Here is a 55,428-nt window from a genome sequence, read left to right as displayed (position 1 = left end):
GAGCGATCCGGCTTCCGATATCGGCCCGATGGTGAGCGCTCGCCAGTGGGAACGCGTCCAGTCTTACATCCGTCTCGGGCAGGAGGAAGGCGCAACGCTTCTGGTCGGCGGCGAAGGTCGACCGGATGGCTTGGACCGGGGCTGGTTCGTTCGCCCGACCGTCTTTTCCAACGTGGCCAATGACATGCGGATTGCGCGCGAAGAAGTCTTCGGCCCGGTGCTCAGCGTTCTTTCCTACGACACGGAAGCAGAAGCGATCGCCATTGCCAATGATAGCGAATACGGGCTGCAGTCCTATGTCCTTGGAACCGATGCCAAACGGATGCGCGGTGTCGCCCGTCAGTTGGAGACAGGCCGCGTCGTCATCAATGAAGCTCCGGCCGGCACACAGGCGCCCTTCGGTGGTTTCAAGCACTCGGGCATCGGGCGCGAGTTCGGATCGTTCGGCCTCGACGCCTTCCTCGAACCGAAGGCGATCATCGGATGATACCTTGCCCGGACGGCCCGGACCCAGAGCCGTCCGGGCGACGGCCGCTCCGCAGCGCCCTTGGGCGGCGAAGTAAGAGCGATCCCGGCAAGGGCAAAAAGATCGCGGCGGCCCTCTTTCGAAGGCCGCCGCGTTTCTTGTCACGCTCGGATGAGCCCGGGCATTATGCCGGCAGTTGCTCTTCCTTGGTCTTTATCAGGCTCCAGACAACGCCCGAAGCGATGATCGCGAAGGTGACGCCGAGCGACAGAGCCGCCGGGAACTTCTCGAGCCCCAGGAGATCGGCCACGAAGATCTTCGAACCAATGAAGATCAGGACGACAGCCAGCGCCGGCTTCAGGTAGCGGAAGCGATGGATCATGGCAGCGAGCGCAAAGTAGAGAGCGCGAAGGCCGAGGATTGCGAAGATGTTCGACGTGTAGACGATGAACGGGTCCGTGGTGATCGCGAAGATCGCGGGAACCGAGTCGACGGCGAAGATCACGTCAGCCACCTCGACCATGACCAGGGCCATGAAGAGGGGCGTGATGAACCAGGTCATCTTGCCGGTCTTCGGGTTCACGAGCTTCACGAAGAAGCGTTCGCCGTGATGCTCTTCGGTGACGTTGAAACGGCTGCGCATGAAGCGCACGAGCGCGTTGTCCGAAACGTTGGGCTCGGCCTCCTTCATCACCAACATCTTGATGCCGGTAAAGACGAGGAAGGCAGCGAAGATGTAGAGAACCCAGGAGAACTCAGCCACGAGCGTCGCGCCGACGCCGATCATGATCGCCCGCAGCACGATGACGCCGAGGATACCCCAGAAGAGAACGCGGTGCTGGTAGATGCGCGGGACGGCGAAGAAGGAGAAGATGAGGGCGATGACGAAGACGTTGTCGAGCGCAAGCGTCTTCTCGACGACGAAGCCGGTCATATAGGCAAGGCCGGACTCGGCACCGAGATACCACCAGACGAAGCCGCCGAAGCTCAGGCCGAGGGCGATATAGAAGGCGGAAAGCTTGACGCTTTCGGCAACGTTGATCTCCTTGTTCTCCTTATGGAGAATACCAAGGTCGAACGACAGGATAGCGATCACGAGGGCGAAAAAGCTCGCCCATAGCCACAGTGGCGTTCCCAGCCACACTACAGACATGAAGGAAAAGTCCACAGACGGGTCCCCAATCGGCACATGTTGTCGGAATAAGGTCCGACATCGCAAGAGTGCCGAAGCTCTCGCCAGAGGGGCCCGGACCAGCGGGTTAGGCGGCAGATAGGAGCTCGGTTTTCCGGTATCAAGAGAGGCTCGCGATTTTTTTGTGAGGACTCGGCCGCGCTTGCCGGCGGCCGAACCGTTGTGGTCAAAAGGACCGACGAGATCGTTTCTTGCAGCGTGTGAGGTTGGACCGTGACGGCAGAAGACCGGACTGAAGCACCCGCGTTCGCCTGGCGCGGGCCGTTCGAAAACAGCGAAGTGAATACCCTGCACGCCGAATGCTTCGATCACGCCGTGACCGAAGACGACTGGTGGGACCAGGTCAACCGCTTCAGCCTCGGCTGGGTCACCATGCGGATTTCAGGCACGCTCGCCGGCTTCGTCAACGTCGCCTGGGACGGCGGCGTGCATGCGTTCCTGCTCGATACGATGGTGACGTCAGCGTTGAGGCATAAGGGTTACGCCACGCTGCTCGTCGAAGAGGCCGTAACCCACGCCAAGGCCTCGGGCTGCGAATGGCTGCATGTGGACTTCGATCCTGAGCTTCGGGATTTTTACCTCGATCGGTGCGGCTTCGTGCCGACGGATGCCGGTCTCATCCAACTTCGATAAAAAAATTCTCCAGCATCTGGCCTTTGAGCATGGTCGTCCTCGCAGCCAAGTCGATGTGGTGGCTTGATAAACTTCCTATATAAGCGAACGCGACGTTCGAGGTTTCCGCCAAGACAAGGACAGATTTGATGACCGAAAAATCCCCCGCTGACAATTTCCCCGCCGGCTACGACGTTCCCAAGGTGTGGACCTGGGACAAGGGCAATGGCGGCGCGTTTGCCAGCATCAACCGCCCGACCGCCGGAGCGACGAGCGACAAGGACCTGCCGGTCGGGAAGCATCCGCTGCAGCTATATTCGCTGGCGACGCCGAACGGTGTGAAGGTCACGATCATGCTCGAAGAGCTGCTGGCGGCCGGCCATAAGGACGCCGAATACGATGCCTGGCCGATCCGCATCGGAGACGGCGACCAGTTCGGCTCCGGCTTCGTCGACGTCAACCCGAACTCCAAGATCCCGGCGCTGATGGATCACGCGCCCAAGGGCGGCGGCACGCCGGTGCGCGTGTTCGAATCGGCCTCGATCCTCACCTATCTCGCCGAGAAATTCGGTGCCTTCCTGCCGAGCGAGCTTCGCGCCCGCACCGAAACCCTGAACTGGCTGTTCTGGCAGATGGGCTCGGCACCGTTTCTGGGCGGCGGCTTCGGCCATTTCTATGCCTATGCGCCGATGAAGATCAAATACGCCATCGACCGCTACGCCATGGAGGTGAAGCGCCAGCTCGACGTGCTCGATCGCCATCTCGCCGAAAACCGGTTCCTCGCCGGCAACGAATACACCATCGCCGACATGGCCACCTGGCCCTGGTATGGCAATCTGGCGCTCGGGCAGGTATATGGCGATGCGGGTACCTTCCTCGAGGTCCAGAGCTACGAGCACGTCCAGCGCTGGACGGCAGAGATCGCCGCCCGTCCGGCGGTCAAGCGCGGCCGCATGGTCAACCGCTTGAGCGGCAACCCGTCCGAACAATTGCATGAGCGCCACGACGCCTCCGACTTCGAGACGAAGACTGAGGACAAGATTGGCGAGAAGCAGACCGCCTAAGGAGAATAGAATGGCCAAGCTGGCTGATATGACGAAACACCGGGGTTTTCCCTACGCCATGCCGGGCACGGGCATCCAGTTCGTCATCCGTCGGGCCAACCCCAAGGGAGCAACGCCCATTAAGGCACTGCCCCGCCATGCCCGGCCGGGCTCCGGAGCACACCGCATCGATGCGGCCTTCCTCCACGCCCTCTGGCATCATTTCGGCGCAGAACCATTCGAGCGTGGCAATCTCGATGCCGCTCGGCTGAACCTCCTGTTCGGACGCGAGGTGCTGCCGGTCGACAAGGATTTCGATCCGGTGTCCTACGAAGCATTGCTCGTCATCAACGAGAAGGTTGCCCGGCAAAGCTTCCCGGAATCGTTCGTCGACGTATTCGAGGTGTGATTCAGCGGCGGTCTGGCCGCTCCAACTGTTCGAGGTGGCGCACCGCCTGCCGGTGCGCCACCTCACTTTTTTAGATTACGCTCGGAGTGCGCCGGTCATCCGCAACACATCCTCGAGCGGGACGAGGCCCTTCATCGCACCGCTGCCGGCGGCAGGTTCGCCATCCTCGATCGCCACGGCGAAACGGAAGGCGGGATCGGCCTCGATGCGCTGGCGCAGCGCGTGGATGCGCGGGTAGTTGCGCGCATAGTCCTTCGGATCTATCGCCTCGTGGAAATCGACCCAACGGGCCACACCAGCAAAGACCGCATCGGCAAGCGTCGGCCGGTCGCCGAGCAGGTAATCGCTGTCGCCCATCATCGCTTCCAGCTGCTTGTGACGCTTGGCGACGAATTCGCGGCCGAAGGCGCGCAGGGTTTCGCGGTATTCCTCCGTTGCGTCTTCGGTTTCCAGCGCCACCCACATCGAGAAGAAGGCGCCGGTGAAGCCGGTGTTGAGGAAGGCGATGAACTGGTGCATGCGGGCCGCCTCGAAAGTGCCCGGGGCGAAGCTGATGCGGCGCTCGTGATCGCGCGCCTCCAGCCACAGTGCGATCGCCATGGTCTCGGTCAGCACGTCGCCCTTGTCGGTCACCAGCGCGGGCGTTTCGACCCGGCCGTTGAAGCGCTCATAGGCGTCGGTGCGCATTTCCCCGAGCATGTCGACACGGGTGAGGCGATAGGGTCGGCCGAGCCATTCGAAGGCGGTGACCAGGCCGGCGGAGCTGCCGAGCGGAAAGCCTGCGGTGAAGATCGGTTCAGAGACAGAAGGCATGGTGTCGTTTCTCCATTGTTGGTGTCATGGATATATCGACGTGGACGGCGGCTCTGTAGTCGGCCAAAATTGGACTTATCGTCTGCAAATGTAGACGATAAAGTTGAGGCGCTGAGCGAACGGGACCTGATTTTCGCCGAACGCCCTCGCGGGCGTTCGGCAATGTGCGGGATCGGCCGCTGATTTGGCCCCGCCGCTAGGTGGAGCGAAGCGGAGACGGATAGAGGCCGCCTTCGTCGGCATCGACAGTGATCGACAGGGTCACGTGCCGCGGCCGCGTCAAGGCGAACAGCACCGCTTCGGCGATGTCCCGGTTGGTTGCCGCCTCGCCCTTCTTGCGACTGCCGGCCGCCTCCCATGCGCCATCAAGCGGAGAGACATCCTCGAGGTAAGGCGGGTGGACGACGATCGAACGGGTGGGTGTACCGGCGAGCTTCTGGCGCAAACCATCGGCCAGGGCGGCCTGCGCCCGCTTGGCGGCATAGAAGGGGACGGACACGGTCTGGAGCGCTGCGTTGGGCAGGCCGCTGATCGAGCCGATCGTGACGATATCCGGCCGGGCCGAGTGAGCGAGCAAAGGCAGCAGACCCTGGGTAAACAGGAAGGTTCCGGTAACGGCCGCGTTAATGACACTGATGACCGCATCATCAGGATGATCCTCGTCGCTGTCTTCGAGCCACATGGCGCCATTGTTCACGAGGATATCGACGCGGGTGTTCTCCGCCCTGATGCCCTCGACCGCCGCAGCGACGCTTTTCGCATCGGCAAGATCGAGCGCAACGGTTTGTACCCGTCGCCCGAGATTGCGGGCAATCGGTTCGGCTACGTCCTTGAGGGCACTCTGGCTGCGCCCGCACAAAACGAGATCACACCCCGCTTCGGCCAGGGCATAGGCCAATGCCGCTCCGAGCCCACGACCAGCGCCGGTAACCACTGCAACAGTTCCATTCAGTTGTATCATCCGCATCCCCTAAGGCGCGCGAGTAGAAGCCCCGCGCGCGTATCGAAGCCGCACAATTAGGTATCAGGGGTTGAATTTCCAACGGGAAACCGGCGGATGCGACGACCCGGCGCATGTGGATCGGGCCGACATTGCACCCGGCAAACGCCCCCGCCAGGGAATATCAGGGTGGAGAAACGGGGGCGCCGACCTATCTCGCAGGGCAGGTGGCGAAGGAAACGGCCCATCCGGCTTCAAAACGAAAGGACGCGTCATGGCCAAGAACACGATCTGCCTCTGGTACGACAAGGAGGCCGAGACGGCCGCTCGCTTCTACGCCGAGATCTTTCCCGATAGCCGGGTCAGCGCCGTACACCGCGCGCCCGGCGACTTTCCGTCCGGCAAGGCGGGAGACGTGCTGACGGTGGAATTCACCGTCGCCGGCATTCCCTGCCTCGGTCTCAACGGCGGCCCGATGTTCAAGCACAACGAGGCCTTCTCGTTCCAGATCGCCACCGACGACCAGGAGGAGACCGACCGCTACTGGAACGCCATTGTCGGCAATGGCGGCCAGGAGAGCGCCTGCGGCTGGTGCAAGGACAAATGGGGCATTTCCTGGCAGATCACGCCACGGGTCCTGACCGATGCGCTGGCGGCCGGCGGCGCCGAGGCAAAGCGCGCCTTCGAGGCGATGATGACCATGGGCAAGATTGACGTCGCCGCGATCGAGGTGGCGCGGCGCGGCTGACGCCGCCTCTCTGAGGGAACTTTCCGGCCCGCGACGGCTTACCCAAGGGTGTGCGCGCCGTGTCAACCGGACGCGACAGGGATGGCGAACATGGCGGTTTTTCCGGTTTCCCGCCATGGCCAACGCAATGGCAGTCGAGCGCCCCACCTGTCCGGTGCGCCTCACGCTGTCGGCGACGTATCGCCGGCAGCACGATCAGAAGGACTTTGCCGGACTTTCCAAATGCCCGGCGACGCCGCTCAGGCGCTCAGGAGATCGCGAAGCGCCTCACCGACCCCGATCGCCGACTGCGGGTTCTGGCCGGTGATCAACCGGCCATCGACAACCACCTTCGATGTCCAGTCCGCGGCCGGATGATGAGTCGCTCCGCGCTCGACAAGCGTGCTTGCGAGCAGGAACGGCACCGTCTTGTCGAGGCCGACGGCGCGTTCTTCGGAATCGGTGAAGGCGCTGACATTGCGGCCGGCGACCAGGTAGCGGCCGTCGGAAAGCCTGACATTCACGAGGGCTGCCGGACCGTGGCAGACCGCCGCGACGGCACCGCCAGCCTCGAACACCGAACGCGTCACCCGGTCGACGGCGCTGCTTTGAGGCAGGTCCCACATCGCACCGTGACCGCCGGCGAAGAAAATGGCCGCGTAGCGGTCGGGGTCGACATCGTCGAGCCTGGCTGTTGTGCGGATCGCGGCGCGAAACGCCTCGTCGTTCCAGTAGCGTCGATTGGTGTCATCCTCCAGGTCGAGGCCGTCAACCGGCGGCTCGCCACCCTTGATCGACGCGAATTCGACCGCAATGCCGGCGGTTTCGAGCACGGAAAGCGGATGGGTGACCTCGCCGAGATAGAAACCGGTCGGCTGCCCGCTATCCCCCTTGGTACCATGGCTGGTGAGGACAAAGAGTACGGGCTTCTTCGGATTAGCGTTGGTGTTCGGCATCATCTTTTCCTGTTTGAAGCGGGTCTGAGCTTGCGACCGTTGACTGATGCTGCTTACTTATTACTTCGATTTGCGGCGATAAATGCGCCGCCGTGGAAATGATTTGGTCTTGAGAGGCAAGAATGCGGCGCTTCGATCATCTCGCCGACGTCGAGGCCTTTATCACCGTCATGGACAAGGGATCGCTGACCGCCGGGGCGGTGGCGCTCGCCACCACGCCTTCCGTGCTCAGCCGTGCGATCACCCGCCTCGAAACCAAGCTCGGCACGCAGCTGGTGCGGCGCACCACGCGGCGCATCAGCCTTACGGAAGCGGGCCGCGCCTATCTGGATCAGGTCCGCGTGGCCTTTGACGCGATCGACCAGGCGGAGCGGGCCATCCAGGGCGAAGGCGCGCTTGCCGGCCGGGTCCGTCTCAGCGCCTCCACGACCTTCGGGCATTTCCAGCTACCGGAGAAACTGGCGCGTTTTGCGCTGCGCCATCCAGGCGTTACGGTCGAACTGTCGATCGCCAACCGCAATGTCGATCTCGTCGCCGAGGGCTACGACCTCGCCATCCGCCTCGGCCAGCTTCCAGACAGCGGCCTGGTCGGACGCAAGCTCGGAGACGCTCCGTTGAGGCTGGTGGCCTCTCCCGGCTACATCGCCCGGTGCGGCGCGCCGAAATCGGTCGAAGATCTCGCGGCCCACACCTGCCTGCCCTTCGTCATGCCGAGCACCGGCCGCCCGGCTCCCTGGCTGTTGCGGGTCGACGGTTCGGATGTCGACTGGGTGCCCCATGGTCCCGTGCAAGTCGAGGACGATGTGCTGGGCACCGTGTCGCTGGCGGAGGCGGGTCTCGGCATATGCCAGACCTATGACTTCGTCGTGCGCGATCGGCTCTTGCGCGGCAGTCTGGTCGAGCTTCTGCCGGAATCCGGTGGCCGGTCGCGTCCCTTCTCCCTCATTTATCCGCCGCACAGAAACCTTGCGGCTGCGACCCGAGCATTGATCGACTGCCTCATGGAGTAAGCCTGAAGGATGAGCTTGTCGGCTCAGCCGCGGAAATCGACCTCTGGCGTGCAAAGCTGGTCGCTCGGGCCTTGGCCCGGGCGACCGGCCTCATCCTAACCGTGCCAGTGCGAGCAGCGGATCACGCTGCAGAAGTTGCCGCGATGGAAGTGCGGTTCCTTGTCGGCGATGACGTCGGCCTTGACGTTGCCGAAGGTGGTGTCCGGCTTGTGCCTGATGCCGTCGTAGAAGGCCTGGATGATGTCCTCCTTGAAGGTCGGCGTGCGCGGGAAGGCGCTGACCACCGCCTCGCGCCCGGCGTCGGAATATTGCCTGTAGGTCAGCCCGAGCACGTCCATCTCGACGCCGGCCGTCACCAGCGCCACGACGGGATGCATGTATTCGGGCACGCCCGGCGTGGTATGGAGCGCGATCGCCGTCCAGACCGTGTAGGCATCCGCCTCCGAAATGCCGTGGCTGCGCAGGAAATCGCGGCCGGCATGGGCGCCATCGACTTCGAAGCGCTCGGTCTGGCTGCTATGGCTCGGCATCAGGCCGATGTCGTGAAACATCGCGCCGGCATAAAGCAGTTCGCGGTCGAACGTCAGGCCGCGATGAACACCCGCAAGCGCGCCGAAATGGTAGACGCGGCTCGAATGGTTGAAGAGCAGCTCCGTTTCCGTATCGCGGATGTATTCGGTAATCGCCCTGGCAAGCTTGCTATCGGGAACGGTCGCATCTTCGGCAAGGAATGGCATCGTCTTCTCCTGGGTTTCTAAGCACCCAAAGGATAGAACCGCCTGGATTGTCTGTAATCGACGTGATACGTCAAATAAGGACAAATCCGGTTTGGAGCGGCCGCGGATGCAGGAGAAGACCAGAACCGTCGTGATGGTGGCGCTGCCCGGCGTGCAGCTCCTCGACGTCTCCGGCCCGCTCGACGTCTTTGCCGAAGCCAATGCGCAGGTCCGCCGGGAGGCTTACAGTCTTCTCGTCGCGGCGGCCGGGCCGGAGCCGCTGCGCAGCTCATCCGGCGTGCGGCTGATTGCCGACCGCGTGATCGGCCGCGACTTGGACGATCCGATCGATACCCTGCTTGTTGCCGGCTGCCCCAATGCCACGGACGTGCCCGCCGGCGGCATCGTCCTTGATTGGCTGCGGCAGCGTGCACCGACGGTCCGGCACTACGGTTCCGTCTGCAGCGGCGCCTTTTTCCTGGCGGCCGCCGGCCTGCTTGACGGGCGGCGCGTGACGACGCACTGGGCCGTCGCCGCGCGGCTGGCGCAGCGTTATCCCGAGGTCACGGTGGACGAGGATGCCATCCATGTCAGCGACGGCCCCGTGCGCACGGCCGCCGGCGTGACGGCCGGTCTCGATCTGGCGCTTGCTCTGGTGGAGGAGGATCTCGGGCACCAGATCGCCATGCGGGTGGCAAGCCAGCTGGTGATGTTCTTCAAGCGGCCGGGCGGGCAGATGCAGTTCAGCCGCAAGGGCGAGGCCATGCCGGCCGGCCGCTCGGCGCTCCAGGAACTGCAGCGCTGGGTCGTCGCCAATCCCGGACAGGATCACAGCGTCGCGATGCTTGCAAAACGCATGGATCTCAGCCCGCGCCATTTTTCACGGCTTTTCCGCAGCGAGGTCGGCATCACGCCGGCGAACTGGGTGGAGGAAGCCCGTGTCGCGGCCGCCCGGCGCCTGCTCGAGCAGGGACAGGACGCCCCCAAGCAGGTCGCCGCCCGCTGCGGTTTTGCCGATGCCGACACGCTCCGGCGCGCCTTCATGCGCCATGTCGGCGTCACGCCGGCCGAATATCGCAAGCGCTTCGCCAGCCCGGCTCTTTCCGCGGAATGAGCCGGGCCGGCGCTATTCCTACTCCGCCGCCTGCATCCTGCTCTGCTGCTTGCCCAGATAGGGCAGCGCAAAGAGATAGAGGCCAGTCGGCACAAGCACGGCCAAGGGCGGCAGTGGGGTAAGATAAACCCACTCCGGAAGCGTCGTCAGGGCCATGCCGGCGAAGATCGCAGCAACGGCGAGCGAAAAGATCAGCGATGTCCAGCGATGGATCGTTCGTATAAGAGAGGTCATTGCGATACCTCGCGTTTGAGAAACGGTGATGGCACAAGCGGATGTCAGTCGAGCCTTGCGACGACCTCGGAAAGCTGGTCGATGAAGCGCCGCCATCCGACCGTTGCGCCCTGGTAGTAGGACTTCTGGTCCGCCTTGAAGCCGCGCTGCTCCATGCGCAGGCTGGTCCCGCCGCTGGTCGGGACAAGGGTCCAGGTGACGACGCTTGAAAGATCCTTGGTGTCCCAGCGATAGGCGAGCGAGCGATCCTTCTCGATCGTCTCCACCTGACAGTCGACGTGGCCCCAATCGGCCGACAGCGTGAACCGGCGGCCGACTTCCGGCACGAAATCGTTGCGCATCAGCCATTCGGCGATCAGATGCGGCTGGGTCAGCGCCCGCCATAGCTTTTCCGGCGCATGGGCAAATTCGCGTTCGACGACAACGGAGCGGGTGGTTTCGGTTGTTTCGGTCATTGATCCATTCTCTTTAACAAATCATCGAGATCATCGAAGCGGTCGTGCCAGAAGCCGGCCATCTCCGTCGTCCAGTCAACCAGCGTCGTGAGCGCTTCGCGCCGGGCGCTGTAATAGGTGTAGCGACCCTCGTGCCGGTCGTGCACGAGCCCCGCAGCCTTCAGGATCTTGAGATGCTTTGACACGACCGGCTGCGAAACCCCGGCATCGGCCAACAATCCGACGACCGTGGTGTCTCCCTGCCGGCAAAGGTGTTCGAAGAGCCCACGGCGTGTAGGATCGGCGAGCGCCCGAAAAACCGCGTCCTGTAACTCAGTCATGTCTCATACCCGATTGGCTATGTAATGACGTATAGCCAATCGGGTATGCGTTTGTCAAACGCTTATGTTGCGCCCGCCGGCACCCGTTCAAGCCCGCTGCCGCTATCCCCTCCGGCACCGAGAAAGCTTGTGCTTGTTGGCGAAATGCAGCGCCCCTATAGAAGACGCATGATCGGTCAATGTCCGCCAACGGCGGCTGAGGTAGTCAGATGGTTTCGCATATTCGTGCCGTTCCTCTCGAAAAGGCGTACCGGCTGCTGAACCATGGGCCGACGGTCCTGGTTTCCGCCCGCCATGGCGGCGTCGAGGATGTGATGGCGGCAGCCTGGGCCTGTGCGCTCGACTATGATCCGCCCAAGCTGACGGTGGTGCTCGACAGCACCACCCGTACCCGCGGCCTTGCAGAGGAAGCGGGCGTGTTCGTCATTCAGGTGCCGACCGCCACCCAGGCGGTTCTGACCCATGCGGTGGGCACCACGAGCCTTCACGACGATCCCGACAAGCTGCGCAACGCCGGCGTCGAACTGTTCCAGATGCCTGACCATGATCTTCCGCTCGTCGCCGGCTGTTCAGCCTGGCTTGCCTGCCGGCTGATCAGCGAGCCGTCGATCGAGAGCCGCTACGACCTGTTCTTCGGCGAAGTCTTCGCGGCCTGGGCCGACGATCGGGTGTTTCGCGACGGGCATTGGATGTTCGAAACGGCCGATCCTGCCTTGCGCAGCCTGCACTATGTCGCGGGCGGGCATTTCTACGCTATCGGCGAGGCGATCGACGTAACGTCCCGATAGGCCGAACGCGCCCGCCAACGGTGGCGCGCCGGGATGGTTATGCTCGGCTCTACACATGGAGAAGACCCGGCCGCGCCCTTTCGCACGACCGGGCCCGCCCCGGGAGGCTGCGCACCTTTAAAAAGCCCGCCAGATGCCTGGCGGCGAAGCGAAGGCCGTGACGTTGCCTCAGCTCTTTCCGGACAGGGCAATCACGCGGTCGAGCGCTGCAGCAAAGCCCTTGAGCGAGACAGCGAAAGCAACGTCCTTTTCGCTGTCGCTCGCAAACGCGCCGATCTTCAGCGCCGTTCCGCTGCGCAGCAGCGCAACCGTCGATTCGGTGAATGTCAAAGGCACGATGCAGCCGAGCGGCAGGCAGGTGCGGAAGCCGGTCGGCTTGCCGCCCGTCGCCTCGTCGACACCGAGCGTCACGCCCTTATCCAGGTAGAGACCGAAGGGGAGCGCGAGGCTCCCCTCGAGGCCCGCGTCCGCCGCCGTGCGGAGCTCGATCGTCAGCACATGCTGACCGCCCTTGTGGAACTGGCGCTGCGAGAGGAGGCAATGCTTCTTCCCCTCGATCTCGGCGCAGGCGACGCTCCAGTCCTCGTAGGTCTCCGAAAGCTGGGAGGGCGCTGCCGGCTTTCCGGCGGCGTCTTGCCCATAAAGCGGCGTGATGGCGACGAAGGTCGCCATCAGCATTGTCGAGAGCCAGACGAACCTGCGCATCAGAAGCGCACGTCGAGCTTGGCGTCCACGGCATTCTGCGTCGTGCCGGAGCCGAACTGGCCGGTATAGGTGATGCCAAGGCTCGCATTGCCCGTCAGCGCGAAGTCGATGCCGGCCTCAATGATCGCCGCATCCTCTGCGATCGGCGTACCGGCGACCGAGAAGGCGCTGCCCGTGCCGAACGCCATCGACGAGAACGGTGTCGTATCGCCGAAGGCATGCTGCCAGCCGAGCATGCCGCGCAGCTTCGCTTCGGTCGTGCCGAGGCTGAGCGGCGCCGAAGCGCGAAGACCGAGCGTCGTGAACGTCGTGTCGGTCGTGTTGCTCCTGCTCGACAGCGCCGCTGCGGCACCGCGCTCGGTAAAGCCATCGGTGTGCAGGCTGACATAGGCGAGGTTGGCGAAGGGCTCGAGCGCGACACTCGGCAGATCGATGCGGTAGCCGACTTCACCGAAGGCCTGGAAGGTGCCGGCGTCATAATCGGCCTTCAACTGATCGCTGAAGCCCGGGAAGGCGACATTGCGCGACGTGTTGATCGAGTGCCAGGTGTAGGCGAGGCCCGAGCGCAATGCGACGTCGCCCCAACGGCTGCCGCTATAGACGCCGAGGTGGTAGTTGTCGCTGTTGCCGCTCGCCGAGCGGCTGTCCACGTCGAAGCTGGTGCGGCTGTAACCGGCCATGATACCGACGATCGCATTGTCTGCGATTGCCGCATCGAAACCGGTGACGAAGCCGCCGGTCGACTGGTCGAGCGCACCGGCGTTGCCGTTGCCGTCGGTGTTGGTCCAGGAGCCGAATACCTGGCCCCAACCGACCATGGCCGGCGGCGCCACGGGGACAGAGTTCACCGCCGCGACTGCGCCTGTCGTGATCTTGTCCTCCGGACCGTAGGCCAGAACCGGGACGTTTGCCGCGCCGACATCGCCGAAAGCATCGCGGATGCGGTCGTTCGCCGCGTTGCGCAACAGGCTGCTGTCGTTGATCAGCGCGGTCTGCGCCGATGCATGGACTTCGCCGGAGAGCTGATCAAACGCATGGCGTGCCCCTGCCCCATCGAGCAGCGTCAGCGCGTTGTAGAGGCCGACCGACGGGCCGCTCTGGGCAAGCGTGTTGAGCGCAAGTGCCGTCTGCCGCTGGTTGCCAGTGGCAGCCTCGCCTTCGAAGACACCAGGCTTGGGCTCTCCGCCCGGTTCGCCCGGCTTCGGTTCTCCACCCGGTTCGCCCGGTTTGCCCGGCTCTTCGCCGCCCGGCGTGCCGCCGTTCTTGACCTTGATCGTCAGATCGACCTGCTTTTCCTTCTGGTCGAGGGATATCTCGAGGAAGGCGGATTTCGAAATCGCTTCAGCGAACTTGCCTTCGATCGCACGATCGGCAGTCAGGATCGTGTAGGTCTGGCCGGTCTTGTAGCTGGTGTTGGCATCGAGCGCCGTCACCTGGACATTGGTGCCGGTTCCGATCTTGGCGATACCGGTGTTGTCGTTGGTGCCTATGCTCTTGACAACGATCCGGTCGGAACGACCATCGCCGGCGATATCGGCCTCGTAGATCGAGCCGGACGCCATATCGAGACGGCCCATGATGGTCAGCGTGCCGGTCGAATTGTTGCCGGGCGAAATGATCGCATTCTTGTCGATAAACGTGTCGCCAACCGTGCCGGAGCCGCCGAGCCTGCCGAAAGCGGTCGAGTTCGGATCGCGGATGCGGTTCAACTCGCCGAGCACATTCACTTCATTGGTATAGAAGCGATCGCCCTCAACACGTCCCGTTTCGCCATCGACGATCAGGGTGCCGCCGCTCACTTCGAAGCGGGTCTCGCTGAAGTCCACGGGACCGTTGTCCGGGTCGTTGTCGATCGTGTCGATATTGCCCTTCAGGACCAGCTTGCCGCCGGAGACATTCACCTTGCCGTAGAACTTCGACAGGTCGCCGCCAACGATGGTCTCGCCGGAGAAGTTGGTGATCGTGCCCTTGCCGACCATCGTGTTGGCGAACTCGTAGCCCGTGTTCGTATGGTTGAAGTTGACGTAGCCCTTGCGCGGTCCGAAATCGATCTTGGCCGAAGAATTCACGGTGCCTGCCGCCTGCGCCTGTTCGGCAATCGGTTCGGCGATATTGTTGAGATTGACCTTGCCGCCAATCGTCAGGTTTCCCATGCCCTCGTTGTTGATGCCGCCGACGGCCGAGAGCACGATGTCACCGCCAACCGAGAGCTTGCCGCCGTTGGCGATCGAAAGGTTCGCCCGACCAGCCTCGCCGATAAGCAACCTGTCGGCGACCTTGAGTTCACTGCCGGCGCCGTCGATGGCAGCCTGGATGGTGTCGGTGCTCTCGTCCTCGCGCAGGATCGCGGTGTTTGTCGAGACGACAGCGCCCTTTTCGACGATGAACCTGTCGCCGATCGTGAGTTCGCCGGTGTTGACCCAGCGCGTATTGTCGCCGGTGACGAGTACCGTGCCGTTTTCGAAATAGGCCTTGTTGGTGTTGACGAGGCCGCCATCCTCGAACCGTGCCGTGGCGGTATTGAGCGTCAGCCCACCGACAGAGATGCCGAGAAAATCGGTGGTGAGCATGGACCCCGCGCCGCGGACGATAAGTGTTCCGTCGCCCTCCTGGAGGGCGCCGACATAGGTCTCCTTGGCCGAAACCCTGCCACCGTTCTCGACGATCAGCGTGCCCTTGCCGCCATAGATACCGCCTTCGAAGCCGCCGATAAAAAGCATGCGGTCGCCGTTGGGGTTGGCATCGACGATGTCCCAGGTCGAGCCCGGCCCGGAGACGACGACCGTCCCGACGCTGCCGCGGCTGTCTGCGATGTAGCCATCGGTGCTTTCAACCTTGGCGCCATTGTTGATGGTCAGCGTCGCGCCGCCCGGTCCGCCACGGATTACGAGATTGCCGTTGATCGTATGGTCGCTGGACCACGTCGTGTCGTTTGGAACCAGCAATCCGGCCGCCTTTGCCGGCGACGCTGCGAACGGCGCCGCCGCCAGCAGCATCGAGACAAGGCCGGCCCGGCCGAGCGCGGTCGAGCTCAAAAGGTTGATCCTCAAAACGTCCGCCTTCGCACAGCTATTCAATGTCTGCCCCTTTTCCTTTGCATTCGTGGGCGCACAATTCCCAGGCGATCGGAATCGCCGGGAAAGCACGGGTCATGGGGCGGCTATAGCAAGCCCGCAAAAAGCGAGAATTCGGCTTTCTGCAAACGGCAGATTGCGGCGTTGAAGGGCTGTGGCTTTCTGCAAACGGCTTGTTTTCGGCGACGAACGGCAATCGACAACCGTATGGAGTTGAAGGATAAAACCTCGCATGGCGCGAGGACATGAGACGGTTTTGCCTGACGAGGCTGGATATGCCGCAAGCGTTCGGCGAGCGACGCTCGTCCTCGGGCTCCTCTACCAGTTCATGCAGTTTGTCATCAGCACGACGCTCTGGGCTTTCCTCGGATATGACCCGATCGCGATCGCGCCAATCACCTTGATCCTGATGCTGAACGGGACACTCATGTCCTATGTGATGGCAGCGGCGCTCTTTCGCTTCCGGGGCCGGTCCATCCTCTTCAAGCTTCTGCTCGGCTCCGCCCTGGCGCTCGTCGCCGCGGCGATCAATGCCGGCGTCGATTTCCTCAGTCACGGCCTGATCGAGCATGGCGATCCGGGCCCAATCAACTGGACCAATGTCGGCTACACGCTCATCTATTGCATGGCGTTGTTTCACGGATGGGCGTTTCTCTACATCGCCCTTCTTGCCAACTACGAACTGCGCGAGCGGGAACGCCGGCTTGCCGTGACACGGGAGGAAGCGCTGACGGCGCAGATGCGGGCGCTGCGCTACCAGGTCAATCCGCACTTCCTGTTCAACACCTTGAACTCGATTGCCGGGCTGATCGAAGAAGGCGCGTCGACCACCGCCCGCCGCATGGTGCTTTCGCTCTCTTCCTTCCTGCGCACGACACTCGAGCTCGATCCGATGCAGGACGTCTGCCTTGCCGACGAGTTGGCCTTGCAGCTCGGCTATCTCACCATCGAGGGCGAACGCTTCTCTGACCGCATGCGGGTCAAGCTCGACATTGCACCGGGCCTGGAGCAGGCGCTGGTGCCAAGCCTGATCCTTCAGCCGCTGATCGAAAATGCGATAAAGCACGGCGTCGGCGGCTCGATCGGCGTGGTCGAGATCGTGATCCGGGCGGCAAGACAGGGCGAGACGCTGGAGCTTTCCGTCGAAAACGACCTGACGAACGAGCCGCCGCGCACGGCGATAAAACCTGCCGGAACCGGCACCGGGCTGAGGAATGTCGCCGACCGCATCAAGGCTCGGTTTCCCGAGGTTGGCGCCTTCATTTCCGGCCTCGTTGCACCCCACCGCTTTCGCGCAGCGATCACCATGCCGCTGCGGCTGGCCTGATCGCCGCTCCCCGGCCAACGACGGCCGGTAAAGGTCGAAAGTCCGGGCCTTTCTGCCAACGGCTCGATTTGACCGACGAACGGCAATCGACATCGGCGGCCGGTTGAACGATAAAAATGGCCATGAACCCTGAGGATGACGCAAGATCGGTAGACGAGAGCGCCTATATCGCCAGCCTGCGGCGCGCGACGCTCTGGCTCGGTTTTCTCTATTGGTTCGTGGAATTCCTGGTCAGCAGCATTCTGTGGGCGATCCTCGGAATCGATCCGATCATGTCGGCCCCGGGCAAGCTGCTGTTGATGTCCTGCGGCATGGCCTTCTCCTATGGCATCGCCGCTGCGATGTTCGGCGTCCGCCACCAGCATATCGCGCTGAAGATCGTCGTCGGCTTCGCGACCGCTCTGATGGCCGCCATCGCCAACACCGGCGTCGACTTTCTTCTTTATCTTTTCATCGTGCGTCCCGACCCGATCGCCCCGGACTGGACCAGCATCGGCTACACGCTGGTCTACAGCATGGCGACCTTCGTCGGCTGGTCCTTCTTCTTCGTCGCCTTGCTCTACAGCTTCGAACTGCGCGAGCGCGAGCGGCGCCTGGCCATCACGCGCGAGGAAGCCCTGGCCGCGCAGATGCGGGCGCTGCGCTACCAGGTCAATCCGCATTTCCTGTTCAACACGCTCAACTCCATCACCGGCCTGATCGAGGAGGGGCAGCCCCTTGCCGCCACGCGCATGGTGATATCGTTGTCCAACTTTCTGCGCACGACGCTGGAGCTCGATCCGCTGCACGACGTGCGGCTCGCCGACGAACTCGCACTCCAGGCCGGTTACCTGCACATCGAGGGCGAGCGCTATTGCGACCGCATGCGGCTCCGGATGGACATCGCCAACGGCCTTGAGGAGGCACTGGTGCCAAGCCTCATCCTGCAGCCGCTGATCGAAAATGCCGTCAAGCACGGCGTCAGCCGTTCGCCGGATCAGGTGGAAATCGTCATCAGTGCCGCCAAGGTGGGCCATGCGCTGGAAATCGCCGTCGAAAACGACATTGCGGCGGCGCCGGATACCGCCCGGTGGCCGGGCACGGGGATTGGTCTCAAGAACGTTGCCGAGCGCGTCCAGGCCCGTTTTCCGGGTGTCGGCGCCTGTGTTTCGGGCCTCGTGACCCCCCGTCGTTTCAGAGCTGCAATCACAATGCCCCTGAGGCTTGCATGAATGAAATCCAGACTGTTCCGCTTTCGATCCTCGTCATCGACGACGAGCCCCTGGCGCGGCGGCGCCTTCTGCGACTGCTCGGCGCAATACCCGCAGTTGAGGTGGTGGGAACGGCCGGCAACGTGCAGCAGGCCTGCTCGATGGTCGCCGAACTTTCGCCGGACGCAATCCTGCTCGATATCCAGATGCCCGGCGGCACCGGCTTCGACATCCTGGAGCACTTGGGAGACAACGCGCCCGCGGTCGTTTTCGTGACTGCCTTCGACCACTATGCGCTGCGCGCCTTCGAAGCAGCGGCGGTCGACTATGTCACCAAGCCGATCGAATCCAGCCGCCTGCGCACGGCAATCGAGCGCGCCCGCGTTGCGATCGCCGCGCGCACGAGCGCCGAGCGGGTGCTCGAACTCAACGAAACCGTGACGTCGCTGCGCCAGGCGCTGCGCAAGCACGACACACAGACCAGCGATCTCTGGATCAAGGCCCGGGGAGAATTCGTGCGGATCGCGCTCGACCGGGTCGTGCGCTTTCAGGCGGAACGCGACTATGTTCGCATTCACGTCGATGGACGGTCCTATCTGCACCACGAAAGTCTTGCCTCGCTCGAGCGTCGCCTCGATCCCGCAGAATTCCTGAGGCTGCATCGCAGCTCGATCGTGCGCCGGGACTGTATCGTGGGGCTGAAGCAGGCCCCCTTCGCCGCGCTCATCGCCCTTCTCTCCGACGGCAGCGAGATCCGCGTCGGCCGGACCTACGCCCGCCACATCCGGCCGACGACGGGCGAACGCAACCAGACGGACTAGGGACGCTTGCCGCTATCGCAGGACCGCGCGCAGCCGCGGGGCCGCGAAATCGACGAAGGCCCTGAGCTTCATCGGCACCAGCCCCTGCGGAAGATAGACGAGCTGGACCGGCAGCGCCGGGTGCTCGAACGTCTCCAGCAGAGGCACGAGCAGGCCATCCGCCACCTGGCGCGCCACCTGATAGGACAACACCCGCGTCAAGCCGAGACCGGATATCGCCGCGTCGACGGCGGATTCCGCCGTATTGACGATCAGCCGCGACCGGATCGGCGCAGCCAGCTCGCGCCCGTCGTCGAGGAAACGCCAGACATGGGCGGCCGTGACGTTTTCGAAGGTGATGCAATCATGGTCGGCAAGTTCGCTCGGATGCCGGAGCACGCCGTGTCGCGCGACATAGTCGGGGCTAGCATAAACCACCCGACGCACCGCGCCGATCTTCGTCGCGACGAGATTGCTGTCGGGCAGGTTGCCGATCCTCAACGCCACGTCGATGTGATCGTCGACGAGATTGGCGAACCGGTCGCCCAAGGCGAGCCGCATATCGACCTCGGGATGGGCCTTGAGGAAATCGACCAGGACGGGAAGCACGTGTAGGCGCCCGAAGACGATGGGTGCGGAGACCGTCAGATCGCCCTTGATCGTTCTGTATTCGCCGGCCGCCACCCGTTCCGCCTCTTCGACGCGGGCGAGAATCTCCTTGGCCGCCTCGACATAGGCGCGGCCGGCCTCGGTCAGCTGGATCCGGCGGTTGGTCCTGGTGACGAGCTGCGCGCCCAGATGCGCTTCAAGCTCGGAAAGCTTCCGGCTGATCGTGGCGAGCGGCACCTTGAGGTGTCGGGAGGCGGCCGACAGGCTGCCGTGTTCGACGACCGCAAGCAGAACCCCCATAGCATCGAGGCGATCCATCTCCATCCTTCCGATATTTGGAAATCAGACTATCGAAATTGCATTCTACTGCCGAAATTTGGAAAGTCATAGATTGATCCTCGAAGGCGGTTCATCCCGAACCGCCGGAGGGCCGTGACGGTTCTCAAGCTCTTCGAGGACATTTTCCATGAAACTCTATCGCCACCCGCTCTCCGGCCACTCGCACCGGGCGCAGCTTTTCCTGTCGCTGCTCGGTGTGCCGCACGAGCTGATCGACGTCGATCTCAAGGCGCGGGCACACAAGGCGCCGGATTTCCTGGCGCTCAATCCCTTCGGCCAGGTGCCGGTGCTCGACGACGAGGGCATTGTCATCGCCGACTCAAACGCCATCCTCGTTTATCTCGCCAAGAAGCTCGGCCGCATCGACTGGCTGCCGGAAGATCCGGCCGCAGCGGCGAAGGTGCAGAAATGGCTCTCGGTTGCCGCCGGCGACATCGCCTTCGGTCCGGCAGCCGCGCGTCTCGTCACGGTCTTCGGCGCCAATCTGGATGCCGATGGAGCGATCTCCAGGGCCCATCGGGTGCTTGCACAGATCGATGCCGAGCTTGCCGGCCACGACTTCCTCGTGGGCGCAAGGCCGACCATCGCCGACGTCGCCCTCTACAGCTACGTATCCGCTGCTCCAGAAGGCAATGTCGATCTTTCCGACTACGCCCATGTCCGCGCCTGGCTTTCGCGTATCGAGCGCCTGCCCGGTTTTGTCAGCTTCCAGAAGACCGCGGTCGGCCTCGCGGCCTGATCCAACCTCCCGGGGCGGCAACGCCGCCCCGGTCCCCTTGCAACCGGGACACCCGACCATGCCGGACAACGCACAGCAGAAAAAACCGGATTCGCCCTGGCACGAAGGCGAACTCGCCATCCAGCGCAGCCTCGGTGTCGCCGAGCGCATGGATGCGACCGGGCGCAATTTCGTGCGCAGTTTCATGCCGGAGCAGCATCAGCAATTTTTCCCGATGCTGCCCTTCGCCATGTTCGGCGCAGTCGATGCGAGCGGCGATGTCTGGGCGACGATGCGCGCCGCAGCCCCCGGCTTCATGCAGGCGCCGGACGCCTGGAACCTCGACATCCGGTTGCCGCGCGACCCGGACGATCCGGCCGATGCCGGCATGGACGACGCGCACTCCATCGGCATGCTCGGCATCCAGCTCGAGACCCGGCGCCGGAATCGGCTGAACGGCGCGATCCAACGCGATGGCGACGACGGCTTCACGCTGCGCGTCCGGCAGAGCTTCGGCAACTGCCCGCAATATATCCAGCTTCGCCAGTTCACCTTCGTTCGTGACCCGCACCAGCCGGCATCGGTGCGCCCGGTACATGGTAGCGTGCTCGACGCGCGCGCCCGGGCGATCATCGCCAAGGCCGACACCTTCTTCGTCGCCTCCTACGTCGATCGCGATAGCGGCGAGCGCCAGGTCGACGTCTCGCATCGCGGCGGCAAGGCGGGTTTCGTGCAGATCGGCGAGGACGGCGTGCTGACGATCCCGGACTTCTCCGGAAACCTGTTCTTCAACACGCTCGGCAACTTCATGGTCAATCCGCGCGCCGGCCTGCTGTTCGTCGATTTTGCGACCGGCGACATGCTGCAGATGACCGGCAGCGCCGAAGTCATCCTGTCCTCCCCGGAAGTCGCGGCATTCCAAGGAGCTGAGCGGCTCTGGCGCTTCCGGCCGGAAAAGGTCATCTACCGCGAGGACGGCCTGCCGCTTCGCTGGGCCTTCGCGGAGGGCGGCTGGTCTCCAAGCCTCACGTCCACCGGCGACTGGGACCAGGCAAAGGTCCGGCTTGAGGCCGCAACCCTTGCCGATGCGTGGCGCCCGTTCCGGATTGCCCGCGTCGAGGACGAGAGCACGACGATCCGCTCGCTCTACCTCGAACCGGATGACGGCGTCGGGCTCATGGCCCACCAGGCCGGCCAGCACCTGCCGATCCGCATCAAGGTCGAAGACGGCGAAAGACCGCTCGTCAGAAGCTATACGCTGTCCTCGGCACCGACGGATGGTCTCTACCGCATCAGCGTCAAGAAGGACGGCGTGGCTTCCCTCCATCTACATGGGCTGAACCTGGGAGACCGGATCGAGGCGCGGGCGCCTGCCGGTGCCTTTACCATCGACGGAACAGAGCGGCGTCCGGCCGTGTTGATCGGCGCCGGCGTCGGCATCACGCCGATCCTTGCCATGCTCAAGCACGTTGTCGCCGAAAGCCGCCGCAAGCGGCGCACGCGCCCGACCTGGGTCTTCCAGGCCGCCCGCTCGCTGGAAGAACGCGCCTTCGATCGGGAGATCGCCGACCTCGTCGCGGAAGGCGAGGGCAACATCCGCCTGGTGCGGGCGCTGAGCCAGCCGGCAACAGCCATCGAAGGCCAGGACTATGACATCGCCGGTCGCATCGACCTTACCCATCTCAAGGCCACCCTGCCCTTCGACGACTACGATTTCTACCTCTGCGGCCCGGCCGCCTTCACCCAGTCGCTTTATGACGGTCTGCGGGCGCTCAACATCGCCGATGCCCGTATCCATGCGGAGGCCTTCGGGCTGTCATCGCTGACCCGGCGGCCGGACGGCGGTTCTGCCCCGACGATGGAGCCGGCGGCAAGCGCCCCCGTTCACGTCGTCTTTGCCAAGGCGAGCAAGGAGGCGCGCTGGCAGCCGGGCGAAGGCACGTTGCTCGATCTCGCGGAGGCACGGGGTCTCAACCCGGACTACGGCTGCCGCAACGGCAGTTGCGGCACCTGCCGAACGCCGGTGCTGGAGGGCAAGGTAACCTATCCCTCGCAACCTTCTTTTCCGGTCGCCGAAGGCGAAGCGCTCATCTGTTGCGCCGTGCCGGCCGAAAGCAAGGCGGGCAAACTGCATCTTTCGCTCTGAGCCCTGGTTCGGCTATGGATGATGCACCACATCATCAGGCAGTCGACCTCGGCCGAGCGGGATGCGCCATGAACGACCAACAGCTACGCGATATCGTGCTCTGGCTTTCAGAACAGGGCTTGAAGGGACTGGACGAGCCGGAGCTGTTTGCCGGCTTCTGCGAGCAATGTCGCGCAGCTGGTCTCGACCTTGCCCGCGCGCTCGGGCTGATCGACACGCTGCACCCCGAATTCGAGGGGCGCGCCTTCCAGTGGAACGATGAAAGCGACATTACCCCGGAAGTCATCCAGTACGGCTCGACGACCACGGGTGAGGCGCTGCTGAACTGGCAGAACTCGATCTTCTACCACATGCTGCGCGACCGGACCGCCGAGCGCCGCATCCGGCTTTCAGCCGACGAAGGCACCACCTACAACATACTGGACAAGCTGAAGGGCGAGGGCCACACCGACTGCGTCAGCATGATCCACCACTTCACCGACCAGGGCCGTGTCGGCGAGATGGACTGTTTCTATTCCTATTGGACGACACGGAGCGACGGCGGCTTCAGCGAGGATGACATCGCAGCGCTCAGGATCCTGTTGCCGACGCTTGCGCTGGCGGTGAAGGCCGGCTCCTGCGTTCGCATCATCAGCACGCTTGCCGACGTCTACCTCGGCGCCGATGCCGGCCAGCGCGTCGTCAAGGGCAGCATTGCCCGCGGTTCGGCCGAACGCATCGAAACGGTCATGTGGTTTTCCGACCTGCGCGGCTATACGCGCATCTCCGACACCGCCGCCCCCGACGAGATCATTCCGCTTCTCAACGATTATTCAGGAACCGTGATCACCGCCATTCACGACCATGGCGGCAGCGTGCTGAAGCTGATCGGCGACGGTGTTCTGGCGATCTTCAATGCCGACGATCCGGGGACGGCCTGCGCCAACGCAATCGCCTCCGAACGGCAGCTGCGCCGTATGCTCGCGGAACTCGACGCCCGCCGGCAGGCCGAGAGCAAGCCGACCACAGAGGTCTATCTCGGGCTCCATATCGGCGAAGTCTTCTACGGCAATATCGGCAGCCAGACCCGCCTCGATTTCACCGTGGTCGGCCCGGCTGTCAATGAAGTGAGCCGAATTGCCTCGATGTGCCGTTCGGTCGAGCGGCACATGATCATGTCGTCTGATTTCGTCGAAGCCTGCCCGCCGGATGAACGGGTTCACGCGGTCTCGCTCGGCCGCTTTGCACTGCGCGGCATTGCGAGGGCCAAGGAGCTGTTTACCTGGGATCCGGAGCTGCCGGTGGCCTGAGCCGCGGCGGCTACTGGCTCATTGCGCCTGCGGAAAGGCGCGAGAGGTGGCGATGCTGCAGCTCGATCTGGACCTCGTCCTGGAAGTCCATCACCTGACGGCGGACTTCGTCTTCCGAGCAGCCGCAGGCAAAAAGCTCGTCGGCTAGAGCGCGGCAGCGGCGGCGCCAGAATTGCAGCGCCTCGGCACCGTGCAGATCTTCAAGCTCGCCGGCAGCACTGCGAATGGCATGCAATCTCCTGACCACGGGAAACGGAACAATGGTGTTGGTTTCCGTGGCTTCCACTGATTGATTGCCTGCCATCGTCTCGTTTGCCCCCTGGACTTCGTGCGCTCACTCGAACGCACAAAGACGCCCTACGCGTTTCGGTATCGAACAATCGCTCCGCCTCCGGTGTCCCCAATCGAAGGCGAATTGTTCTGCTGATTCCATTTCTACGAAGCCTATGGTTAACGTTTCCTTCCCACCGGTGCCGAAGTGAACCGATTGCGTCTCGCAGGTGCCAGAGACATCGGTCGCGTCACGTGGCCGACACGCTTTCGCGCTTTTCTGGGTTGGTTTCGGTCCAAAAACATGACATTGACTATCATCTTTCTATCAGCGCCCCACGGCGCCCCCCGCCCCAGTGAGTGCACGTGCATGCTGAAGCGTTTCTTCGCGTTCTACCGCCCCTATCGCGGCCTGTTCATTCTCGACTTCTCCTGCGCCGTGCTCTCGGGCCTGCTCGAACTCGGCTTCCCGATTGCGGTGAAGCTGTTCGTCGACCAGCTGTTGCCGAGCCAGGAGTGGACGCTGATCCTGCTGTCCTCCGTGGGGCTGCTCATCGTCTACCTGCTCAACACCGGCCTGATGGCGACCGTCACCTATTGGGGCCATATGCTCGGTATCAATATCGAGACGGACATGCGGCGCATGGCCTTCGACCATCTGCAAAAACTGTCCTTCTCGTTCTTCGACAATCAGAAGACCGGCCATCTCGTCGGAAGGCTGACCAAGGATCTCGAGGAAATCGGCGAGGTCGCGCATCACGGGCCGGAAGACCTGTTCATTGCGGTCATGACCTTCATCGGCGCGCTGATCCTGATGTTGATGGTGCATTGGCAGCTGGCGCTGATCACCGCCGCCGTCGTGCCGCTGACGGCCTGGGTGACCAGCCGCTACGGTGGGCGCATGACCCGGAATTTCCGCAATCTCTACGGCCGGATCGGAGACTTCAACGCCCGCATCGAGGAAAATGTCGGCGGCATGCGCGTGGTTCAGGCCTTTGCCAACGAGGAGCACGAGCGCAGCCTGTTCGAGACCGACAACCAGAACTATCGCCGCACCAAGCTCGAAGCCTACCGCATCATGGCGGCGAGCACGTCGCTCAGCTACATGAGCATGCGGCTGACGCAGCTGATCGTGATGATCACCGGCTGCTACTTCGTGCTGACGGGCGAGCTGACCAATGGCGGCTTCGTCAGCTTCCTGCTTCTCGTCGGAGTCTTCTTCCGCCCGGTCGAGAAGATCAACTCGGTCATCGAAACCTATCCGAAGGGCATCGCCGGCTTCAAGCGCTTCCTCGAGTTGATGGAAACCGAGCCTGATATCGAGGATCGCCCCGGAGCGTCCGACGTCGCAGATCTCAAGGGCGACATCTCCTACCGAAATGTCTCGTTCGGCTACAGCGCCGAGAAGCCGATCATCCAGAACATCGACCTGACGATCCATGCCGGCGAGACGATTGCCTTCGTCGGCCCCTCGGGCGCCGGCAAGACGACGATCTGCTCGCTGCTGCCGCGCTTCTATGAGGTCAGCGACGGGTCGATCACCGTCGACGGGACCGATATCCGCGACATTACCTTATCGTCGCTGCGCGGCCAGATCGGCATCGTGCAGCAGGATGTCTTCCTCTTTGCCGGCACCATCCGCGACAACATCGCCTATGGCCGGCTCGGCGCGAGCGAAGCCGACATCCTGGACGCGGCGCGGCGCGCCCGGCTCGACGGCATGATTGCCGCCCTGCCAGACGGCATGGACACGGTGATCGGCGAACGCGGCGTCAAGCTTTCCGGCGGGCAGAAGCAGCGGCTGGCGATCGCGCGCATGTTCCTGAAAAACCCGGCGATCCTCATTCTCGACGAGGCCACCTCGGCGCTCGACACGGAAACCGAGAGAGCCATCCAGCAGTCTCTCGCCGAGCTTTCCAAGGGGCGCACGACGCTGATCATTGCGCACCGGCTGGCGACGATCCGTGATGCCGACCGCATCGTCGTCGTCGACGGCAGCGGCATTCGCGAGCAGGGACCGCATGCGACGCTGCTGGCAGCAAAGGGCGCCTATAGCCGGCTCTATCACGCCCAGGCCAGCGCCGGCTGAGGAGAGCGGTCGGCGCGGCATTGCAAGTGCCGGGAGGGGGCGGTACGAACGAAGGCAGACACCACCCTGCCCTTTGTCGGACCGATCCTTCAGCGCCATGACCACTTTTGAACTCTCCGCTCTCGAACGCGCCTTAAAGGCCCTGCCCCAGCACTATCTGGGTCCCGGAGGCGTCGCCGGCGTGGTCCGGGATGGCCAGGTGATCCTCAGCCACAGTTGGGGCTATGCGGACCTTACCGCCCGCAGGCCGATGACGGCGGCGACCCGCGTACCGATCTGCTCTATCACCAAGCAGATGACCTGCGCCGTGCTTCTTGACGCCGTCGACGAACCGGCGACGCTCGACCGCGCGCTCGAGGCCTATCTGCCCCTCCTTGAAGGCAAGCGTCCGACGGTCGCCCATCTCTGTCACAACCAGTCGGGACTGCGCGACTACTGGGCGCTGACCGTGCTGCAGGGCGCCAGGCACGACGGTGTCTTCCGCCGCGAGGACGCACGTCCCCTGCTCTCCTCCGCGCGCTCGACACATTTCGAGCCGGGCACGCGCTACTCCTATTCGAACGGCAATTTCCGCATTCTCGCCGACCTCATCGAAGAGCATACCGGGCGCTCGATGGCCGAGCTTTATCAGCGTTCCGTCTTCGGACCGGCCGACATGCGGACCGCCGCCCTCACCGCCGATACGAGCCTGCCCCCCGACGGCATTGTCGGCTACGAGGGGAACGAGACGGCCGGCTATTTCGAGGCGGTCAACAACATCTACTGGGCCGGCGATGCCGGGGTTTCCGCTTCGCTCGAGGATATGCTGGCCTGGGAATGTTTCATCGACCGGACGCGTGATGACGCGAACGGCCTCTATCGCCGCCTGTCCGCACCACAGACCTATGCCGATGGCCGCCCGGCCCATTATGGGTTCGGCCTTGCGCATGAGAAGATCGGCGACATCGCCATGACCGGCCACGGCGGCGCGCTGCGCGGTTTCCGCAGCCGCCGGCTCTACGCGCCCACCGAGCGCCTTTCCGTCGTCGTGATGTTCAATCACGAGGCCGATGCCCATGCGGCCGCGACGGCGCTGATGAAGGTCGCCCTTGGCAACAGCGATGCCGAGCCCGCGACGGGCACCTGGGACGCCGACGGCACCGGCAGCTATCTCGATCCGGAAACGGGCCTTGCACTCGTTACCAGGCCGACCGGCAAATCCCGCGTCGCGCTGAGCTTCGCCACGGGCGCCGAGACGCTTGCCGTCGGTCCGGATGGCCGCGCGCAGTCGGCGGCCGTTACGCTTCGCGTGGAAGGCGCCTCGCTTCACATGGAGCGCCCGCGTGAGAACCTGACGGTTCACGCCGCGCGCATCTCCGGCACCGCCAAGCCCGATATCGCCGGCCGCTACCATGCAGCAGAACTCGACGCCTATATCGACATCGTCTCCACCAACGGCGTCTTCTATGGCGGCTTCGACGGTTCGCTTGGCTCTGGCGCCATGCACGCCATGCGGCCGCTCGCCGAAGACGTCTGGCTGCTCCGCTGCAAGCGCTCGATGGACGCGCCGGCACCGGGAGACTGGACCGTACTCGTCTCGCGTGACGCAGACGGCGAGGTGACGGGGCTGACGATCGGCTGCTGGCTCGCCCGGCGGATCGACTATAGCAAGATCGGCTGACGCTCGCGCCGCCGGCTGCGCTTGATAGCGCAGCGTGCACCGCGAGACGACCGAGAACCGGAAGACCAGAACGTGAAACAGAAGCGACCGACAGCAGCCCGCGATACCGGCCGCCGCCACGCGGCCGATATGGGCAAACGCGTGACGGTCGCCCGTGCCCTTTCCAAGCTGGGGTACTGCTCGCGCACGCAGGCCGAGAAGCTCGTGCTTGAGGGCCGCGTCAGCATCAACGGGCGCAAGGCCCCCGGTCTTTCGGCGTGGGTCGATGTAGACAAGGACCGTCTCGCCGTCGACGGCAAGGCCGTGCTTGCCGAAGACAAGGTCTACCTGATGCTGAACAAGCCGCGTGGGCTGGTGACGACCAGGCATGACCCGGAAGGCCGGCCGACGGTCTTCGATTGCCTGAAGGACCTCGACTCCACCCATCTGTCGCCGGTCGGCCGCCTCGACAAGGCCAGCGAGGGCCTTCTGTTGTTCACCAACGACACGGTGCTTGCCCAGCGACTGCTCGACCCGGAAACCCATGTTGGCAAGGTCTACCACGTACAACTGACAGGCCAGATCGACGACGCGCATCTCACGCGAATGGTCGCCGGTATCGACGAGGGCGGCGAGACGTTGCGCGCAGCCCGGGCCGAACGCTTGCGGGCGGGCGACCGCAACATGTGGATAGAGGTGGAGCTCGAGGAGGGTCGAAACCGCCAGATCCGCCGCATGCTCGATGCGCTCGGCTTCAAAGTGTTGCGGCTGCTGCGGGTCTCGATCGGGGCGATCGCTCTCGGTGATTTGCCGAAGGGGGCGGCGCGAGCGCTCAGCGCCGACGAAATCGCCGATCTGAGGCGGCGCACCGGCCTCTAGGAAATCATGGCCGTGGCTTTGCGAAACGCGCGATGGGTGGATTTCCACCCACGCCAGCGCCGCCATGTTTCCGAATCCACCCAAAGTCCCTGCCCCCTCCCGACAAATGCGTCTGATCTCCTGGACAGGCCGTTGTCTGCATCCAAATTGCGTCTGCAAATGGGGGCATCCAGTACCGGCGTGGGAGGAAACCTTGCCGGCTGGCCATATTTCATCCGGGAGGAAGAAGATGAAAACCCTCAATGCATTGCTCGGCGCCGTCGCCGCCCTTTCTATTTTTGCCGTTTCCGCCAACGCACAGACCTATCCCGAGCGTTCAATCACCATGGTCGTGCCCTTCTCCGCCGGTGGCCCGACGGATACGGTTGCGCGTCTGGTTGCCGAATCCATGTCGAAGGATCTCGGCCAGCAGATCATCGTCGAGAACGTCGGCGGCGCCGGCGGCACGCTTGGCGCAGGTCGCGTCGCCCAGGCCGATCCGGACGGCTATACCGTTCTGCTCCACCACATCGGCATGGCGACCAGCGCAACGCTCTACCGCAAGCTCGCCTATGACACGCTGAACGCCTTCGAATATGTCGGCCTCGTCACCGAGGTGCCGATGACCATCGTTGCCCGCAAGGATCTCGAGCCGACCGACCTCAAGAGCCTCGTCGAATATGTGAAGGCGAACAAGGACACGGTTACCGTCGCCAACGCCGGCATCGGCGCCGCCTCGCACCTTTGCGGCATGATGTTCATGAGCGCCATCGAAACGCCGCTGACCACCGTTCCCTACAAGGGCACCGGCCCGGCGATGACCGACCTTCTCGGTGGCCAGGTCGATATCATGTGCGACCAGACGACCAACACCACCAAGCAGATCCAGGGCGGCACGATCAAGGCTTACGCCGTTACCTCGCCGGAACGCCTCAAGGTCTTCCCGGACCTGCCGACCACCTCCGAAGGTGGCCTGCCGAACCTGCAGGTCGGCATCTGGCACGGCGTCTACGCGCCGAAGGGTACGCCGACTGAAGTGACCGAACGCCTGTCGAAGTCGCTGCAGGTCGCGCTCAAGGATCCGAACGTGGTTGCCCGCTTCGGCGAACTCGGCACCGAGCCATCTTCGGACGCAGACGCCACGCCGGCCGCACTGAAGACCAAGCTCGAAGGCGAAATCGCCCGCTGGAAGCCGGTCATCGAAGCCGCCGGCCAGTACGCCGACTAATCCATCGCTCATCGCGCCGCGCTCTCGATCCGTCTCGGGGCGCGGCGGTTCTGACATGGGCATCCGGCGGTGTCCGGGTGGGCGCCGTCAACACTGGTTGACAGCTGTCAACGCGACGTTGCCCAATGTGCGAACCCGGCGCGAGCCGGCAATGCCAATGCGGGGGGCCGTCGACGCCTCGGCCCGGCTACCCCCGCGAAAACAAATGGGGACACGATGAAATCACTCTCCTTCGATAGCACCAATGCGCTCTGCGGCGGGATCCTGACCGCGGTCGGCCTGTTCTTCGCCTGGCAGGCCTTCAACCTCGAGCTCGGCACGGCCTTCCGCATGGGGCCCGGCTATTTCCCGCTCGTGCTCGCGATCATCCTGACGCTCCTCGGCATCGTGATCCTCGTACAGTCCACCCGCGTCCAGGAGGAACCGATCGGCGCGATCGCGCTGCGTGGCATGCTCTTCATCTTGCCGGCACCGGTCTTCTTCGGCCTCACGGTCCGCGGCCTCGGCTTCGTGCCATCGCTGTTCTTCACGGCACTCATCGCCTGCTTTGCCTCTGGCCGCATGACCCCGCTCATGGCTTTGGCGCTCTCCGCAGTGCTCACGGCCTTCTCCGTCGCCGTGTTCAGCTATGGTCTCGGCCTGCCCTTCCAGCGCTTCGGCCCCTGGGTCCAGTTCTAGGAGACGCGCAATGGAACTTTTCAACAATCTCGCGCTCGGCTTTGTGACCGCCGGTTCGCCCGCCAACCTGCTCTTCTGCCTGATCGGCGTGCTTCTCGGCACCCTGATCGGCGTGCTTCCCGGCATCGGCGCCACCGCAACCATCGCAATGCTCCTGCCGATCACCTTCCAGCTCGAGCCGGTCTCCTCGCTGATCATGCTGGCCGGTATCTACTACGGCGCGCAATATGGCGGCTCGACCACGGCAATCCTGATCAACATGCCGGGCGAATCCTCGTCGGCCGTCACTGCGATCGACGGCTACCAGATGGCCCGCAAAGGGCGAGCGGGCGCGGCCCTTGCGATCGCAGCCCTTGGCTCATTCTTCGCCGGCACCGTTTCCACGTTCCTCGTCGCGGTCTTCGCACCACCACTGACGGAAATCGCCCTGAAGTTCGGCGCCGCCGAGTACTTTTCGCTGATGATCGTCGGTCTCGTCTCGTCGATCGCGCTCGCGCACGGGTCGATCGTCAAGGCGCTGGCCATGGTCGCCCTCGGCCTTTTGCTTGGGCTCGTCGGCACGGATATTTACTCCGGCACGCCGCGCTTTACCCTCGGCATCCGCGAATATGCCGACGGACTGAATTTCGTGGCCCTCGCCGTCGGCGTCTTCGGCATAGCCGAGATCCTGCGCAACCTTGAAAACGAAAGCACCCGCGAGGTGCTGATGGCCAAGGTCACCGACCTGATGCCGACAAAGGACGATTTCAAGCGCATGTTCGCCCCCGTCGTGCGCGGTACCATCATCGGCTCGGCGCTCGGCATCCTGCCCGGCGGCGGCGCGATCCTCGCCGCCTTTGCGTCCTACACCGTGGAGAAACGCGTCTCGGACCATCCCGAGGAGTTCGGCCACGGCGCCATCGCCGGCGTTGCCGGTCCGGAAAGCGCCAACAATGCCGGCGCGCAGACCTCGTTCATTCCGCTCCTAACCCTCGGCATCCCGGCCAACCCGGTCATGGCGCTGATGATCGGTGCGATGATCATCCAGGGCATCGTGCCCGGACCGAACGTTGCCACCGAGCAGCCGGCCCTCTTTTGGGGCATCATCGCCTCGATGTGGATTGGCAACCTGATGCTGGTGGTTCTGAACCTGCCGTTGATCGGGCTTTGGGTGAAGCTGCTCAAGATCCCTTACTACGTGCTCTTCCCGATCATCATGGCCTTCTGCTCGATCGGGGTCTACAGCGTCAACTCCAACGTCTACGACCTCTATGCCGTCGCCTTCTTCGGCCTGGTCGGCTACCTGCTGTTGAAGCTGCGCTGCGAACCGGCGCCGCTGCTGCTCGGCTTCGTGCTCGGGCCACTGCTAGAAGAAAACCTTCGTCGGGCCATGATCCTGTCACGCGGCGACCCGACGACCTTCGTTACCCGGCCGATCAGCGCCATCCTGCTTCTGATTGCGGCTCTGGTGCTCGTCGTCGTGTTCCTGCCCAGCGTTAAGGCCAAGCGCCAGGAGGTCTTTGTCGAGGAGGATTGATCCTGCCCTCCAATTTCGTCAAAATATCAATATAATTCAATAACTTAACCGCCGCGCCTCCAATTGGATGCGCGGCGGTTTGCTGCCTGCGGCATTCTGCCCCTGCGCGGTTTGCCACATTGAGCTTTATCAAGCCGGTCGCCTATCTCTGCCCCATCGAAACAGAAACGAGCCGGGACGATGACACGTCGCGAGAAAGCCAGATGGAACAATGCCGTGCGCATGCTTTGCGCCGCGGCTCTATTCCTGCTTGGTTTTGCCCATCTCGGCCCTGCGCTCGCCGCTCGCCTGCCGGCGGCGGAACTGGCGCTTTATGCCCTGCCTGACGGATCCTTGCCCGACTTTTGCCAGACCGGTTTGGGTGAAGACGGCAAGGAGCAGCCCGGTCATAAACATGTCTGCAGCGCCTGTCGGTTCTTCTGGGCGCTGCTGGCACCGCCGGACGGTTCTCTTAGCGAACGTCTGGAGGGTAGCCGCACGCCAGCAATCCGGGTGTCGGCAGTTCAACCGACGCCGCAAGTTCACGCTCCCAATGCCCGTCCCCGAGGCCCACCGCAGGTCGTCATCCGGCTTTGACCTCCGTTGACAGCTGTCAACATCCTCCTTCGACGCCGGTCGGCATTGGGGCGTCACGCCCCCTTGCGTCGGTCATGCGGACGTTTTTCATGCCAGAAACCCAGACCACTGCCGCGCCAGCGGCTCCCCCTCGCGCGTCCTCGATAAGGCCGCCTCGCCCGGCATCGCGCAGCCGTGTCGTCGGCGAAAACCTGACCCTGCTCTATGAGGGCGGACGCAATCGCGCGCTCTACCGCATCGTTGACGGCTGCGTCGTGCTTTCGCAACTCCTCGACGACGGTCGCCGGCAGATCACCGACGTGCTCGGGCCGGGCCGGCTCTTCGGCTTCACCATCGACGGCCGCAATATCGCCACCGCCGAAACGCTGAGCATCGCCCGCATCGAACCCTTGGGTGATGCGGATCTCAACGCAACCAATCCGGCCGTTGCAAGCGAGCTGAAGACGACGCTTCACCGGATGCAGGTTCATGCCACGCTGCTTGGCCGCAAGACCGCCAGCGAGAAAGTCGCCAGCGCACTGGTGGAACTGTCGCGCCTGTTCAACCGGACCGGCCGCAACGGCGCCCCTGCCCGGTTGAGCTTCCACCTGCACCTGACCCGCGCCGACCTTGCGGACTGGCTCGGTCTTACCGTCGAAACGGTGAGCCGTTGTCTCAACCGCTTCAAGCGCGAGGGCCTGATCGACTTCAGCCACCCGAAGACAATGCGTGTCCTTGATCCCGAACGCCTCGAAGCGACCGCTGGCCTCGCCCGCCAACGGACCGGCGACACGACACGCCCCTGAATAAAACACGCGCCGCCTGTTCCCCCAATGCGGCCACCTACGCAAAGGAAAAACCATGATTGCGAGACTTGTCTACCACGTGCCGGTGTTCGGCTGGATGCTGAAGGAAGCCGTGCAAGGTTCACAGACCGCCAAGGTGCTGTTTCTCGTCAACTGTGCGCTGCTCTGGCTGCTCGCCATCCTCACCTTCGGATACCCGGCAATCATCATTCCGGCCCTGACACTGGTGCCGGTAATCTTCGTTCTGCTGATCCTGATCACGATGGGCTGACGCCGCCCATCCCGGCATCAAGCTTTCAGGCCTAACGCCCGCTCAAAGCACGCCCCAGCCGCGGTAACGCCCGCGGCCGGTCATCTCGCGGATGCCAAGCTCGCGAACGAGGTTCAGCGCGCCACGCGGTGTTACGCCGACATGCTTGGCGACCAAAGCCGCCGAAACGATCGGCCGCGACAGAACCAGGTCGATCAGGGCCGGTAGGCTGCTGTTGGAACGACGATCGCGGATGCGCATGTCCATCTGGGTCTTCGCGAGCGACAGCCGGTCGAGTTCCTTGAGACCGAGATCCGCCGTCACCGTCATCGCCTCCAGGAACGCGCTCCAACGGGTCAGGGCATCCTGGGACCTCCGTCGCTCATAGCGGATGGTCTTCAGACCTGTGTTGAACGACAGCAGGTGGGAGGTGACTTTGCCTCTGGAACGCAGGTAAGCGCCGACCAACAGTGCCCCCAACCAATGCTGACGGCGCAGGGGTTCCTTCCGATCCCAGGCATCGAAAAGCAAGGCGGCGCCAAGGCAGGGCGGCAACTGATCAGCCGCAGCTGTCATCTGGCGCCATTCGTCGAGACGTGCATCTTCGTCCCAATCCTCGTCGAAGAGCAGGCCGAGCTGTCCCACCGGCTCGCGCGCGGTGGCAAGCGCCGTCCGTTCGACGACCTCCAACGTATCTTGGTCATGGGCGTCGAGCAGGCGTTGCGATCGAGCGATGGCCGCATCGATGGCCGCGAACTCGGCTGCCATCGGATTGTTGTCGCCTTCGTCCTCCACCTCGCGCTCCGGCTCACGGTCGACACCTGCTGCCCGATGCGTTTCGCCGCGGCCAAGCGCGGGGAGATCAAGCTCCGATGCAGGGCTGTGCTCGCCCCTGAGCGTTGCAAGCCCCGGGGCGGAAAGGGCCCAACCAGGCTCGCCGAGCCAAATGCGGCGGCGGGTTCTCAGGACCGAGTGGGCGATGGTCAATTCGTGGGTCGGCGTACGGACATCCATGTGCGCATCGTGCAGCACAAGATCCTCGACGTGAACGAGTTCGCCCGCCACCCACAGCGCTGCCGTCGCATCGAAGAAATGGCCGCGTTCGCGGTATCCGTCCTCGACGACATGACGGTTGGTGCGCTCATCCAGGCGCGCCAGGGCGTCTTCGGCCGAAATCATCAGCGGGATGAGCGTTGGATGGTAGGGATCGGGAGACTGGTATCGCATTTTGAATGTAAACGGTTGCTGCGGATGTTGACCGTAACACGAGAATCATTTCCCCCAACAGGCAGGAGACGCTTTCTCCACCGCTTGAAGACGGCAAGCTGCGCCGACTGATTACGGTTGCTCGACGGCGCGAGCATCACTATTCAGATGGGAATTGCCTTGTTGAGGTGCGTTGCGTTGACAGCTGTCAACCCTGTTGGTCTCCTCGTTCTTCGCGTACCATACTCGCTGTCTCCTCCGGTTATGCTCGTGTTTCGCAATCACGCGGCAACGGGGTCCGCCTGTCTGAAGCTTGTACGCCGTACGTTACCTTTTCGCGGCTCAGCGTTTTGAGGGGAGGGGGCGCAGCTCCAAACCGTCAACCTGTTGACAGCTGGCAACAGCCCGCTCATTTGCCACCTAAACAGCTTGGATTCCGCCGCTAAATCCGGCTCCAGTAAGGATCACTGAAGAGGCTCAATCTCTCGCTCGAGTTCAAGGAATTCGAAACCTTGGAGAACATATCCGCGCAACGGAACAGAACACCCTTTTCCTTTCCAAAAGAAAGAGAAACAGCAATGGTTTCCGAGGAATGGCGACAGGCTGAAAACGATCTCAGAGGTGAGAATAACCGAGAGATGTCAACGAATCCCTGCACGTCCAGTGTCCCGCATTTCACCGTCACAGACAAGCCGCACCGATGCCGAACGGCCCATGCCGTTGCGCTGTTCATCCGTTCATGGCAACCGCTCCAGCCTGGGCACGTAAGCGGGCCGATAGCATCGCCGAGACGGTGAATGTCTGGCTTCTCGCCCGACGCGTCAGGTCACGGAGGTAACCTCCGGCCGAATGAATGTGCTCCGATCGTTCGAGAAGGCAGGCGAGTACCGTTGCCGTCGTTTCGGGACCAAGCACCGTGCATGCCTCATCGTAGGCCTCCGGGCTGACGCCGAGCATCGTCCTGACGACGGTTGCCGCTAAGAACATGTCCCGCCAGCTGCCAATTTGCCCCGTCGGGCCATAATCGCGGATCTGTGGACATGCTTTCAGTACCACCGGCAGCGTGCCGACGTGATCGTGAAGGCGGGAAGGGGTGGACGACCTTGCACGGCCTGCAACAATGTCAGCATCGGCCATGCATGATGTCTTGGTGTCAGCCAGATCCGAAAGTGCCGCTTCAGCCCTTTCACAAGCGGTTTCAGATTCAGATTGATAATCGGATTCTGAATTCTGTATGTGCCGCTCATCCTGGCGTTCATTGGCAGCCGTATTCTGCGTTTTCAGCAGGTTTTCCAGATAATTAGTCAGATTGTCGCGGAGCGCCGACAAAACGGCAAGCGCGCGCTCTACTTCGGTTATGAGCGGCTTGCGCGACAGTGCCGTGTAGATGGCCTGGCACCGGGTTTCGGCTTCTTCCGCTTGGGGAACATCGGACTGGCGCAGGAGCTCGACGAGCTTGACGACGTCGCGCCGGCAAAGGCTGAGACGTTCGCGCATTACCTGCAGGTATCGACGGTCCGCATCCAGCCGGGCGGCCTCTGCCGCGAACTCAGACGCGCGTGCGAGCATCGGTGCGAGATCGAAGCCAAAGGCCTGGCCAATCGCGCCCTTGCGGTCACGGCGTGCATAACGCTTGCCGTTTGGGCTGTCGCGCCTGAGGATAAGGCCAGCCTCGACAAGAGCCGTCAGATGCCGCCTCAGCGTCGTTTCGGCCATGCCGTGCGTGCGGAGCGAAAGCTGCGCATTCGACGGAAACACGACGAGGCCGGCAGCCGGGTCGAGTTCGGTCTTCGGATAAAACGACAGCAGTGCATTCAGCACCGCGAGCGAACGGTCGGAAACCCCAAGGCTTGACTTGGCGGCACATACCGTTCGAAACAATTTCCACTTGTCGACGCTCCCGTCGTCGACGGCCGATCCGCTGGAAAGCTGGTGTGCCAGCATCCCAAGCGTCATCGACCGCCGCCCGAAGGGCGTCGTGACAATCCCACGATCCATTTTCTTCACCTTTTCCAAGGCAAAAGAAATCCGTTCGCCGAAACGACGTTGAAAACTCTTGACACCGATTCGCGGAAATGGGATTCTCTAGTTGCTACACGAGAGAAGGGTTTCCGCAGCGCTAGTCGTTCGGAAGCCTTTTTCTTTTGCTCAGTTAGTCTCCTGTTTCCTCTTGATATTCGAGGTACAGAGCTTTGAGCCTCTGCCTCACGAAATCTGCAAAGCCCGGTGCCGTCTTGCTGTTGAAGGCAAGCGTTGTCTCGCTGTCCGTTTCACGGATACGCACTGGGGTTGTGTTATCTGGCGCCAGCCATGGGATCGGCCGTGCACGCGCCCTGGAGGCGCTTAAGAAAGTACATAAGGCGTCGAAGCGCTGATCGCTGCCAGCCTTCTGGAATTCTCGGCTTTGCATGAAGGCATCTGCCGCACCCTGCTTGCCGTCTTGCGCGACGAGGTCAGCGAGTTCGAACCAGCGGCGCCGTCCAATGGATGGCGCGGGCCCGATGGCCTCGATCAGCGCAATCGGTAGCCGGCGAACAACCGAAATCATCTTCGACAGGGCGGCTTTGTCGACACCCAGCGCCGACATGATGATCTCGCGCGAAAACCCACGATCTTCAAGGCGACTGCCAAAGAGCGACCGCTCGATGAAGGAGAGGTCGGAACGGGTGTTGTTTTCCTGTCCCTGGGAGACGACCAATTGCTCGTCATTGAGATTGCGAACGATCGCACGAACACTGCTGCCGATGTCGCGGGCAGCAGCCAGACGGCGATGGCCATAGGCGACCTGGTAGCGCCCCTCGGCGGTCGGGTGCGGCCGGACCAGGATGGGCACCTGTTGTCCGTGCTCCCGCATCTGTTCGGCGAGGCTCAATTGGGCTTCGGCGGCGATCCCGAGGCGATCGACGATGAAGGATGCATCGATGAGCGATGGATCGAGTTCGACGACCGCTTGCCCTTCGGCGAGCTGCCGTTCGAGCTCCTGGGCACGCTCGACCTTCTGCGTGATGTTCGACAGGGACCGGGTGATGCCTCCGACCGCGGTCGGGGGGCGGGCACCGGCCATCAGCCCGGCGATCGGCCGGGCTTTGCCCGGTGCGCCGTTGGCATCGTCGATGCGCTCGTCCGATATTCCGATCAGGTTTTTGCGGGCCATGGATTACTTCCTCCCCCAGACCTTGCGGACAAGGTCCTCGATCTCGCCATTGACGAGATTGAGAGAGTCCATGGCGCGGTCGTAGGTGCCGCGGACAAACTGCGCGCGCTCGACTTCGTAGAGCGTTTGCTTCGTCACGCCGGCGTCGGAGATGGCTGTCGACTTCACCATGGCGTTCTGCAGCATGCGATTGCCGAAAATGGCGCGCATGAAACCGGTCATCTGGCTTTGCGGGCCGTCGTTGGGCTCGAACCGTGTTCCGAGATAGCGCATCCAGTCATAGCTGGTGCGGCCACCGGCCTTTTCGACGACGCTCATCAACTCGCTCGTCATCGACAGGAACTGCGACATCGACATGACGTCGAGCATCTGCGGATGCACGGTGATCAGCACGGAGGTTGCAGCACAGAGCGCGGACATGGTGAGGAAGCCGAGCTGCGGTGGGCAGTCGATGACGACGATGTCGTAGAAGCTCTCGATATCGGCGAGCACGTCGCCGATACGGGCAAAGAAAAGGGTTTCGGCGGCTCCGTCCGTCATCATCGCCTTCGGCGTTTCGTGCTCGAACTCCATAAGCTCGAGGTTGCCGGGAATAAGATGCAGATTGGCCGTGTAAGTCGACCGCACGATATCGGCGATCGGCCGCGGGGCATCATAACGGATTGCGCCATAGAGCGTCTCGTCTTCGCCGACATCCAACTCCGGCTGGTGGCCGAAGAGGGCCGATAGCGACGCCTGCGGATCGAGGTCGATCGCGAGCGTTCTATAGCCGCGAAGCGCCAGATATTGGGCGAGGTGGGCGGAGGTCGTCGTCTTTGCCGACCCGCCCTTGAAATTCATCACAGACAGGACCTGCAGCTTTTCATCGCCGCGCCGGTGCGGGACATATTTGCCCGACTTGCCGCCGTCGTCGAGAACGCGGCGAATGCGTTCGATGTCGGAAACGGCATACATGCGCCGACCGTTTGACAAGGGCGCTGGGCCGTGGCCCTCTGAGGCCACCTGCCTCAGATAGCCTTCGCCGATTCCGATGAAGGCTGCCGCTTCGGCAGGGCTGAAGAGACGCATCTGCTTTTGTGCCTGCGGGGGGAAGATTTTCTTTTGGTGCTGCTGCAGCTGATGGGCAAGCTCCAAAGCGTCGGCAGCCAGAAGCGTCGGCAGATGCTCCTGTGCGTCCTGGCTTTGAATTTTTTGCTGCAACATTGATATCCCCGAAAACTGCGCAAAAATCGTCATATCCGGACAATATGCGCAGATGCACTATGCTCCGATTCGGCGCGGTTTTACAAATGCATAGCGTTTTGGCGGATGTCCGGCCCTGGTGGTGGGAAGGGGGCCATGGCGCCGTCCGGTTGTCCGCGGACAACTCCCGTGCGGCGATGCTGGCATATCCTCAATTAGAGCATAGATTTAATAGACTATTGACAGTCGATTTGATTGTGTCAGGATTGTGTTCAGTTGGCGATTGGATGCACGGAGCTTCCTGATGTTCTATCTCGGCGGAATGACCCTTGGCTATCTCGAGCCGCCCCCGCCTTTGCCGAAGGTACTGAAGGCAAAGCGACAGCCGGAAGTGGATGTCGTTTCCACGACGCTCGATACGGGGACGTGCGAAGAGTCCGATCGTAACCAGGAATGGGCGCGTGCTTTCCTGACCCCTTGGCACCTCCTTTACTGAGGAGCGTCGGCGTGGCGCCAGACTGCGCCGGTCAAGCCGTTGACAGCTGTCAACGAGCAAGCCGATTTCCGCGGTCGTGGAAAAGCGCAAATCGGAGAGAGAAGGGCTGTTTCGTGGCCGCGAATTGATTAAGTTCGCTGTCATGGACACCAAGCAAGATCGATCCGTTTCAAGTGCTCAGCCTCGCGACGCGGCCGACAATCAGGGGCAGATGTTGTCGCTGCATCAGCGCATCCTCGGTGACGTCGAAGGGCGCATCCTTTCCGGAGAGTGGCCGCCCGGACACCGCATCCCGTTCGAGCACGAACTGACCGAGCAATACGACTGCTCGCGCATGACGGTGAACAAGGCCCTGACGGAACTCGTCAAGCGCGGGCTGATCGAGCGGCGGCGCAAGTCGGGTAGCTACGTTACATTCCCGCAGGTCCAGTCCGCCGTCATGGAGATCCACGACGTCAAACTAGAAGTCCAGTCGCTGGGGCTCGATTACAGCTTCCGCGTCGATGAGCGAAAAGTGCGCAAGGTCGAGGGTCGGGATCGTGAACGCCTGGATCTCCCGAGTTCAGGCAAGCTGCTGGACGTAACGTGCCGCCATTTCGCCGGCTCGCGTCCCTTTTGCTTCGAGGAGCGGCTGATCAGCCTTTCTGCGGTTCCGGAAGCGGAAGAGGAAGCGTTCGAGACTGCAGCGCCCGGTTCGTGGCTGCTCGGCAAGGTGCCGTGGAGCACGGCCGAACACCGCATTCGCGCTGTGGCGGCCAGCAAATCGGCAGCGCAGGCGCTCGACATCGCCACAGGCACGGCCTGCCTCGTCATCGAGCGGCGCACTTGGAGCGGACGGGCGCCGGTCACGCATGTGCGGCTCACCTATCCCGGCGACCGCCACGAGCTCGTTGCTCAATTCGCGCCGAGCCCGATCGGCTAACCGGCCTCACCGGTTGTCCGCGGACAACTCGTGAGGCCGCGTAGCAATCGGCACTAGCGACGGCTATCCCGCGGCGACGCGCAGCCTCGGTGATGGTTCGTTGCCGGAAAACGCGAAGACCTCGATCGGTTCGCCGATCCCCCTGACGGGATAGGCGCCGAGATGCTCCATGCTCGAGGCGCAGCCGGCGAGCTCGACGAAGGCGCGCGACAGCAGCACCGGGCGCTTTGTTTCCTTGGTCAGGCTCTCGAGCCTCGACGCGATGTTGACGGCGGGTCCGATGACCGTGAAGTCGAGCCGGCGGCGCGAGCCGATGTTGCCGTACATCACGTCGCCGACATGCACGCCGATCCCGTAGCCGAACGGCTCGCGGCCCTTCGCGAGGTTGTCCTGGTTGAGCAGGACGATTGCCGCTTCCGCCTCCCGGATGGCCTGGAGCAGGTTCTCGGCGGCGTCGGGGTTGCTCAACGGAAAGATCGCCAGCAGCCCGTCACCCATGAATTTGAGGATCTCGCCGCCATGGCGCTCGATCGGTTCCGACATGGCGTCGAAATAGGCGTTGAGCAGTTCGATCACGTCGTCGCGGGGCCAGAGATCGGAAAGCTTGGTGAAATTGCGCAGGTCGCAGATGAGGATGGCGGCGCCGACGGTGACCCCGCTACCCCGTGTCGTGGCTCCGGCGAGGATCTGTTCGCTCGCGTGCGGGCCAACATAAGTTTCGAGCAGCGTTCGGACAAAGCGGTTCTTCAGCCGGATTTCACTGACCAGCGCCAGCGCCGGCACCATTTTCGCGAGGAAGGCCAGATGCTCATCTTCGAAGCCGCCCTTCCGGTCGGTGGCAAAGGTGACGATGTGGCGTTTCCCGAGCGTGTGCTCGAGTGGCCAGGCGATGTATTCGGTCAGGCCTTCGGCTCTGAGGTCAACATAAAGCGAGCTTTGCTCTTGATCTTCCGTCAGGTCCTCAAGGTTGGTGCGAACCTCGGTGCCCCCGTTGTTGATCACGTAGAGCGGGCTGTTGAGGTAGAGAGCGGTGTTCTGGGTGCCATAGTCGTAGAGATCGATTTCACCCTCGGCCAGTCCCTTGCGCCAGAGGATGCGGGCGCCCAGCCATTGCGGATGGTTGATGCGGAAGTGCAAGGTGGCGCGCGCAACGGGAACACCGGCTGCCTGCAGCCGTTCGCCCAACTCGACGAGGATGTTGTCGATGAAGCGCTCGTTGCGCGTTTCGATGATCAGCCAGTCGAGCACGCCTTGGCGTCGAGCCGGCCAGCTGCCATCCTCGGGTGAAGGCGAGGGGGCCTCAGATGGGGTCTGCATTGCTGTTCTCCATGACGCTCAAACGGGTGACGCCGCGTAAGCCGAACGATTTATCGCAGCAAATGTGGAGCATCGGCACCGACTTGATAAGGGGCAACCGGAAAAGCTTTTGAGAAATCTGGGGCGGCATGCCGCCCGCTTCTGTCAGGCGATCGGGCGTGTCGGCGCGGCCGCAGACCGATTTCCATCGATCAGCGGCAATTGCAGGCGCACCCGCGTGCCACGCCATGTGCCAGCGAGAATGTCGATGCGCCCGCCGTGGAGCCGGGCGATCTCCCGCGCGAGATTGAGCCCGAGGCCGGCGCCGGTGGAGCGCGGGCGCAAGCGATAGAAAGGTTCGAAGACGCGATCGCGCTCCTCCGTGGGAATTCCGGGGCCCTCGTCGTGGATTTCGAGCCCGCCTGCGGCATCGACCAGCACGGTGATTGTGCCGGCACCGCCGCCATGTTCGATAGCGTTGCGCAGGAGATTGGCCACAGCCTGCTCGATCTGCCGCGGGCGCGCGCGGACCAGGGCGGCCGGCGCTTCGCCTTCGAATGCCAGCTCGTAGCCGGCTTCAAACGCAAGCGGTGCGAAGTCTGCAGCCATAACCCTCCCGAGAGAAACGAGGTCGACCACCTCGAGCGGGCCGCCGGCATGTTCGAGGACTTGTCGGTCGAGAAGCTGCTGGGCGAGATGCGACAGGCGCTCGATATCGAGCCTCAGGCGGGTGGTTTCGGGGTCTTCCTGCAGAAGCTCGGCGCGGGTTCGCAGGATCGCGATCGGGGTGCGCAATTCATGGGCGGCATCGGTCAGGAAGCGGTTGCGCTGGTCGTATCCCTCTCCAAGCCGTGCCAAGGCCCGGTTGAATGCGCGCACCAGAGGGGCGATTTCGGTCGGCACTTCCTCGGTTTCGAGCTGCACAGCGCGGTTGTCGATGTCGATGCGCCCCGCCTGGTCGGCGGTCGAAACGAGACTTGCAAGCGATCGGCGCACGACGGCCGGCGTCGTCAGCAGGGTGGAGACACCCATGACCAGGATGATCGGCAAAAGGAAGCAAAGGACGACGAGGACAAGTGTCGGCATGACCTTCATCCAGGCCGTCTTGCCGTCGAGGTCGCGCGCCATGTCGACATTGATGCTGATCTGCACGTCCAACGGTTCGTTGTCGCGGCGGGAAGAAACGGTCGCGGTGAGGATCTGGACCCGGCCGGCTTCGGTCTCCACATTGTGCAGGACCGCGTCCGGCAGCGTGCCGCCCTCTTCGAAAAGCAATTTCGCTCCCTCCACCCGTTGCAGCAGGTCGTCACCGGCTCCCTCATAGGGGGCAGGGACGTTCCCGTAGCGCACGACCTGGCCGGCGGCGTCGCGGACGATGTACCAGAGATTGGGATAGGACTGGCGAAGCTCCCGCAGGTCCTCCGTCTCGTGCACGGTCAGCAGGCCGTTCGCGTCGCGCCCGACGGCGCGGTCGAGCACATCCACAGCGGCTTCGTTGTCGACGAGGAGGCGCGGCTGGGCGATGAACACACCCAGGAAGAGCAGCCCGATGAAGACGACCAACGTGGCCGCCTGCAGGAGGATCAGTCGACGGACGAGGACCCATTGCAGCGAGCGCGGGCGAACCTTGATCATGTCGTCGCGCGCAGGAGATAGCCGAGGTTGCGGATCGCCCGGATTTCGACGCCGGCGCCGACATCGTCGAGTTTGCGGCGCAGGCGCGAAAGATGGGAGTCGAGCGCGTTGGATTCGATCTCGTCTTCCATGGCGTAGACCGATTCCTCAAGCGTCGCCCTGAGCACGGTTCGGCCGGGCCGCCGCATCAGCGCTTCGAGCGCAAGCCGTTCCCGGCGCAGGAGGTCGAGCGGCTTGTCGTCCACGGCAGCCTCCCGGTGGCGGAAGTCATAGATGAGCCGTCCGACCTTGGTTTGCTCCGATTTGAGCGTGACCGGCCGGCGGGCAAGCGCGCGCAGCCGCGCCATCAGTTCCTCGACGGCAAAAGGCTTGGAAAGGTAATCGTCGGCCCCGGCATCGAGACCGCTGACCCGGTCGTTGATCGATCCGAGCGCGGTTAGCATCAGGATCGGCGCCTCGACGCCGAGGCTTCTGAGCTTCGGAATGAGGTCCAGCCCCTCGCCATCGGGCACCCGCCGGTCGAGCACGACCACGTCATAGGGCCAGAGCTCGGCAACGGCCTCGGCGTCGGCGAGCGTCGAGACATGATCGACGATCACCTGGCGTCGCGCGAGCGCCGCCTTGAGGGCCGAGGCCATCTCCGGCTCGTCTTCCAGCAGCAAGATGCGCATGCGAGTTTCCCCCTGTGCCCGCACCTATGCGGGTCGCCGATCCGTCTCGTCACCTGCCTGAGGCGTCATTCGCATTCCAGCTTCGGCTGGCGGAAGTTGGTGATGTACCAGCGGCCCTGCTGCATCCGGGCGTAGAAGCTATAGAAGCACTCCTGCTCCTCAACATAGCCCGGCGTCGAATACTCCTCGTAGCGCATTCCGCGCCGGGTGTCCCTGATTTCGCCGCTCGACGAGCCGGAGACGACATTTGTCGAGATCTTGCGCCATTGATAGGCGCGCTCGTTCCAGCCAAGATCAAGAACATTGGTGGGCGGACCATAGTCGATGATGACGGATTCGACCGGTTGGCCGATATAGGCCTTCATCGTATCGGATGCACAGCTCGCCAGCAGGGTGGCGGTAGCGGCGAAGCAGGTGAGGGTGCGAAACCCCTTAATGAAGAGCATGGCGGATCCCGGTTTTCCTGCAGCGCCGGTCGTCCACGGGACGCGCGAAGCCAGCAGTTGTCGTTGACGTCTCGCATGAGCGGATCGACTGCGATCCGGATCGTTGCGGCGACTGACCGGGAGCTAAAGCGCCAAGATTACAGGGGCATTGCAGGGTCGGCTTGAAGCTGGTGAAAGCTGCGCCGACGAAGCCGGCGGCGGGGCAACGGATGTAGTTTCGACCGATAAAGTGCTGCTTGCTGCTTAGGCAGCGCGGTCTGTGTCAAGGGTTTGCGTGGCCTTGGGATCCGCCGCGTAAACCAGGCCCGGCTTGACGATCCATTCGCCCGTGCGAAGCGCCAGCACGTCAAAGCCGCCGCCTGCCAGGCGCGGTGCCACACCGACGAAACGGTAGACAAGACCATCTCCGTCGCGCACGGCTTCCCGTATAGGGCAACCGCCCAGAGAGCCGATAACGGCGCCCTCGAACGCGACATCCGCCAGCATGAAATATTCCGTCGGCAGGCGTCGGCTGGCTCTGCGGGAGAGTTTGAATCCGTTTGTGAATTTCATAATCTTGCTCGTCTGAGACGCTTTCGGATCCGGCAAGGCCGGTGCCGGCAAGCGTCTGCGTTGTTCTGCTCGCGTCCGGAGCCGGAAGGCATGCCGCCAACGGAAAATCCGGCCGATCGCAGGGAAGGTGAATGCAGCGGCACCGGGTTGCGGCGCGGCACGTCTCAAGCCATTCAAAAGCGGCGCCAGCATGGCAGCTTGCCTGGGGCAAAACGACCTATCGGCTCATTGCCTTCAACTGCTTCTATCGCGCGGATCGGCGTAGGATTTCGCTTGGGAAGGCGGGACGGAAAGATCAGGAAAGCATAAGGGGTGGGCTGTGCACTTGCTTGATTTGGCGGAACGCTAGCAAAGCATTGCGCTATACGCTGGGCGTATCTCACCGCCAAACAACGGGCTAAGCGTCGGCTCGGAGAGCAGGAACCCTTGCACATGCGTTGCGCCGGCGCCTTGAGCGGCCTCGAATTGCGCGTAGGTTTCAACGCCTTCGACCACGATGACGGGGGCGACGCAGGAAGCCAGGCCTACCATGTGCAGGAGGAACCGCTCCGCGTCGGGGCGTCCAAGCCGCAGGAAGAAACCGTCGATCTTCACGATATCGACCGGCAGGGACAAAAGTGCCTCCGGTGTCGAAAAACCCGTTCCGAAGTCATCGACGGCGACCCGATATCCAAGGTCACGCACGCTTCGCACGAAGCGTGCGGCGGTCGGGAGCGCCGAGATCGGCAAGCTTTCGGCGAGTTCGAGCACGAGGCGCGATGCCAGCCACCGATGGGTTGACAGCAGATCCAGGAGCAGCGCCCGGTTGCGCTCGTCACAGATGCTCTCGACCGAGATGTTGCAGCCGAGGTCACCGGAGGGATGATGCGCCAGCCAATCGAAGGCAAGCGTGAGCATGTGCCTGTCAAGCGCCGCGATGCGGCCGGCCGCCTCCAGATAGCGTACGAACTCGCTGGCGGTCATGACCTCGCCGTCCGGTCGGATGATCCTTCCCAGACACTCCGAATAGAGTACGGTGCCGACATCGGCGACGGCATTGACGTGTTGAAGGGAAAACCCGACGCGGCCTTCTTTTGCTGCGTGGTCGAAAATTTCCACAACACGATCAAGCATTTAAACTCCATTGGCTTGGACGCGGGTTCGGTCGCAGCCGCCGACTCACCAGAGATGAGCCGGCGGCCAGCTTCTGGCTATTGGGCAATCTCCGGTTCGGGCTCGACGACGACCACCGTCGGCGGCGGCAGCGTGCCGCGGATTTCGTCGATCTTGCCGACGGCCGGGCCGACGCCAAGGATGCCCTTAGCTTCGTCGACCATACCGTCGGTTACCACGCCATCCTTGGTGAAGCCGGCAAGCGCCTCGCGCAGGGCTTCGTCGCTGAGCGCCGGATCGGTGGGGATGGCGTCGACGCCGTTTTCAGCCTCGAACTGGGCATAGGCAACGGCATAGGCGGAAACCGCTGACATCTTCGGATCGTTCGAATTGAGGTAGGCGTGGTAATTGCGATTGAGCGAACGGAAGCCCGGTGTTGCACCAGGCGCCAGAGGCTCGACGATCACCGGATCTGCGACAACCGGATCAATGACAACTGGCGCCGATTTTGCCGCCTTCTCGATCTTTTTCGACTTGGTTGCCTTCTCGGAAGCCTTGCCGCCAGTGGACTTCTGCTTGTGAGAGGATGTCCCGCCGGATTTTTCGCTTTTGGTTCCCTTGCTCCCTCGGGAACTGTCGGACTTGCCGTGACTGGAGCTCCCACCGTGGCTGCCGCCATTGCCACCACCGTTGCCGCCACCATTGCCGCCGCCATTGCCGCCGCCGCCGTTGCCGCCTTTGGCGTAAGCGGAAACAGTGAGCCCCAAAGTGCCGGCAGCCATTGGCGCAACGGCAAGCGTCAACACCATGATGCTTCGGGTGATCAGATTCGTCACAGGCATGATAATCTCCATACTTCCAGCCAGTTGTTCTTGGTTCCTGCATGGATTGAGCGAACAACCTAAGATGCAGCGACGATATCTGCGCCTCGTATAGCGCGCCATCGGCCCCCGACCATTGCCTTTGCAGCTAGGACCTAGGTCCTATTTCCACGGGTCAAAGGTCCGAAGCGGGCGGGCGAAATGGCGGCGTCATTGACCACGCCGCGAGAGTGGTTAGGTTGGCGGGGCCTTGCTACAATCGCGCGCCGCACAGACCGGCGGCCCGATCCGAGAGACCTGGTGCGCGTCCATCAACTTATCACCCACTGGAATTCTCAATCCCTTGCCAGGCAGTTCTTGCTGATCGGCGGAGCGGTCGCGGCTTGCGCGATGGTTCTGGTCGGCGCCTTTGTTTCCAACCGGATCGAAGATGCGGTCACCCGGAATTCCGCCGCGACGACGGCGCTTTATGTCGACAGCGTGATCGCACCGCTCTTGCCCGACATGCAGACGAACGAGGTGCTTGACGAAACGGTCGCCCGTGCGCTGGACGAGACGCTTGGCCAGGGAGCCCTGGGTGAGCGGCTCCTCTCGTTCCGGCTTTGGCGTGCGGACGGCACGCTCCTTTATGCGAGCGATCAGGCCGCCGTCGGCACCAAGGTCGAACTCAGCGGCGAATTGCAGGCGGCCTTCTCCGGCAGGATGGTCGCGCGGTTTGACCAGGACGGCGATGTTGCGACGGACAAGGGGGCGGGCGTGCCGGCGCTGGCCATCTACAATCCCGTGCTGCAGCCCTGGTCGGGGCAGGTGGTTGCGGTGTCGGAATTTCATGAAGTCGCCAATGACTTTCAGAAAAGCCTCGATCAGGCGCGTGCACACACCTGGCTGGCGGTGGCAGCCTTCACGCTCTCCTTCTTTGTCGTGCTGTCGGCGATCGTGCTTCGCGGCAGCAAGACGATAGAGAGCCAGCGGCATGCGCTCGCCCAGCGCGTCGACGAGCTTTCGGCATCGCTGGCACAGAACGAAACGTTGCGCGGCCGGCTGCAGCGCGCGTCGCAGCGCGCCACCGCGTTGAACGAAAGCTATCTGAGGCGCATCGGCGCGGACCTGCATGATGGCCCCGCCCAGCTCGTCGCCTATGCTTCGCTGAGGCTGGGCAGCGAGACCTTGAAGCGCGAGGCGACGCCGGCCGCCACCCGTGCGCGCGAAATCGGCGCGATCAAGGCGAGCCTCGACGAGGCGATGCAGGAGATCCGCACAATCTGCGGCGGTCTGGTGCTGCCGCAGATCGAGACGGCCGGGCTGGCGGAGATCCTGCAGCGATGCGTGAAGGCCCATCAGCAGCGCACCGGCGCGGCGGTCGAGCTCACTCTGGCCGACCCGCCCGACCGTCTGTCGCAGGCGGCAAAGATCTGCATCTATCGTTTTGTTCAGGAAACTCTCAACAACGGCTATCGGCACGCCGGCGGCGTGAGGCAGCAGGTGTCGCAACGGACGGTCGGCGACCTTGTCACCATCGATGTCGGCGATGGCGGTCCCGGATTTGACCCGGACAAAGTTCCGCCCACAAGTCTTGGTCTTGCCGGCCTGCGCGAACGGATCGAAAGTCTCGGCGGAACGTTTGAGATCATCATCGGGCCAACCGGCACCACCGTTCGCATGACGACCAGCGTCAAGGAGATCTGACTATCATGACGTCAAGGATACGCGTTGCCGTGGTCGACGACCATCCTCTGTTTCGCGAAGGCGTGACCCGGAGCCTGTCGGAGATCGAGGGATTTGAGATCGTCGCCGAGGGCAGTTCGAAGGACGACGCGACCGGGATCGCGCAAAGCCTCGGACCGGACGTGATGCTCATGGATATCTCGATGCCCGGCGGCGGGCTGGAGGCGATACCGGCAATCCTGGAGGTCGCTCCGTCGCAGAAGATCATCATGCTCACGGTTTCCGAGGACGGAGACGACGTGACCACGGCGCTCGATCGCGGTGCCACCGGCTATGTGCTGAAGGGTGTCGGCGCATCGGCGCTCGCCGAGGTCATTCGTACCGTCGCTTCGGGCGAGCGCTACGTGGCGCCGACCCTGTCAGCCAAGCTTTTGTCGACGAAGGCGCCGGCTCAGCCGGGAAAATCCGGTCTGGTCGCAAACCTGACGCCCCGCGAAAAAGAGGTTCTGCGCCTGGTGGCGGCCGGTATGAGCAACAAGCATGTCGCCATCGAGCTGGACCTGCAGGAAAAGACCGTGAAGCATCACATGACGCAGATCATGACGAAGCTGGGGGTCGCCAACCGCACCGAAGCGGCGATGGTTCTGCGCGACGCGCGCGAGCTTTAGCTGCCGGGAACGACGGAAACCGCGGCCGCACCGGCGCAGATCAGCGGCGCATGCTAATGCGCGAGGGTCTCCATGCGCTGCTTGTCAGCTGATGTCGCGCGCCGGTTGATGATCGTCCGTCCGCGGGCGTCCTTCATGATGTAGCGCCCCTTCCGGACCTGCTCGGTTATGCCGCCCTTGTGGCGGATACCGGTTTCGTCATCGTCGGTGGCGTCTTCACTGGCACGGGAGGCCTTGGAGTTTCCGCCGGAACGGTTTTCGTTGGAATTTCCGTTTCCGTTTCCGTTGCCACCGCCATTGCCGTTATTGCCGCCGCCGTTCCCGTTCCCTCCGCCATTACCACCACCGTTGCCGCCGCCACTATTGCCGTTCTTGGCAAGAGCGATCGCTTCGCTGATCGACAGGCCTCCGCGGGTCAGATCGAGCTTATAAGGAAGGGTCGTCACCAACAGGACCGAGGGCCAGAAGAAGGCAGCAAGAAAAATCCGGCACTTGGGCATTTCGGTCCTCTGGCGATGTCGCGGCACCGGGTGGGCACACTCCGGCGGATACCGGCAAGCTCGACTTTGCTCATGGCCGGCATGGCCAGTCAACGCGCGTCTGCGCCGGTTACGCTTTCTCAGACCTTTCCCCGGCGAAAGACCGGACAATCGTCGGAATCCCTTAGGACCAAAGTCGGGTTCCTTGCGACGTCGCTTGGCGGCCGTTACCTGCTGAGCCGCGGATCGGGGCGTGATGCAGGTCGTCAGGCCATGGCGCAATCGAAATTGTCATGCCTGCCGTTGCATCGTTTCATTTGGCCATATTCTCGACACCGAGATCGTTGACGTCTCCGGCAGGCTGGGACCACCCGGCGCTCATCGAGCGCCCGCTCCTGCGTCTCATAGGAGGTCCGGGGGCGGGCGTTTTGCGCCTATTGAAAGATCAACCATTGTCACACGACAAATCGACCGGGCACGTCAAGAAACGCATCGTGCTGCATTTTCCCGGCTTCGAGCCGCTGGATGCCGGCAAGCATCAGGCGCGCTACAAGCGATCGGCGGTCAAGACCGCGAGACTCCAGGATTTCGATGTTCAGGTCGGGCAGGTGCAGAGCGAGGGACCCGGCCGCTATTTCGACGTGGACAGCCAGGGTGCGGACTGGCAGACGGCCAGCCGCGTCTACATCTTCGATCACGACGAGATCGTCAGACGCCTGAACGGCCGCGGCACGCTGCATAGAATGGGCGCGGGCTACCTGAGCGCTGCGCGTGTCGTCTGGGAAGGCGGCGCGTTCGGCTACTTCCGGCATGCCTGGCGGTTCGGCCTGTTCTTTCTCTTTCCGTTCCTGCTGGTGGCAATCGGCGTGGCGGGGAGCGTGTTGATCGGCACCGCGCCCTATTGGCTCGCGCTTGAATCATCGCTTCTCGTCCTAAGCGCGATCGTCGCCTATCTCGCCTTTTTCAAGCTGTTTCTCCCCTGGTCGGAGCGGTGGCACACCCTGCATCTCTTTTCCGACTGGGAGCTGGCGATTGCCGTCGCGCGTCTGGAAAAGCCTTATTTCAAGCAATGGATTGAAGACAATCTGGCATCCGTCAGAGCAGCGCTTAGCGAGCCGGCCGACGAATATGTCATCAGCTCCCACAGCATGGGCTCCAGCATCGCCGCCCAGGTGATTGGCACGCTGGTGGAGCGGGAGCCGGACCTCTTCGCCGGAAAACGTGTCGTCTTCGTCACGCTCGGCGGCGCGATCCTGCAATGTGCTCTGCTGCGCTCGGCCGAAGTGCTGCGCGCGCGCGTGGGTGCCATCGCCAGGGTGAAGGATATCTTCTGGTTCGACGTGCAGTGCCTGACGGATGCGATCAATTTCTACAGGTGCCAGGTGGTGGCGCTTGCCGGACACGACGATGCTCCGCAGCCGCCCATCGTCTTCATCCGGCTCAAGCACATGCTGTCGCCGGAGCGCTATGGCCGGATCAAGCGCGACTTTCTGCGTGTGCATCGCCAATACGTGCTCGATGCCGACGTCCGCGCGCCCTTCGATTTTACGATGATGACCGCGGGACCTCTCCCGGCTGCCTCGTTCACCAACGCGATCTGAAGGCAAACAGTCCTGTCGGGGGCAGGGCTGTTGCTTGCCGCTCACGTACTCAGCACCGAGAGACCGCTCTCCCGGTCGAACAGGTGCAAGCCGTTTGGCTCGATTGTGAAGGATACGGCTTCCCCCGGCCTGGGGCAGCCGCTGGCCTTGACCAGTGCGCCAATTTCCTTGCCGGCAAATAGAAAGGTCATGAGCGCGTCGTTACCATGAAACTCTACCAGGTCGGCGATGCCCTCGACACGATTGAGCCCGCTTTCCGCCGGCGCCAGGTCGGCGGGACGTATGCCCAGCACCAGCGTCTGGCCATGGCGAAGCGTGAACCTGTCGTCCGAGATCGCGAAGCTGCCGCCCGCACTGCGCAACAGCCAGCCGCCTTCGGTCTTTTCGGCCGTCACGTCGATGAAATTCATGTTGGGTGTGCCGATAAAGCCGGCGACGAAGAGCGTGCGCGGGCGTTCGTATATCTCGGCGGGCGTTCCGACCTGCTCGATCGCGCCACCCTTCATCAGGACGATCCGGTCGGCAAGTGTCATCGCCTCCAACTGGTCGTGGGTCACATAGATCGTCGTGGTCTTCAGCTTCTGGTGCAGCCGGGCGATCTCGACCCGCATGTGATTGCGCAGCTTCGCGTCGAGATTGGAGAGCGGCTCGTCAAAGAGGAAGACCCGTGGCGTCTTGATCATCGCGCGAGCGATAGCGACGCGCTGCTGCTGCCCGCCGGACAGCTCGGTCGGCTTGCGGGCGAGATAGGGCTCGAGGCCGAGCGTTCCCGAAACAGCGCGAATCCGCGTATCGATCTCCGCCTTCGGCACCTTCATGCGCTTCAGTCCGAAAGCGATGTTGTCGTAGATCGTCATGTGTGGGTAGAGCGCATAGTTCTGGAAGACCATGGCGACGCCGCGGTCGCGAGGCGGCAGGTCGTTGACCGCCCGCCCGCCGATCGAGACGATGCCGCCGGATATGTCTTCGAGACCGGCAATCATGCGCAGCAGCGTGGACTTGCCGCAGCCGGATGGACCGAGAAACACGATGAATTCATGATCGGCGACATCGAGGTTGAAATCCTTGATGACATCAACGGCGCCGTATTGCTTGCCGACGTTGGAGCAGACGATGTTCGCCATGGCTCAATCCTTCCCACTGTCCATGCGGATCTGTAGTTTGATATCAGTCGGTCGGGCGGATGCGGCCCGCTCGAATGCCCTGATGCTGTCTTCGAAGCGAAAGGTTTCAGTGATCAGCGGCTTCAGATCGACCTTGCCGGACGCGATCAATTGCAGGGCGCGGTCGAAGATGTTGGCGTAACGAAACACCGTTTCGATCCGGACTTCCTTGGAGATTGCGCCCGGAACGTCGAAGTGTACCGGTTCGACCGGCAGGCCCACCAGAACCACGGCACCGCCCGGGCGGACCAGATCGAATATCCCGGAAAAGGCCTTGGCGCTGCCGCTCGCCTCGAAGACGAGATCGGCGCCCCAGCAGCCGGTTTCCGCGGCGATGACATCGGCAAAAGGCCGCTCGGCGATGTTGACCGGGATGATGCCCGGATACTGAGCGGCGATCGCCAGCTTCTGCGCGCTGAAATCGGAGATGAAGACACGGCTGCAGCCACCGGCAAGGGCTGCGAGCGCCACCATGATGCCGATCGGCCCGCAGCCGATCACCGCGGCGACATCGCCCGGTGCAATCCGCGCGCGGGCGGCTGCCTGCATGCCGATCGCGAAGGGTTCGATCATGGCACCCTCGGCAAAGGAGACCTTGTCAGGGAGCTGGTAGGTGAAGGCGGCCGGGTGGATGACGAAAGGAGCGAGCACGCCATGAACCGGCGGCGTTGCCCAGAACCGCACCTTGGGATCGACATTGTAGATGCCGAGTTTGGAAGCGCGGGAGGTCAGTTCTGGAACACCCGGCTCCATGCAGACCCGGTCGCCGACGTCAAGCGTTTCGACATTGCTTCCGACCGCGACGACGGTGCCGGCCGCCTCATGACCGAGCACCATCGGTTCGCGCACCACATAGGGGCCGATGGCGCCGTGGGTGTAGTAGTGCACGTCGCTGCCGCAGACGCCGACCGTGTCGATGGCGATCTTGACGTCATCGGGACCAAGTTCCAGCGGGAGATCGATCTCCCGGATTGCGAGCTTGCCTTTTTGCTCGAGGACCAACGCTTGCATGAGGGATTTCCTTGTTTTTCCAGTCTTGGGATTCATTGGGTCTTGCGCTTGAAGGCGCTGTTGAGCATGCCACTTAGAACCCCGATGAAGAGCAGCGGCGGGATGGAGAGCAGCACAACGGAGGCGTTGAGGATGCCCCAGGGCACGTCGCGACCGAGCTGCGTCAGCTCCGAGGCGACGATCGGCAACGTCTTGGCGTCGGACGTCGTCAGCATCAGCGCAATCAGGAATTCGTTCCAGACGAGCACGAAGGCAAAGGCGACAGCTCCGATCAGCGACCGAAGGGCAATCGGCAGCGCGATATGGAAGAAGATCGCATAAGGACCGTAGCCATCGACGCGGGCAGCCTCCTCGACTTCCTTCGGCACCCGCACAAAGGCCGGGACGCTCAGCCAGATGATGGTCGCGAGCGTCAGCAGCGAATAGGTGACGATCATCGACAGGCGGGTGTCATAGAGGCCGAAATCGAGCCAGATCACCATCAGCGGAATGGCGATCGCGACCGGCGGCAGGAAGCGCAGCGACAGAACGAAGAACTGAATGTCGCGGGACCAGCGGTTGGGATAGCGCGCGATCGCATAGGCGGCGGGCAGGCCGAGAGCGGCACCGATCAGCACCGCAGCGCCCGATATCAGCAGCGAATTGACGAGGCCGGCAAAGACGCTTTCGCGGCCGAGCACATAGGCGAAGTTGTCGAGCGTCGGCTCGAAGAAGAAGAGCGGGGTCGGTGTCACGATGTCGACCCGGTTCTTGAAGGCATTGAGCGCGGTCCAAAACATTGGAAACACGGCAGAGAAGGCGGCGGCGGCAAGGATGAGCCGGCCAATGAAGCGGCCAAGGGCGTGGGCGGTCATCACTGAACCCTCTTCCAGATGAAGGTGAAGGCGATCGAGGTGGCGATCATCATCAGAACCGCCATGCTGGAGGCGTAGGAAATCCGGCCGGACTCGATGAAGCCTTGCGCGAAGGCGTACATGTCGAGCGTTTCGGTCGCGATGCCGGGGCCGCCGCGGGTCATGACGTAGATCAGGTCGAAGGCGCGCAGCGACTCGATCATCTTGACGAAGGCAAGCGAGATCAGCGGCGCCTTCAGCATCGGCAGCGCGATGAAGGCATAGATCTCCCATGTGCGGGCATGGTCGAGCTTTGCTGCCTCGAAGGGCTGCGGTGGCAGCGTTTCCAGGAGCTTCAAGACGATGACGGCGAAGAATAGGCCCCATTGCCAGACATCGACCAATGCGACTGTCGCAAGTGCAGTCGCCGGATTGGACAGGAGATCGAGTGGCTGACCGGTGATTGCCTTGTAGGGATAGGTGGCGATGCCATAGAGCGGATGGAAGGCGAACTTCCAGACGAAGGCGGCCGAAACGCGTGGCAGGATCACCGGTACGAGAAAGAGGAGCGCCAGCAGGTTGCGCGTGCGCGGCGAGACGCATTCGAACAGCAGAATGCCAAGGCCGACGGCGATGGCGAGCGTTATACCGACG

At 63.1% G+C, this 55,428-nt stretch carries 56 protein-coding genes (2 of these 56 cut by a window edge); 28 read left to right on the top strand and 28 right to left on the bottom strand.

Annotation, left to right across the window (positions count from 1 at the left end; genetic code table 11):
• Nucleotides 1-487: the final stretch of an aldehyde dehydrogenase family protein gene (locus IB267_RS30865; protein ID WP_192451207.1), read on the top strand. Its footprint begins 929 nt before the window's first position; the window shows 487 of its 1,416 coding nt (coding positions 930-1,416); its start codon lies beyond the left edge, outside the window; it ends in the stop codon at nucleotides 485-487.
• A 163-nt stretch (nucleotides 488-650) separates the two neighbouring features.
• Here the strand turns inward: IB267_RS30865 and IB267_RS30860 are convergent, their stop codons facing one another.
• On the bottom strand, nucleotides 651-1,619 hold the full coding sequence (locus IB267_RS30860; protein WP_210336052.1) for a TerC family protein: 969 nt from the start codon (nucleotides 1,617-1,619) through the stop codon (nucleotides 651-653).
• A 252-nt stretch (nucleotides 1,620-1,871) separates the two neighbouring features.
• On the opposite strand from IB267_RS30860, the gene IB267_RS30855 reads away from it, so the two are divergent.
• The 3 genes from IB267_RS30855 to IB267_RS30845 all read left to right on the top strand — a co-directional run bounded on the left by IB267_RS30855 (nucleotide 1,872) and on the right by IB267_RS30845 (nucleotide 3,722).
• Complete coding sequence (locus IB267_RS30855) at nucleotides 1,872-2,291, top strand: GNAT family N-acetyltransferase (RefSeq protein WP_192451206.1); 420 nt, start codon at nucleotides 1,872-1,874, stop codon at nucleotides 2,289-2,291.
• Between the two features lie 128 nt (nucleotides 2,292-2,419).
• Nucleotides 2,420-3,334, top strand: a complete 915-nt coding sequence (gene yghU / locus IB267_RS30850; RefSeq protein WP_192451205.1) for a glutathione-dependent disulfide-bond oxidoreductase — start codon at nucleotides 2,420-2,422, stop codon at nucleotides 3,332-3,334.
• A 10-nt stretch (nucleotides 3,335-3,344) separates the two neighbouring features.
• Entirely contained in the window at nucleotides 3,345-3,722 is a 378-nt protein-coding gene (locus IB267_RS30845; RefSeq protein ID WP_034787648.1) for a hypothetical protein, read from the top strand.
• Between the two features lie 75 nt (nucleotides 3,723-3,797).
• Here IB267_RS30845 and IB267_RS30840 read toward each other — a convergent pair whose 3' ends face one another.
• Both IB267_RS30840 and IB267_RS30835 read right to left on the bottom strand, forming a co-directional pair.
• The gene (locus IB267_RS30840; RefSeq protein ID WP_192451204.1) at nucleotides 3,798-4,535 is read right to left on the bottom strand and encodes a glutathione S-transferase family protein; all 738 of its coding nucleotides are present in this window, start codon (nucleotides 4,533-4,535) and stop codon (nucleotides 3,798-3,800) included.
• 196 nt (nucleotides 4,536-4,731) lie between these two features.
• A complete protein-coding gene (locus tag IB267_RS30835) occupies nucleotides 4,732-5,496 on the bottom strand; it encodes an SDR family oxidoreductase (RefSeq protein ID WP_192451203.1) in 765 nt (254 codons plus the stop codon).
• 253 nt (nucleotides 5,497-5,749) lie between these two features.
• Between IB267_RS30835 and IB267_RS30830 the strand changes: the two genes are divergently transcribed.
• On the top strand, nucleotides 5,750-6,223 hold the full coding sequence (locus IB267_RS30830; protein ID WP_192451202.1) for a VOC family protein: 474 nt from the start codon (nucleotides 5,750-5,752) through the stop codon (nucleotides 6,221-6,223).
• 239 nt (nucleotides 6,224-6,462) lie between these two features.
• On the opposite strand, the gene IB267_RS30825 is transcribed toward IB267_RS30830, so the two are convergent.
• The gene (locus IB267_RS30825) at nucleotides 6,463-7,158 is read right to left on the bottom strand and encodes a type 1 glutamine amidotransferase domain-containing protein (protein ID WP_192451201.1); all 696 of its coding nucleotides are present in this window, start codon (nucleotides 7,156-7,158) and stop codon (nucleotides 6,463-6,465) included.
• Between the two features lie 122 nt (nucleotides 7,159-7,280).
• Between IB267_RS30825 and IB267_RS30820 the strand changes: the two genes are divergently transcribed.
• Nucleotides 7,281-8,168 (top strand): LysR family transcriptional regulator, encoded by an 888-nt coding sequence (locus IB267_RS30820; protein ID WP_192451200.1) that lies wholly within the window; start codon nucleotides 7,281-7,283, stop codon nucleotides 8,166-8,168.
• A gap of 95 nt (nucleotides 8,169-8,263) precedes the next feature.
• Here IB267_RS30820 and IB267_RS30815 read toward each other — a convergent pair whose 3' ends face one another.
• A complete protein-coding gene (locus IB267_RS30815) occupies nucleotides 8,264-8,905 on the bottom strand; it encodes an HD domain-containing protein (RefSeq protein ID WP_192451199.1) in 642 nt (213 codons plus the stop codon).
• Nucleotides 8,906-9,011: 106 nt separating this feature from the next.
• Between IB267_RS30815 and IB267_RS30810 the strand changes: the two genes are divergently transcribed.
• A complete protein-coding gene (locus IB267_RS30810) occupies nucleotides 9,012-9,998 on the top strand; it encodes a GlxA family transcriptional regulator (RefSeq protein ID WP_192451198.1) in 987 nt (328 codons plus the stop codon).
• A gap of 18 nt (nucleotides 9,999-10,016) precedes the next feature.
• Here the strand turns inward: IB267_RS30810 and IB267_RS30805 are convergent, their stop codons facing one another.
• From IB267_RS30805 to IB267_RS30795, 3 genes are read right to left on the bottom strand one after another with little or no spacing between them, the layout of a single operon-like run.
• Nucleotides 10,017-10,232, bottom strand: coding sequence for a hypothetical protein (locus tag IB267_RS30805; protein ID WP_192451197.1), 216 nt, complete (start codon nucleotides 10,230-10,232; stop codon nucleotides 10,017-10,019).
• Nucleotides 10,233-10,276: 44 nt separating this feature from the next.
• The gene (locus IB267_RS30800; protein ID WP_192451196.1) at nucleotides 10,277-10,687 is read right to left on the bottom strand and encodes an SRPBCC domain-containing protein; all 411 of its coding nucleotides are present in this window, start codon (nucleotides 10,685-10,687) and stop codon (nucleotides 10,277-10,279) included.
• Nucleotides 10,684-11,007, bottom strand: a complete 324-nt coding sequence (locus IB267_RS30795; RefSeq protein ID WP_192451195.1) for a helix-turn-helix transcriptional regulator — start codon at nucleotides 11,005-11,007, stop codon at nucleotides 10,684-10,686. Before IB267_RS30795 ends, IB267_RS30800 begins: the two co-directional genes overlap by 4 nt.
• 209 nt (nucleotides 11,008-11,216) lie before the next feature.
• Here IB267_RS30795 and IB267_RS30790 point away from each other — a divergent pair, with 209 nt between their 5' ends.
• Nucleotides 11,217-11,795 (top strand): flavin reductase family protein, encoded by a 579-nt coding sequence (locus IB267_RS30790; RefSeq protein WP_192451194.1) that lies wholly within the window; start codon nucleotides 11,217-11,219, stop codon nucleotides 11,793-11,795.
• A gap of 168 nt (nucleotides 11,796-11,963) precedes the next feature.
• Here the strand turns inward: IB267_RS30790 and IB267_RS30785 are convergent, their stop codons facing one another.
• The gene (locus IB267_RS30785) at nucleotides 11,964-12,500 is read right to left on the bottom strand and encodes an invasion associated locus B family protein (RefSeq protein WP_192451193.1); all 537 of its coding nucleotides are present in this window, start codon (nucleotides 12,498-12,500) and stop codon (nucleotides 11,964-11,966) included.
• Entirely contained in the window at nucleotides 12,500-15,535 is a 3,036-nt protein-coding gene (locus tag IB267_RS30780; RefSeq protein ID WP_192451192.1) for an autotransporter domain-containing protein, read from the bottom strand. Before IB267_RS30780 ends, IB267_RS30785 begins: the two co-directional genes overlap by 1 nt.
• Before the next feature lie 271 nt (nucleotides 15,536-15,806).
• Here IB267_RS30780 and IB267_RS30775 point away from each other — a divergent pair, with 271 nt between their 5' ends.
• From IB267_RS30775 to IB267_RS30765, 3 genes are all read left to right on the top strand, one after another.
• Nucleotides 15,807-16,901 carry a sensor histidine kinase gene (locus tag IB267_RS30775; protein ID WP_210336051.1) on the top strand — a complete coding sequence of 365 codons (1,095 nt, stop codon included), beginning with the start codon at nucleotides 15,807-15,809 and terminating at the stop codon, nucleotides 16,899-16,901.
• 122 nt (nucleotides 16,902-17,023) lie between these two features.
• A complete protein-coding gene (locus IB267_RS30770) occupies nucleotides 17,024-18,112 on the top strand; it encodes a sensor histidine kinase (RefSeq protein WP_192451191.1) in 1,089 nt (362 codons plus the stop codon).
• Entirely contained in the window at nucleotides 18,109-18,912 is an 804-nt protein-coding gene (locus IB267_RS30765; protein WP_192451190.1) for a LytTR family DNA-binding domain-containing protein, read from the top strand. The genes IB267_RS30770 and IB267_RS30765 overlap by 4 nt, the downstream gene beginning before the upstream one ends.
• A 12-nt stretch (nucleotides 18,913-18,924) precedes the next feature.
• Here IB267_RS30765 and IB267_RS30760 read toward each other — a convergent pair whose 3' ends face one another.
• Nucleotides 18,925-19,818: a LysR family transcriptional regulator gene (locus IB267_RS30760; RefSeq protein WP_192451189.1), complete on the bottom strand. Its 894-nt coding sequence runs from the start codon at nucleotides 19,816-19,818 to the stop codon at nucleotides 18,925-18,927.
• A gap of 148 nt (nucleotides 19,819-19,966) precedes the next feature.
• On the opposite strand from IB267_RS30760, the gene IB267_RS30755 reads away from it, so the two are divergent.
• From IB267_RS30755 to IB267_RS30745, 3 genes are all read left to right on the top strand, one after another.
• Nucleotides 19,967-20,578: a glutathione S-transferase family protein gene (locus tag IB267_RS30755; protein WP_192451188.1), complete on the top strand. Its 612-nt coding sequence runs from the start codon at nucleotides 19,967-19,969 to the stop codon at nucleotides 20,576-20,578.
• Nucleotides 20,579-20,636: 58 nt separating this feature from the next.
• Nucleotides 20,637-22,703: a pyridoxamine 5'-phosphate oxidase family protein gene (locus tag IB267_RS30750; RefSeq protein WP_192451187.1), complete on the top strand. Its 2,067-nt coding sequence runs from the start codon at nucleotides 20,637-20,639 to the stop codon at nucleotides 22,701-22,703.
• 68 nt (nucleotides 22,704-22,771) lie between these two features.
• Nucleotides 22,772-23,992 (top strand): adenylate/guanylate cyclase domain-containing protein, encoded by a 1,221-nt coding sequence (locus IB267_RS30745; protein WP_192451186.1) that lies wholly within the window; start codon nucleotides 22,772-22,774, stop codon nucleotides 23,990-23,992.
• Nucleotides 23,993-24,002: 10 nt separating this feature from the next.
• On the opposite strand, the gene IB267_RS30740 is transcribed toward IB267_RS30745, so the two are convergent.
• Nucleotides 24,003-24,296, bottom strand: a complete 294-nt coding sequence (locus IB267_RS30740; protein ID WP_192451185.1) for a DUF6074 family protein — start codon at nucleotides 24,294-24,296, stop codon at nucleotides 24,003-24,005.
• Between the two features lie 336 nt (nucleotides 24,297-24,632).
• On the opposite strand from IB267_RS30740, the gene IB267_RS30735 reads away from it, so the two are divergent.
• From IB267_RS30735 to IB267_RS30695, 9 genes are all read left to right on the top strand, one after another.
• Entirely contained in the window at nucleotides 24,633-26,351 is a 1,719-nt protein-coding gene (locus tag IB267_RS30735; protein WP_192451184.1) for an ABC transporter ATP-binding protein, read from the top strand.
• Between the two features lie 97 nt (nucleotides 26,352-26,448).
• Nucleotides 26,449-28,011, top strand: a complete 1,563-nt coding sequence (locus tag IB267_RS30730) for a D-aminopeptidase (protein WP_192451183.1) — start codon at nucleotides 26,449-26,451, stop codon at nucleotides 28,009-28,011.
• A gap of 72 nt (nucleotides 28,012-28,083) precedes the next feature.
• Nucleotides 28,084-28,869, top strand: a complete 786-nt coding sequence (locus IB267_RS30725) for a pseudouridine synthase (RefSeq protein WP_371742669.1) — start codon at nucleotides 28,084-28,086, stop codon at nucleotides 28,867-28,869.
• A 229-nt stretch (nucleotides 28,870-29,098) separates the two neighbouring features.
• Nucleotides 29,099-30,076: a tripartite tricarboxylate transporter substrate-binding protein gene (locus IB267_RS30720; protein ID WP_192451182.1), complete on the top strand. Its 978-nt coding sequence runs from the start codon at nucleotides 29,099-29,101 to the stop codon at nucleotides 30,074-30,076.
• A gap of 216 nt (nucleotides 30,077-30,292) precedes the next feature.
• A complete protein-coding gene (locus tag IB267_RS30715) occupies nucleotides 30,293-30,754 on the top strand; it encodes a tripartite tricarboxylate transporter TctB family protein (protein ID WP_192451181.1) in 462 nt (153 codons plus the stop codon).
• Nucleotides 30,755-30,764: 10 nt separating this feature from the next.
• A complete protein-coding gene (locus IB267_RS30710; protein WP_192451180.1) occupies nucleotides 30,765-32,270 on the top strand; it encodes a tripartite tricarboxylate transporter permease in 1,506 nt (501 codons plus the stop codon).
• Nucleotides 32,271-32,450: 180 nt separating this feature from the next.
• On the top strand, nucleotides 32,451-32,846 hold the full coding sequence (locus tag IB267_RS30705) for a hypothetical protein (protein WP_192451179.1): 396 nt from the start codon (nucleotides 32,451-32,453) through the stop codon (nucleotides 32,844-32,846).
• A gap of 89 nt (nucleotides 32,847-32,935) precedes the next feature.
• Nucleotides 32,936-33,631: a helix-turn-helix domain-containing protein gene (locus IB267_RS30700; protein WP_192451178.1), complete on the top strand. Its 696-nt coding sequence runs from the start codon at nucleotides 32,936-32,938 to the stop codon at nucleotides 33,629-33,631.
• A gap of 55 nt (nucleotides 33,632-33,686) precedes the next feature.
• The gene (locus tag IB267_RS30695) at nucleotides 33,687-33,902 is read left to right on the top strand and encodes a hypothetical protein (protein ID WP_043615210.1); all 216 of its coding nucleotides are present in this window, start codon (nucleotides 33,687-33,689) and stop codon (nucleotides 33,900-33,902) included.
• A 42-nt stretch (nucleotides 33,903-33,944) separates the two neighbouring features.
• Here IB267_RS30695 and IB267_RS30690 read toward each other — a convergent pair whose 3' ends face one another.
• The 4 genes from IB267_RS30690 to repA form a co-directional block, all read right to left on the bottom strand.
• Nucleotides 33,945-35,108 carry an RHE_PE00001 family protein gene (locus tag IB267_RS30690; protein WP_192451177.1) on the bottom strand — a complete coding sequence of 388 codons (1,164 nt, stop codon included), beginning with the start codon at nucleotides 35,106-35,108 and terminating at the stop codon, nucleotides 33,945-33,947.
• 708 nt (nucleotides 35,109-35,816) lie between these two features.
• On the bottom strand, nucleotides 35,817-37,085 hold the full coding sequence (gene repC, locus IB267_RS30685; RefSeq protein WP_192451314.1) for a plasmid replication protein RepC: 1,269 nt from the start codon (nucleotides 37,083-37,085) through the stop codon (nucleotides 35,817-35,819).
• A 154-nt stretch (nucleotides 37,086-37,239) separates the two neighbouring features.
• Nucleotides 37,240-38,241, bottom strand: coding sequence for a plasmid partitioning protein RepB (gene repB / locus IB267_RS30680; RefSeq protein ID WP_192451176.1), 1,002 nt, complete (start codon nucleotides 38,239-38,241; stop codon nucleotides 37,240-37,242).
• Nucleotides 38,242-38,244: 3 nt separating this feature from the next.
• Entirely contained in the window at nucleotides 38,245-39,441 is a 1,197-nt protein-coding gene (gene repA / locus IB267_RS30675) for a plasmid partitioning protein RepA (protein WP_371742672.1), read from the bottom strand.
• A 286-nt stretch (nucleotides 39,442-39,727) separates the two neighbouring features.
• Here repA and IB267_RS30670 point away from each other — a divergent pair, with 286 nt between their 5' ends.
• Together IB267_RS30670 and hutC are read left to right on the top strand one after the other, a co-directional pair.
• Entirely contained in the window at nucleotides 39,728-39,919 is a 192-nt protein-coding gene (locus tag IB267_RS30670; RefSeq protein WP_192451174.1) for a hypothetical protein, read from the top strand.
• 211 nt (nucleotides 39,920-40,130) lie between these two features.
• Entirely contained in the window at nucleotides 40,131-40,841 is a 711-nt protein-coding gene (hutC, locus tag IB267_RS30665) for a histidine utilization repressor (protein ID WP_192451313.1), read from the top strand.
• A 63-nt stretch (nucleotides 40,842-40,904) separates the two neighbouring features.
• On the opposite strand, the gene IB267_RS30660 is transcribed toward hutC, so the two are convergent.
• The 7 genes from IB267_RS30660 to IB267_RS30630 form a co-directional block, all read right to left on the bottom strand.
• Nucleotides 40,905-42,158 (bottom strand): adenylate/guanylate cyclase domain-containing protein, encoded by a 1,254-nt coding sequence (locus tag IB267_RS30660; RefSeq protein ID WP_192451173.1) that lies wholly within the window; start codon nucleotides 42,156-42,158, stop codon nucleotides 40,905-40,907.
• Between the two features lie 144 nt (nucleotides 42,159-42,302).
• Nucleotides 42,303-43,772, bottom strand: coding sequence for a HAMP domain-containing sensor histidine kinase (locus IB267_RS30655; RefSeq protein WP_192451172.1), 1,470 nt, complete (start codon nucleotides 43,770-43,772; stop codon nucleotides 42,303-42,305).
• Nucleotides 43,769-44,443, bottom strand: a complete 675-nt coding sequence (locus tag IB267_RS30650) for a response regulator transcription factor (protein WP_034787757.1) — start codon at nucleotides 44,441-44,443, stop codon at nucleotides 43,769-43,771. The genes IB267_RS30655 and IB267_RS30650 overlap by 4 nt, the downstream gene beginning before the upstream one ends.
• Nucleotides 44,444-44,508: 65 nt before the next feature.
• Complete coding sequence (locus IB267_RS30645; RefSeq protein ID WP_192451171.1) at nucleotides 44,509-44,889, bottom strand: hypothetical protein; 381 nt, start codon at nucleotides 44,887-44,889, stop codon at nucleotides 44,509-44,511.
• Between the two features lie 243 nt (nucleotides 44,890-45,132).
• A complete protein-coding gene (locus IB267_RS33565) occupies nucleotides 45,133-45,633 on the bottom strand; it encodes a hypothetical protein (protein WP_246810898.1) in 501 nt (166 codons plus the stop codon).
• Between the two features lie 153 nt (nucleotides 45,634-45,786).
• Nucleotides 45,787-46,554: an EAL domain-containing protein gene (locus tag IB267_RS30635; protein WP_192451170.1), complete on the bottom strand. Its 768-nt coding sequence runs from the start codon at nucleotides 46,552-46,554 to the stop codon at nucleotides 45,787-45,789.
• A 77-nt stretch (nucleotides 46,555-46,631) separates the two neighbouring features.
• Complete coding sequence (locus IB267_RS30630) at nucleotides 46,632-47,375, bottom strand: hypothetical protein (RefSeq protein WP_192451169.1); 744 nt, start codon at nucleotides 47,373-47,375, stop codon at nucleotides 46,632-46,634.
• A gap of 279 nt (nucleotides 47,376-47,654) precedes the next feature.
• On the opposite strand from IB267_RS30630, the gene IB267_RS30625 reads away from it, so the two are divergent.
• Together IB267_RS30625 and IB267_RS30620 are read left to right on the top strand one after the other, a co-directional pair.
• Entirely contained in the window at nucleotides 47,655-49,040 is a 1,386-nt protein-coding gene (locus IB267_RS30625; RefSeq protein WP_371742668.1) for a sensor histidine kinase, read from the top strand.
• A gap of 5 nt (nucleotides 49,041-49,045) precedes the next feature.
• The gene (locus IB267_RS30620; RefSeq protein ID WP_192451167.1) at nucleotides 49,046-49,687 is read left to right on the top strand and encodes a response regulator transcription factor; all 642 of its coding nucleotides are present in this window, start codon (nucleotides 49,046-49,048) and stop codon (nucleotides 49,685-49,687) included.
• A gap of 53 nt (nucleotides 49,688-49,740) precedes the next feature.
• On the opposite strand, the gene IB267_RS30615 is transcribed toward IB267_RS30620, so the two are convergent.
• A complete protein-coding gene (locus IB267_RS30615; protein WP_371742667.1) occupies nucleotides 49,741-50,337 on the bottom strand; it encodes a hypothetical protein in 597 nt (198 codons plus the stop codon).
• A 281-nt stretch (nucleotides 50,338-50,618) separates the two neighbouring features.
• Between IB267_RS30615 and IB267_RS30610 the strand changes: the two genes are divergently transcribed.
• Nucleotides 50,619-51,767, top strand: a complete 1,149-nt coding sequence (locus IB267_RS30610) for a hypothetical protein (protein WP_192451166.1) — start codon at nucleotides 50,619-50,621, stop codon at nucleotides 51,765-51,767.
• 41 nt (nucleotides 51,768-51,808) lie between these two features.
• Here the strand turns inward: IB267_RS30610 and IB267_RS30605 are convergent, their stop codons facing one another.
• The 4 genes in view from IB267_RS30605 to IB267_RS30590 are tightly spaced (at most 32 nt apart) and all read right to left on the bottom strand, a layout consistent with a single transcriptional unit that may run on beyond the window.
• Nucleotides 51,809-52,891, bottom strand: a complete 1,083-nt coding sequence (locus IB267_RS30605; protein WP_192451165.1) for an ABC transporter ATP-binding protein — start codon at nucleotides 52,889-52,891, stop codon at nucleotides 51,809-51,811.
• Nucleotides 52,892-52,894: 3 nt separating this feature from the next.
• Nucleotides 52,895-53,941, bottom strand: coding sequence for an NAD(P)-dependent alcohol dehydrogenase (locus IB267_RS30600; RefSeq protein ID WP_192451164.1), 1,047 nt, complete (start codon nucleotides 53,939-53,941; stop codon nucleotides 52,895-52,897).
• Nucleotides 53,942-53,973: 32 nt separating this feature from the next.
• On the bottom strand, nucleotides 53,974-54,795 hold the full coding sequence (locus tag IB267_RS30595) for a carbohydrate ABC transporter permease (RefSeq protein WP_192451163.1): 822 nt from the start codon (nucleotides 54,793-54,795) through the stop codon (nucleotides 53,974-53,976).
• On the bottom strand, nucleotides 54,795-55,428 hold the 3' portion of the coding sequence (locus IB267_RS30590; protein WP_192451162.1) for a carbohydrate ABC transporter permease. Its footprint extends 227 nt past the window's final position; 634 of the gene's 861 nt are visible here — the last part of the coding sequence; its start codon lies beyond the right edge, outside the window — the gene reads right to left on this strand; it ends in the stop codon at nucleotides 54,795-54,797. Before IB267_RS30590 ends, IB267_RS30595 begins: the two co-directional genes overlap by 1 nt.

It is taken from the genome of Ensifer sp. ENS09, from assembly GCF_014852425.1.
Lineage (GTDB): Bacteria > Pseudomonadota > Alphaproteobacteria > Rhizobiales > Rhizobiaceae > Ensifer.
This window is presented reverse-complemented; position numbering and strand designations above follow the sequence as displayed.

What these genes read in the sequence shown, in the direction of transcription:
- IB267_RS30860 (WP_210336052.1), bottom strand. Translation starts at nt 1,619, where the DNA reads ATGTCTGTAGTGTGGCTGGGAACGCCACTGTGGCTATGGGCGAGCTTT.
- yghU (WP_192451205.1), top strand. Translation starts at nt 2,420, where the DNA reads ATGACCGAAAAATCCCCCGCTGACAATTTCCCCGCCGGCTACGACGTT.
- IB267_RS30845 (WP_034787648.1), top strand. Translation starts at nt 3,345, where the DNA reads ATGGCCAAGCTGGCTGATATGACGAAACACCGGGGTTTTCCCTACGCC.
- IB267_RS30840 (WP_192451204.1), bottom strand. Translation starts at nt 4,535, where the DNA reads ATGCCTTCTGTCTCTGAACCGATCTTCACCGCAGGCTTTCCGCTCGGC.
- IB267_RS30835 (WP_192451203.1), bottom strand. Translation starts at nt 5,496, where the DNA reads ATGATACAACTGAATGGAACTGTTGCAGTGGTTACCGGCGCTGGTCGT.
- IB267_RS30830 (WP_192451202.1), top strand. Translation starts at nt 5,750, where the DNA reads ATGGCCAAGAACACGATCTGCCTCTGGTACGACAAGGAGGCCGAGACG.
- IB267_RS30825 (WP_192451201.1), bottom strand. Translation starts at nt 7,158, where the DNA reads ATGCCGAACACCAACGCTAATCCGAAGAAGCCCGTACTCTTTGTCCTC.
- IB267_RS30820 (WP_192451200.1), top strand. Translation starts at nt 7,281, where the DNA reads ATGCGGCGCTTCGATCATCTCGCCGACGTCGAGGCCTTTATCACCGTC.
- IB267_RS30815 (WP_192451199.1), bottom strand. Translation starts at nt 8,905, where the DNA reads ATGCCATTCCTTGCCGAAGATGCGACCGTTCCCGATAGCAAGCTTGCC.
- IB267_RS30810 (WP_192451198.1), top strand. Translation starts at nt 9,012, where the DNA reads ATGCAGGAGAAGACCAGAACCGTCGTGATGGTGGCGCTGCCCGGCGTG.
- IB267_RS30805 (WP_192451197.1), bottom strand. Translation starts at nt 10,232, where the DNA reads ATGACCTCTCTTATACGAACGATCCATCGCTGGACATCGCTGATCTTT.
- IB267_RS30800 (WP_192451196.1), bottom strand. Translation starts at nt 10,687, where the DNA reads ATGACCGAAACAACCGAAACCACCCGCTCCGTTGTCGTCGAACGCGAA.
- IB267_RS30795 (WP_192451195.1), bottom strand. Translation starts at nt 11,007, where the DNA reads ATGACTGAGTTACAGGACGCGGTTTTTCGGGCGCTCGCCGATCCTACA.
- IB267_RS30790 (WP_192451194.1), top strand. Translation starts at nt 11,217, where the DNA reads ATGGTTTCGCATATTCGTGCCGTTCCTCTCGAAAAGGCGTACCGGCTG.
- IB267_RS30785 (WP_192451193.1), bottom strand. Translation starts at nt 12,500, where the DNA reads ATGCGCAGGTTCGTCTGGCTCTCGACAATGCTGATGGCGACCTTCGTC.
- IB267_RS30775 (WP_210336051.1), top strand. Translation starts at nt 15,807, where the DNA reads ATGGCGCGAGGACATGAGACGGTTTTGCCTGACGAGGCTGGATATGCC.
- IB267_RS30770 (WP_192451191.1), top strand. Translation starts at nt 17,024, where the DNA reads ATGAACCCTGAGGATGACGCAAGATCGGTAGACGAGAGCGCCTATATC.
- IB267_RS30765 (WP_192451190.1), top strand. Translation starts at nt 18,109, where the DNA reads ATGAATGAAATCCAGACTGTTCCGCTTTCGATCCTCGTCATCGACGAC.
- IB267_RS30760 (WP_192451189.1), bottom strand. Translation starts at nt 19,818, where the DNA reads ATGGATCGCCTCGATGCTATGGGGGTTCTGCTTGCGGTCGTCGAACAC.
- IB267_RS30755 (WP_192451188.1), top strand. Translation starts at nt 19,967, where the DNA reads ATGAAACTCTATCGCCACCCGCTCTCCGGCCACTCGCACCGGGCGCAG.
- IB267_RS30750 (WP_192451187.1), top strand. Translation starts at nt 20,637, where the DNA reads ATGCCGGACAACGCACAGCAGAAAAAACCGGATTCGCCCTGGCACGAA.
- IB267_RS30745 (WP_192451186.1), top strand. Translation starts at nt 22,772, where the DNA reads ATGAACGACCAACAGCTACGCGATATCGTGCTCTGGCTTTCAGAACAG.
- IB267_RS30740 (WP_192451185.1), bottom strand. Translation starts at nt 24,296, where the DNA reads ATGGCAGGCAATCAATCAGTGGAAGCCACGGAAACCAACACCATTGTT.
- IB267_RS30735 (WP_192451184.1), top strand. Translation starts at nt 24,633, where the DNA reads ATGCTGAAGCGTTTCTTCGCGTTCTACCGCCCCTATCGCGGCCTGTTC.
- IB267_RS30730 (WP_192451183.1), top strand. Translation starts at nt 26,449, where the DNA reads ATGACCACTTTTGAACTCTCCGCTCTCGAACGCGCCTTAAAGGCCCTG.
- IB267_RS30720 (WP_192451182.1), top strand. Translation starts at nt 29,099, where the DNA reads ATGAAAACCCTCAATGCATTGCTCGGCGCCGTCGCCGCCCTTTCTATT.
- IB267_RS30715 (WP_192451181.1), top strand. Translation starts at nt 30,293, where the DNA reads ATGAAATCACTCTCCTTCGATAGCACCAATGCGCTCTGCGGCGGGATC.
- IB267_RS30710 (WP_192451180.1), top strand. Translation starts at nt 30,765, where the DNA reads ATGGAACTTTTCAACAATCTCGCGCTCGGCTTTGTGACCGCCGGTTCG.
- IB267_RS30705 (WP_192451179.1), top strand. Translation starts at nt 32,451, where the DNA reads ATGACACGTCGCGAGAAAGCCAGATGGAACAATGCCGTGCGCATGCTT.
- IB267_RS30700 (WP_192451178.1), top strand. Translation starts at nt 32,936, where the DNA reads ATGCCAGAAACCCAGACCACTGCCGCGCCAGCGGCTCCCCCTCGCGCG.
- IB267_RS30695 (WP_043615210.1), top strand. Translation starts at nt 33,687, where the DNA reads ATGATTGCGAGACTTGTCTACCACGTGCCGGTGTTCGGCTGGATGCTG.
- IB267_RS30690 (WP_192451177.1), bottom strand. Translation starts at nt 35,108, where the DNA reads ATGCGATACCAGTCTCCCGATCCCTACCATCCAACGCTCATCCCGCTG.
- repC (WP_192451314.1), bottom strand. Translation starts at nt 37,085, where the DNA reads ATGGATCGTGGGATTGTCACGACGCCCTTCGGGCGGCGGTCGATGACG.
- repB (WP_192451176.1), bottom strand. Translation starts at nt 38,241, where the DNA reads ATGGCCCGCAAAAACCTGATCGGAATATCGGACGAGCGCATCGACGAT.
- IB267_RS30670 (WP_192451174.1), top strand. Translation starts at nt 39,728, where the DNA reads ATGTTCTATCTCGGCGGAATGACCCTTGGCTATCTCGAGCCGCCCCCG.
- hutC (WP_192451313.1), top strand. Translation starts at nt 40,131, where the DNA reads ATGTTGTCGCTGCATCAGCGCATCCTCGGTGACGTCGAAGGGCGCATC.
- IB267_RS30660 (WP_192451173.1), bottom strand. Translation starts at nt 42,158, where the DNA reads ATGCAGACCCCATCTGAGGCCCCCTCGCCTTCACCCGAGGATGGCAGC.
- IB267_RS30655 (WP_192451172.1), bottom strand. Translation starts at nt 43,772, where the DNA reads ATGATCAAGGTTCGCCCGCGCTCGCTGCAATGGGTCCTCGTCCGTCGA.
- IB267_RS30650 (WP_034787757.1), bottom strand. Translation starts at nt 44,443, where the DNA reads ATGCGCATCTTGCTGCTGGAAGACGAGCCGGAGATGGCCTCGGCCCTC.
- IB267_RS30645 (WP_192451171.1), bottom strand. Translation starts at nt 44,889, where the DNA reads ATGCTCTTCATTAAGGGGTTTCGCACCCTCACCTGCTTCGCCGCTACC.
- IB267_RS33565 (WP_246810898.1), bottom strand. Translation starts at nt 45,633, where the DNA reads ATGCTGGCGCCGCTTTTGAATGGCTTGAGACGTGCCGCGCCGCAACCC.
- IB267_RS30635 (WP_192451170.1), bottom strand. Translation starts at nt 46,554, where the DNA reads ATGCTTGATCGTGTTGTGGAAATTTTCGACCACGCAGCAAAAGAAGGC.
- IB267_RS30630 (WP_192451169.1), bottom strand. Translation starts at nt 47,375, where the DNA reads ATGCCTGTGACGAATCTGATCACCCGAAGCATCATGGTGTTGACGCTT.
- IB267_RS30620 (WP_192451167.1), top strand. Translation starts at nt 49,046, where the DNA reads ATGACGTCAAGGATACGCGTTGCCGTGGTCGACGACCATCCTCTGTTT.
- IB267_RS30605 (WP_192451165.1), bottom strand. Translation starts at nt 52,891, where the DNA reads ATGGCGAACATCGTCTGCTCCAACGTCGGCAAGCAATACGGCGCCGTT.
- IB267_RS30600 (WP_192451164.1), bottom strand. Translation starts at nt 53,941, where the DNA reads ATGCAAGCGTTGGTCCTCGAGCAAAAAGGCAAGCTCGCAATCCGGGAG.
- IB267_RS30595 (WP_192451163.1), bottom strand. Translation starts at nt 54,795, where the DNA reads ATGACCGCCCACGCCCTTGGCCGCTTCATTGGCCGGCTCATCCTTGCC.